Annotated in this window: 52 protein-coding genes and 2 tRNA genes (2 of these 54 only partly in view); 36 read left to right on the top strand and 18 right to left on the bottom strand. The window is 31.1% G+C overall.

The window, feature by feature from the left end; all coding sequences use genetic code 11:
* The 3 genes from WNY60_RS07275 to mce all read right to left on the bottom strand — a co-directional run.
* Nucleotides 1–1,056: the 5' portion of an aspartyl protease family protein gene (locus WNY60_RS07275; RefSeq protein ID WP_342861981.1), read on the bottom strand. 165 nt of this gene lie to the left of the window's left edge; only the first 1,056 of its 1,221 coding nucleotides appear in the window; it begins with the start codon at nt 1,054–1,056; its stop codon lies off the left edge, out of view.
* Between the two features lie 167 nt (nt 1,057–1,223).
* A tRNA-Ile gene (locus tag WNY60_RS07270) sits at nt 1,224–1,300 on the bottom strand.
* 56 nt (nt 1,301–1,356) lie between these two features.
* Nucleotides 1,357–1,758: a methylmalonyl-CoA epimerase gene (gene mce, locus WNY60_RS07265; protein WP_145005113.1), complete on the bottom strand. Its 402-nt coding sequence runs from the start codon at nt 1,756–1,758 to the stop codon at nt 1,357–1,359.
* 83 nt (nt 1,759–1,841) lie between these two features.
* On the opposite strand from mce, the gene rbfA reads away from it, so the two are divergent.
* Nucleotides 1,842–2,237, top strand: coding sequence for a 30S ribosome-binding factor RbfA (gene rbfA / locus WNY60_RS07260; RefSeq protein ID WP_145005110.1), 396 nt, complete (start codon nt 1,842–1,844; stop codon nt 2,235–2,237).
* On the top strand, nt 2,238–3,443 hold the full coding sequence (locus WNY60_RS07255) for an FtsX-like permease family protein (protein ID WP_342861980.1): 1,206 nt from the start codon (nt 2,238–2,240) through the stop codon (nt 3,441–3,443).
* 138 nt (nt 3,444–3,581) lie between these two features.
* Here WNY60_RS07255 and dusB read toward each other — a convergent pair whose 3' ends face one another.
* Nucleotides 3,582–4,577, bottom strand: coding sequence for a tRNA dihydrouridine synthase DusB (gene dusB / locus WNY60_RS07250; RefSeq protein ID WP_145005104.1), 996 nt, complete (start codon nt 4,575–4,577; stop codon nt 3,582–3,584).
* 70 nt (nt 4,578–4,647) lie between these two features.
* On the opposite strand from dusB, the gene WNY60_RS07245 reads away from it, so the two are divergent.
* The 4 genes from WNY60_RS07245 (at nt 4,648) to WNY60_RS07230 (ending at nt 7,394) form a co-directional block, all read left to right on the top strand.
* Complete coding sequence (locus WNY60_RS07245) at nt 4,648–5,397, top strand: prolipoprotein diacylglyceryl transferase family protein (protein WP_342861979.1); 750 nt, start codon at nt 4,648–4,650, stop codon at nt 5,395–5,397.
* Between the two features lie 139 nt (nt 5,398–5,536).
* Nucleotides 5,537–6,928 (top strand): radical SAM protein, encoded by a 1,392-nt coding sequence (locus WNY60_RS07240; protein WP_342861978.1) that lies wholly within the window; start codon nt 5,537–5,539, stop codon nt 6,926–6,928.
* Nucleotides 6,929–6,996: 68 nt separating this feature from the next.
* Nucleotides 6,997–7,179: a hypothetical protein gene (locus WNY60_RS07235; RefSeq protein ID WP_145005094.1), complete on the top strand. Its 183-nt coding sequence runs from the start codon at nt 6,997–6,999 to the stop codon at nt 7,177–7,179.
* Nucleotides 7,176–7,394, top strand: coding sequence for a hypothetical protein (locus WNY60_RS07230; protein ID WP_090837046.1), 219 nt, complete (start codon nt 7,176–7,178; stop codon nt 7,392–7,394). The genes WNY60_RS07235 and WNY60_RS07230 overlap by 4 nt, the downstream gene beginning before the upstream one ends.
* Here the strand turns inward: WNY60_RS07230 and WNY60_RS07225 are convergent.
* Nucleotides 7,365–7,763: a DUF4345 domain-containing protein gene (locus WNY60_RS07225; RefSeq protein ID WP_342861977.1), complete on the bottom strand. Its 399-nt coding sequence runs from the start codon at nt 7,761–7,763 to the stop codon at nt 7,365–7,367. The genes WNY60_RS07230 and WNY60_RS07225 overlap by 30 nt on opposite strands.
* 17 nt (nt 7,764–7,780) lie before the next feature.
* A complete protein-coding gene (locus tag WNY60_RS07220) occupies nt 7,781–9,007 on the bottom strand; it encodes a M28 family peptidase (protein WP_145005086.1) in 1,227 nt (408 codons plus the stop codon).
* Between the two features lie 60 nt (nt 9,008–9,067).
* On the opposite strand from WNY60_RS07220, the gene WNY60_RS07215 reads away from it, so the two are divergent.
* Nucleotides 9,068–10,180: a hypothetical protein gene (locus WNY60_RS07215; protein ID WP_342861975.1), complete on the top strand. Its 1,113-nt coding sequence runs from the start codon at nt 9,068–9,070 to the stop codon at nt 10,178–10,180.
* 107 nt (nt 10,181–10,287) lie between these two features.
* Here the strand turns inward: WNY60_RS07215 and WNY60_RS07210 are convergent, their stop codons facing one another.
* Nucleotides 10,288–10,839 carry a GRAM domain-containing protein gene (locus tag WNY60_RS07210; RefSeq protein WP_342861974.1) on the bottom strand — a complete coding sequence of 184 codons (552 nt, stop codon included), beginning with the start codon at nt 10,837–10,839 and terminating at the stop codon, nt 10,288–10,290.
* Nucleotides 10,840–11,165: 326 nt separating this feature from the next.
* Between WNY60_RS07210 and WNY60_RS07205 the strand changes: the two genes are divergently transcribed.
* Nucleotides 11,166–11,714 carry a hypothetical protein gene (locus WNY60_RS07205; protein ID WP_342861973.1) on the top strand — a complete coding sequence of 183 codons (549 nt, stop codon included), beginning with the start codon at nt 11,166–11,168 and terminating at the stop codon, nt 11,712–11,714.
* 281 nt (nt 11,715–11,995) lie between these two features.
* On the opposite strand, the gene WNY60_RS07200 is transcribed toward WNY60_RS07205, so the two are convergent.
* Nucleotides 11,996–12,805: a DUF2971 domain-containing protein gene (locus WNY60_RS07200; protein WP_342861972.1), complete on the bottom strand. Its 810-nt coding sequence runs from the start codon at nt 12,803–12,805 to the stop codon at nt 11,996–11,998.
* An 84-nt stretch (nt 12,806–12,889) separates the two neighbouring features.
* Entirely contained in the window at nt 12,890–15,292 is a 2,403-nt protein-coding gene (locus WNY60_RS07195; protein ID WP_342861971.1) for an outer membrane beta-barrel family protein, read from the bottom strand.
* A gap of 157 nt (nt 15,293–15,449) precedes the next feature.
* Here WNY60_RS07195 and lepA point away from each other — a divergent pair, with 157 nt between their 5' ends.
* Complete coding sequence (gene lepA, locus WNY60_RS07190) at nt 15,450–17,246, top strand: translation elongation factor 4 (RefSeq protein ID WP_145005069.1); 1,797 nt, start codon at nt 15,450–15,452, stop codon at nt 17,244–17,246.
* 69 nt (nt 17,247–17,315) lie between these two features.
* Here the strand turns inward: lepA and WNY60_RS07185 are convergent, their stop codons facing one another.
* A complete protein-coding gene (locus WNY60_RS07185) occupies nt 17,316–19,160 on the bottom strand; it encodes a sodium:proton antiporter (RefSeq protein WP_145005066.1) in 1,845 nt (614 codons plus the stop codon).
* A 170-nt stretch (nt 19,161–19,330) separates the two neighbouring features.
* Between WNY60_RS07185 and WNY60_RS07180 the strand changes: the two genes are divergently transcribed.
* The 10 genes from WNY60_RS07180 (at nt 19,331) to WNY60_RS07135 (ending at nt 31,281) form a co-directional block, all read left to right on the top strand.
* Nucleotides 19,331–20,179: a universal stress protein gene (locus tag WNY60_RS07180; protein ID WP_145005062.1), complete on the top strand. Its 849-nt coding sequence runs from the start codon at nt 19,331–19,333 to the stop codon at nt 20,177–20,179.
* Nucleotides 20,176–22,362: a SulP family inorganic anion transporter gene (locus WNY60_RS07175; protein WP_342861970.1), complete on the top strand. Its 2,187-nt coding sequence runs from the start codon at nt 20,176–20,178 to the stop codon at nt 22,360–22,362. Before WNY60_RS07180 ends, WNY60_RS07175 begins: the two co-directional genes overlap by 4 nt.
* Nucleotides 22,363–22,435: 73 nt before the next feature.
* On the top strand, nt 22,436–23,296 hold the full coding sequence (locus WNY60_RS07170; protein ID WP_145005056.1) for an MBL fold metallo-hydrolase: 861 nt from the start codon (nt 22,436–22,438) through the stop codon (nt 23,294–23,296).
* Nucleotides 23,297–23,315: 19 nt separating this feature from the next.
* The gene (locus WNY60_RS07165) at nt 23,316–24,932 is read left to right on the top strand and encodes a S8 family peptidase (protein WP_342861969.1); all 1,617 of its coding nucleotides are present in this window, start codon (nt 23,316–23,318) and stop codon (nt 24,930–24,932) included.
* A gap of 64 nt (nt 24,933–24,996) precedes the next feature.
* Nucleotides 24,997–26,823 (top strand): M1 family metallopeptidase, encoded by a 1,827-nt coding sequence (locus WNY60_RS07160; RefSeq protein ID WP_145005049.1) that lies wholly within the window; start codon nt 24,997–24,999, stop codon nt 26,821–26,823.
* Nucleotides 26,824–26,924: 101 nt separating this feature from the next.
* On the top strand, nt 26,925–27,410 hold the full coding sequence (locus WNY60_RS07155; protein ID WP_339807461.1) for a hypothetical protein: 486 nt from the start codon (nt 26,925–26,927) through the stop codon (nt 27,408–27,410).
* A gap of 77 nt (nt 27,411–27,487) precedes the next feature.
* Entirely contained in the window at nt 27,488–28,303 is an 816-nt protein-coding gene (locus WNY60_RS07150) for a S24 family peptidase (protein ID WP_342861968.1), read from the top strand.
* Nucleotides 28,304–28,305: 2 nt separating this feature from the next.
* Nucleotides 28,306–28,671, top strand: coding sequence for a ribonuclease P protein component (gene rnpA / locus WNY60_RS07145; protein ID WP_145005040.1), 366 nt, complete (start codon nt 28,306–28,308; stop codon nt 28,669–28,671).
* A gap of 49 nt (nt 28,672–28,720) precedes the next feature.
* Nucleotides 28,721–30,355, top strand: a complete 1,635-nt coding sequence (locus WNY60_RS07140) for a S41 family peptidase (RefSeq protein WP_342861967.1) — start codon at nt 28,721–28,723, stop codon at nt 30,353–30,355.
* 59 nt (nt 30,356–30,414) lie between these two features.
* The gene (locus WNY60_RS07135) at nt 30,415–31,281 is read left to right on the top strand and encodes an OmpA family protein (protein WP_145005034.1); all 867 of its coding nucleotides are present in this window, start codon (nt 30,415–30,417) and stop codon (nt 31,279–31,281) included.
* Here WNY60_RS07135 and WNY60_RS07130 read toward each other — a convergent pair whose 3' ends face one another.
* Nucleotides 31,282–31,725, bottom strand: a complete 444-nt coding sequence (locus tag WNY60_RS07130) for a GNAT family N-acetyltransferase (RefSeq protein ID WP_145005031.1) — start codon at nt 31,723–31,725, stop codon at nt 31,282–31,284. It abuts the gene before it with no gap.
* Between the two features lie 73 nt (nt 31,726–31,798).
* A complete protein-coding gene (rpiB, locus tag WNY60_RS07125; protein WP_145005028.1) occupies nt 31,799–32,233 on the bottom strand; it encodes a ribose 5-phosphate isomerase B in 435 nt (144 codons plus the stop codon).
* Nucleotides 32,234–32,936: 703 nt separating this feature from the next.
* On the opposite strand from rpiB, the gene WNY60_RS07120 reads away from it, so the two are divergent.
* The 6 genes from WNY60_RS07120 to WNY60_RS07095 all read left to right on the top strand — a co-directional run bounded on the left by WNY60_RS07120 (nt 32,937) and on the right by WNY60_RS07095 (nt 38,106).
* The gene (locus WNY60_RS07120; RefSeq protein WP_342861966.1) at nt 32,937–35,180 is read left to right on the top strand and encodes an RNB domain-containing ribonuclease; all 2,244 of its coding nucleotides are present in this window, start codon (nt 32,937–32,939) and stop codon (nt 35,178–35,180) included.
* Between the two features lie 156 nt (nt 35,181–35,336).
* The gene (locus tag WNY60_RS07115) at nt 35,337–35,639 is read left to right on the top strand and encodes a heavy metal-binding domain-containing protein (RefSeq protein WP_145005022.1); all 303 of its coding nucleotides are present in this window, start codon (nt 35,337–35,339) and stop codon (nt 35,637–35,639) included.
* Nucleotides 35,640–35,750: 111 nt separating this feature from the next.
* Nucleotides 35,751–36,428 carry a head GIN domain-containing protein gene (locus WNY60_RS07110; RefSeq protein ID WP_342861965.1) on the top strand — a complete coding sequence of 226 codons (678 nt, stop codon included), beginning with the start codon at nt 35,751–35,753 and terminating at the stop codon, nt 36,426–36,428.
* Nucleotides 36,429–36,550: 122 nt separating this feature from the next.
* On the top strand, nt 36,551–37,228 hold the full coding sequence (locus tag WNY60_RS07105) for a LysE family transporter (protein WP_145005016.1): 678 nt from the start codon (nt 36,551–36,553) through the stop codon (nt 37,226–37,228).
* A 94-nt stretch (nt 37,229–37,322) separates the two neighbouring features.
* Nucleotides 37,323–37,754: a hypothetical protein gene (locus tag WNY60_RS07100; RefSeq protein ID WP_186439225.1), complete on the top strand. Its 432-nt coding sequence runs from the start codon at nt 37,323–37,325 to the stop codon at nt 37,752–37,754.
* A gap of 1 nt (nt 37,755) precedes the next feature.
* A complete protein-coding gene (locus WNY60_RS07095) occupies nt 37,756–38,106 on the top strand; it encodes a ribose-5-phosphate isomerase (protein WP_339807467.1) in 351 nt (116 codons plus the stop codon).
* Nucleotides 38,107–38,290: 184 nt separating this feature from the next.
* Here WNY60_RS07095 and WNY60_RS07090 read toward each other — a convergent pair.
* Together WNY60_RS07090 and folB are read right to left on the bottom strand one after the other, a co-directional pair.
* Nucleotides 38,291–38,361 (bottom strand) — tRNA-Cys (locus WNY60_RS07090).
* A 50-nt stretch (nt 38,362–38,411) separates the two neighbouring features.
* Nucleotides 38,412–38,774: a dihydroneopterin aldolase gene (folB, locus tag WNY60_RS07085; RefSeq protein WP_028282533.1), complete on the bottom strand. Its 363-nt coding sequence runs from the start codon at nt 38,772–38,774 to the stop codon at nt 38,412–38,414.
* Between the two features lie 154 nt (nt 38,775–38,928).
* Between folB and WNY60_RS07080 the strand changes: the two genes are divergently transcribed.
* From WNY60_RS07080 to WNY60_RS07065, 4 genes are all read left to right on the top strand, one after another.
* On the top strand, nt 38,929–40,938 hold the full coding sequence (locus tag WNY60_RS07080; RefSeq protein WP_342861964.1) for a glutamine--tRNA ligase/YqeY domain fusion protein: 2,010 nt from the start codon (nt 38,929–38,931) through the stop codon (nt 40,936–40,938).
* 50 nt (nt 40,939–40,988) lie between these two features.
* Nucleotides 40,989–42,329, top strand: coding sequence for a TPM domain-containing protein (locus WNY60_RS07075; RefSeq protein ID WP_342861963.1), 1,341 nt, complete (start codon nt 40,989–40,991; stop codon nt 42,327–42,329).
* Between the two features lie 89 nt (nt 42,330–42,418).
* Nucleotides 42,419–43,576 (top strand): GNAT family N-acetyltransferase, encoded by a 1,158-nt coding sequence (locus WNY60_RS07070; protein WP_342861962.1) that lies wholly within the window; start codon nt 42,419–42,421, stop codon nt 43,574–43,576.
* An 85-nt stretch (nt 43,577–43,661) separates the two neighbouring features.
* Nucleotides 43,662–43,871 carry a hypothetical protein gene (locus WNY60_RS07065; RefSeq protein ID WP_145004998.1) on the top strand — a complete coding sequence of 70 codons (210 nt, stop codon included), beginning with the start codon at nt 43,662–43,664 and terminating at the stop codon, nt 43,869–43,871.
* Between the two features lie 46 nt (nt 43,872–43,917).
* On the opposite strand, the gene WNY60_RS07060 is transcribed toward WNY60_RS07065, so the two are convergent.
* Entirely contained in the window at nt 43,918–44,838 is a 921-nt protein-coding gene (locus WNY60_RS07060; RefSeq protein ID WP_145004995.1) for an SPFH domain-containing protein, read from the bottom strand.
* A gap of 77 nt (nt 44,839–44,915) precedes the next feature.
* On the opposite strand from WNY60_RS07060, the gene WNY60_RS07055 reads away from it, so the two are divergent.
* Nucleotides 44,916–45,599 carry a hypothetical protein gene (locus WNY60_RS07055; protein WP_145004992.1) on the top strand — a complete coding sequence of 228 codons (684 nt, stop codon included), beginning with the start codon at nt 44,916–44,918 and terminating at the stop codon, nt 45,597–45,599.
* Nucleotides 45,600–45,657: 58 nt separating this feature from the next.
* Here WNY60_RS07055 and gltX read toward each other — a convergent pair whose 3' ends face one another.
* On the bottom strand, nt 45,658–47,166 hold the full coding sequence (gene gltX / locus WNY60_RS07050) for a glutamate--tRNA ligase (RefSeq protein ID WP_342861961.1): 1,509 nt from the start codon (nt 47,164–47,166) through the stop codon (nt 45,658–45,660).
* Between the two features lie 185 nt (nt 47,167–47,351).
* Here gltX and WNY60_RS07045 point away from each other — a divergent pair, with 185 nt between their 5' ends.
* The 6 genes from WNY60_RS07045 to WNY60_RS07020 all read left to right on the top strand — a co-directional run bounded on the left by WNY60_RS07045 (nt 47,352) and on the right by WNY60_RS07020 (nt 56,808).
* A complete protein-coding gene (locus WNY60_RS07045) occupies nt 47,352–50,813 on the top strand; it encodes a hypothetical protein (protein WP_342861960.1) in 3,462 nt (1,153 codons plus the stop codon).
* Nucleotides 50,806–51,222, top strand: coding sequence for an rRNA maturation RNase YbeY (gene ybeY, locus WNY60_RS07040; protein ID WP_342861959.1), 417 nt, complete (start codon nt 50,806–50,808; stop codon nt 51,220–51,222). The genes WNY60_RS07045 and ybeY overlap by 8 nt, the downstream gene beginning before the upstream one ends.
* A 112-nt stretch (nt 51,223–51,334) precedes the next feature.
* Nucleotides 51,335–53,206, top strand: a complete 1,872-nt coding sequence (mnmG, locus tag WNY60_RS07035) for a tRNA uridine-5-carboxymethylaminomethyl(34) synthesis enzyme MnmG (RefSeq protein WP_342861958.1) — start codon at nt 51,335–51,337, stop codon at nt 53,204–53,206.
* 108 nt (nt 53,207–53,314) lie between these two features.
* The gene (locus WNY60_RS07030) at nt 53,315–54,181 is read left to right on the top strand and encodes a class I SAM-dependent methyltransferase (RefSeq protein ID WP_342861957.1); all 867 of its coding nucleotides are present in this window, start codon (nt 53,315–53,317) and stop codon (nt 54,179–54,181) included.
* A gap of 221 nt (nt 54,182–54,402) precedes the next feature.
* Nucleotides 54,403–54,903 (top strand): OmpH family outer membrane protein, encoded by a 501-nt coding sequence (locus WNY60_RS07025; protein ID WP_342861956.1) that lies wholly within the window; start codon nt 54,403–54,405, stop codon nt 54,901–54,903.
* A gap of 135 nt (nt 54,904–55,038) precedes the next feature.
* The gene (locus WNY60_RS07020) at nt 55,039–56,808 is read left to right on the top strand and encodes a hypothetical protein (protein WP_342861955.1); all 1,770 of its coding nucleotides are present in this window, start codon (nt 55,039–55,041) and stop codon (nt 56,806–56,808) included.
* On the opposite strand, the gene WNY60_RS07015 is transcribed toward WNY60_RS07020, so the two are convergent.
* Together WNY60_RS07015 and WNY60_RS07010 are read right to left on the bottom strand one after the other, a co-directional pair.
* Nucleotides 56,809–57,204 (bottom strand): DoxX family membrane protein, encoded by a 396-nt coding sequence (locus WNY60_RS07015; protein ID WP_342861954.1) that lies wholly within the window; start codon nt 57,202–57,204, stop codon nt 56,809–56,811.
* Between the two features lie 32 nt (nt 57,205–57,236).
* Nucleotides 57,237–57,671: the final stretch of a diacylglycerol kinase family protein gene (locus WNY60_RS07010; RefSeq protein WP_339807485.1), read on the bottom strand. 483 nt of this gene lie beyond the right edge of the window; 435 of the gene's 918 nt are visible here — the last part of the coding sequence; the start codon falls outside the window, past its right edge — the gene reads right to left on this strand; it ends in the stop codon at nt 57,237–57,239.

Genomic DNA, 57,671 nt, shown 5'->3' with positions numbered 1-57,671 from the left:
ATTAATTTTAAGACCTTTTTCTTCCGCTTCTGAATTTTCCGAAATTGAACTGATAAAAATGGATTCATTTTCAAGTCTAATTCCGTAACCATGACCACTAAATATAACTTGATCATCTGCTGCCTTATTTTCAATAAACCATATTTTACGATCTTTCCAGCTTAAAACCGTTCTATAATTTTTTAAAAATCCAGCACCAATCGTCCTTGCACCTAATTGACCAAAAGCCATTAAGTTACTTGGTACTTTAAACTCTCCTGTTTTAAAATTATCAACTATTGCTTTATAAGACGTAGACATTTTTAGATCGCCATACACTCCCGCCACAGTACTTCCTCCATTAGATTTTACATATTTAATATTAGGATTTTCATCTCTTAATTTTTTAAAATCGTAGGAAAAAAGAGAAATGCCACCACCATAACCGTAATCTATCATGGTACTATATAATTTTTCGTTACCTAAAAAAGCTGTGATTGCAGGTGTCCCGTCATATCCAATAAAAATTTTAGTGTAAGGTGTCCCCTCCGGAATACTAATCGAGTCAATAGTATTTGCAAATGTAATCTCGTGCTTTACCATATCTATTTCCCAAACAGCATTTCGCATAAAATTTGCACCTAAAAACCCATCTATTCTTGTACACTTAAAATCTTTTACCGCTTCAATATCAAGCACAGCTGCACCAGTATCAAAAAAATTAATTCCATTAAAGTTTATAGTATCTATTTTAACAAAATTTAAATTTTTAGAGGTATTTCCTAAATCATAAACGTCTTCTTTACCTACAATCTCTAAGTTTAATTCCTCTACCATTCTAGGTGAAATTGCAGTAACTGCTCCAGTATCAAATAATAAACGATACTCTTTATCTTTAATTAACACCTTAACAAATATAGAATTACCGTAAGGCTCATATTTAAATGTTGATTTAAACACTTTATCTTCAATGCTACCTTTTTTTAGTAGTTTTTTAATATTCTGAGAAGTACATAAAAAAGAAGATAGAAGTACTAATAATAAAACAAAAACAGACTTGATTCTTGTAAAAGACATATGCTAAATAGTGTTTAATTCTAATTGAATATTAATAATACTACCTGATGCTTAATTAATTAGAATAATTATTTGATATGTAAAACAAAACATTAAATATGAATGGAAGAAACCATTTAACATATATAAAACAAAAAAACCGATTCAAATTAATGAATCGGTTTTGATGGTGGTCCCACCTGGGCTCGAACCAGGGACTTTCTGATTATGAGTCAGATACTCTAACCAGCTGAGTTATAGGACCCGAAATCGGATTGCAATATTACTACTTATTTTAAAGTCTTGCAAGACTTTTTTTAATTACTTAATCTCTTGACATAACTCTATTAATACACCGTTGGAGGATTTTGGATGTAAAAAAGCAACTAACTTATTGTCTGCTCCCTTTTTAGGTGTTTCATTTAAGATAATAAAACCTTCAGATTTTAATCTCAAAATTTCTGCTTTTATATCATCTACAGCAAAAGCAATATGATGTATACCTTCACCTTTTTTCTCTAAAAACTTTGCAATTGGGCTATCTGACTTTGTTGCTTCCAATAACTCTATCTTATTGGGTCCAACTTCAAAAAAAGAAGTATTAACCCCTTCACTTTCTACCGTTTCAATTTTATAGTGTGGCTTGCCAAAAAGTTTCGCAAAAAGCACATTAGATTCCTCTAAATTTTTGACTGCTATTCCAATATGTTCTATTTTTTCCATTAAATATATAATTTAGGGTATAATAATTGCTTAATTATGGCTTAAAAGTAATATATTATTGTAATAACAACTATTTTTGCAACATGGAAGAAAGTCAAAGACAAAAAAAAATAGCCTCGGTTTTACAACGTGATTTAGTAGATATCCTTCAAGGCGCTGCTACACAAGGTGGAATGCGTGGTATAATTATATCTGTATCTAAGGTTAGAGTAACTGCAGATTTAACAGACGCTAAGGTTTATTTAAGCATATTCCCTAATGATAAAGCTAAAGAGCTTTTAGAAGGAATTAGAGCTAACAAACCTATGATTAGACATGAACTAGCACAACGTACCAAAAACCAATTACGCAGAATGCCTGTATTAGAGTTTTACGTTGACGACAGTTTAGAGCATATCGATAAAATTGAAAAATCTTTAAAAGGGGATGAAAATCCAATACAAAATCCAGATTTATTAGATAAACGTAGCAAAGGTTAATTGAATTTTTCTTTATACATAGCAAAACGCTACATACGCAGTAAAAGCAGTAATAATGCCATTAACTTTATTACAATAATAGCTATTGTAGGTATCGTTTTAGGTGCAGCTTCACTGTTTATCGTACTATCTGGTTTTGCTGGCTTAAGAGATTTTACGCTAGAATTTTCAAGTATTATAGATCCTGATTTAAAAGCAGAAACCAATATTGGTAAATCATTTACTCTAGATGAAAGCCAGAACCAACAATTGCTTGCTATAGATGGTGTTGCCAACTTTTCTAAAATAATAGAAGAACGTATTATCGCGTCTTCAGATGGTAATAACCATCCTGCTTATATAAAAGGGGTTGACCAAAATTATAACAAAATAACAGCCATAGACTCTGTAATACCTTACGGTAATTGGTTATATCAAGATACACCTCAAATAGTTGTTGGTTGGGCAATATCTAACAGATTATCCGTATTTGTAAACGATTATAGTAAGACCGTTACACTATCTGTTCCAAAACCTGGAAAAGGTCAAATTACCTCTCAAAATCAAGCAATAAACCAAGTTAATACTGTTAATGTTGGTATCTATGATATTAACGAAGAACTTAATAATAAGTACATTTTTGCTTCAATTGAAACTGCACGTCAATTATTAAATTACCAACCAAACCAAATTACCAGTTTAGAGTTTAAATTGACTGACAATGCTAACCAAGAAACAGTTATAACCAACATTAAAAGTATTTTAGGTAAAAACATTATTATAAAAAATAAAGACCAACTAAACGATGCGATATACAAAATGCTAAATACAGAGAATTTAGCAGTCTATTTAATTTTTACATTAGTACTTATTATTGCCTTATTTAACGTCATAGGTTCTATTATAATGATGATTTTAGACAAAAAGAAAACCTTAAGTACCCTATACAATATAGGAGCAACAGTAAAAGACATAAGAAACATCTTTTTTTATCAAGGCGTTTTAATGACTATTATTGGTGGGTTTTTAGGATTAGTAATAGGTTATATAGTTGTTCAATTACAAGCTAGTTTTGACTTAATAATGATTACACCAAGCTTACCTTATCCAGTTGCAATACACTTAAAAAACTTTGTGATAGTCATGCTAACTATTTCAATTTTAGGGATAATAGCTTCAAAAATAGCAGCCTCACGTATTACACGTGATTTAGTAAAAACTAATTAAAATTGGGGCAAGTTGCCTTAACAGGCAAACAGGCTCGCGCAACTCGCTCTCTTCAAGGAGCTCAGACAAATTGCTTCATCCTTCTTGCGCTTACTGTTATATATAGTTGGCGCTTTGCTTAACAAAGTATTAGCTTGATTATTCTGTAAATTGAAAATCTGCAAACAATTCTAAAACCTCATCAAAAGCAGCAAATACATCTACAGATGCATCACTAGTAACCATTTTCATTCGGTGTTCTTTAAAATGCGGAATCCCTTTAAAGTAATTTGTATAATGACGTCTGGTTTCAAAAACACCAAGTGTTTCTCCTTTCCAGTCAATAGACATTTGCAAGTGTCTGCGTGCAGCATCCACACGTTCTTGCATAGTAATTGGCCTGTAATGTTCTCCTGTTTCAAAAAAGTGTTTGACCTGCTTAAAAAACCATGGATTACCAATAGTTGCACGACCAATCATACAGCCATCTAAACCATATTGATCACGCATTTCCATTGCACGTTCTGGTGTAGTCACATCTCCATTTCCAAAAACAGGAATATGCATACGTGGGTTGTTTTTTACCTGTGCAATAGGTTTCCAATCGGCATCACCTTTATACATTTGTGCTCTGGTACGACCATGTATTGCTATAGCCTTACAACCTACATCTTGAAGTCGTTCTGCTACCTCAACAATTCTAATAGAATCGTGGTCCCAACCTAAACGTGTTTTTACGGTTATTGGGATGTTAGTGCGTTTAACCATTTCGGCTGTTAGTTGTTCCATTAGGCAAACATCTTTTAAGATTCCTGCTCCTGCACCTTTACTAACTACTTTTTTAACAGGACATCCAAAATTAATATCAATAATATCAGGTTTAGACTCGGCAACAATATCAATGGTTTGTAACATACTATCCAAATTAGCTCCAAAGATTTGAATACCAACGGGACGTTCTTTTTCGTAAATATCTAATTTCATAACGCTTTTTGCTGCGTTACGTATTAAACCTTCACTACTTACAAACTCTGTATACACAACATCTGCACCTTGCTCTTTACACAACGCTCTAAATGGTGGATCTGACACATCTTCCATTGGTGCTAACAACAACGGGAAGTCTGGAAGTTCTATATTACCTATTTTTACCACGATACAATTTTGGTGCAAAATTAGTGTTTTTTAGGTAATTGTGTATATTTAACTAATAATCTATCATTATTTGGACCTACCCTTCAACCTTGAGCTTTTTGGCGTTAACATAAATATTCATCTTATATTAGAATATCTCGCCTTTTTTATAGCGTATAGATATTATGTGTTTTTAAGAAAACGTAGTACTGATGTTATTAATACCAATAATAGACTCTCTATTATTTTAGGTGCTGCTTTGGGTGCTTTAATTGGCTCAAGATTGGTTGGGTTTTTAGAAAATCCTTTAATTGAATTTACATTAAAAAATACCATTACATTACTAAACACAAAAACCATAATGGGTGGTTTGTTTGGTGGCTTACTTGGTGTAGAATTGGCAAAAAAAATAATTAGCGAAAAGCAATCGTCTGGAGATTTATTTGTCTTCCCTATAATTTTAGGAATCTTTATTGGTCGTATTGGTTGTTTTTTATCTGGTATTAACGAGTTTACTTATGGTAAAGTAACCACTTCTGCTTTTGGAATGGATTTAGGTGATGGCTTACTACGCCATCCCACGTCTTTATATGAACTTGTCTTTTTAACTATATTATTTATTGCTTTAAAAACTATACACAAAACCTTCCGATTAAAAAATGGTGATTTATTCAAGCTTTTTATGCTAAGTTATTTTGGTTTTAGATTTTGTATCGAGTTTTTAAAACCTAATGTATTTTATACTTTTGGTTTAAGTAGTATTCAAATATTATGTGTAATTTGTTGGTTGTATTACAGCAAATTTATTGCTAGTCTTTTACTTGGCAAACACACGCGTTAGCGATAGAAACGGTATCCTTTTTTAGGTCAGTTTAAGTGTTTTGTGAAGCATGAGCAAAATGTATCGAGAACAAGTAAAAAAGATTTAGTGGATAGCGCGACCCTTGTGGTAACGCCCAAACAACTTAAAAAAACAGAAAATGCCAGTTAGAAATTACACCTATTACGACTTTACTTTAAGCCTGTGTCCTGAGTGTTTAAAACGTGTGGATGCCAAAATTGTTTTTGAAGATGATAATGTTTACATGTTAAAACGTTGCAAGGAACATGGTAATAGTAAGGTGTTAATTGCTGACGATATCGCGTATTATAAAAACATACGCAACTACAATAAGCCTAGCGAAACCCCTTATACTTTTAATACTAAAACGGATTATGGTTGTCCTTATGATTGTGGTTTGTGTCCTGACCACGAGCAGCACAGTTGTTTGACGGTTGTTGAGGTGACTGACCGCTGTAATTTGACTTGTCCGACATGTTATGCAGGCTCATCACCAACGTACGGTAGACATCGTACTTTGGACGAAGTTAAAGCTATGTTGGACACTATTGTTAGAAACGAAAAGGAGCCTGATGTAGTACAAATATCTGGTGGAGAGCCAACCATACATCCTCAGTTTTGGGAAATTATGGATTACGCCAAAACGTTGCCGATTAGGCATTTAATGCTGAACACCAATGGGATTAAAATTGCTAAAGATTTCGCTTTCGCGGAAAGACTAAAAACCTACGCTCCTGATTTTGAAATTTATTTACAGTTTGATTCGTTTGAAAACAGTGTGTTACGCGAGCTTCGTGGTGCAGATTTAAATGATATCCGTAAACAGGCTATTGAAAACCTAAATAAACTAAATTTGTCAACGACTTTAGTGGTAACCCTACAAAAAGGATTAAATGATGGCGAGATTGGTAAAATTATTGACTACGCTTTAAAACAAAAATGTGTTAGAGGTGTGACCTTACAACCAACACAAATTGCTGGTCGATTAGATAATTTTAATCCAGAAACGGATCGGATGACTATTACTGAAGTACGTCGAAAAATAATGGAACAAACCACTATTTTTAATGCTGACGATTTGCTACCTGTACCGTGTAATCCAGATGCTTTGGTGATGGGTTACGCACTTAAATTAGGAGACGAAGTGTTTCCGTTAACGCGTTATATTAATCCAAACGATTTATTAGATAATAGCAAAAACACTATTATTTACGAGCAAGATGAAGCACTGCAAGGTAAAATGGTGGAGTTATTTAGTACAGGAAACTCGGTTGAAGTGGCAGAAGAAAACCTGAAATCCATAATGTGTTGCTTACCAAATATTGATGCTCCAGAATTAGGGTATGATAATTTATTTAGAGTGATTATTATGCAGTTTATAGATGCTTATAACTTTGATGTTAGAGCCATTAAAAAATCATGTGTGCATATTGTGGATAAAGACAATAAAATCATCCCTTTTGAAACCATGAATTTGTTTTATCGTGATGATAAAAAAGCACGCTTAGAACAACTTAGAAACGAGATTTAATTACTAAGTAAAAATAGAGTTATGTCACTACTGTTTTTAATCATAAAAAATAAAATATGCTTCAAGCAATGATTTTGAATATTAGCGGAAATACTATATTACTACTGCTTTTTATCTTTTATGGTGTACCAATAATTGCAACAATTATTGCGTTATCTTTAAGAAACAAAAAGCGAAAAACAGCTAAAGTTATTGGTATTTTAACTGCTGTTTATGTATTAATTAGCTTAGGCTATTGCGGAATTTTATGAATACATTTTTTTTAATAGAAGCTACTGGAGGAGGTGGGAATTACGACGGAATAGTCTTATTTTTTGCTGCTATCATGTTTGGACCAGCCATTTTATTAGCTATTATTGGTTTGGCGTTGCTTAAAAAAAACAAAAAAGCAGCTAAAGTATTATTTATACTAGCTGCTGTTTATGTAATTGTTAGTTTAGGTATTTGTGGTAGTATGATGGCTTAGTATTACCCACAATCCATAAAACCCTAAAAATAACTCTGCAATAGTCCCAAATTTATAGCCAAAGGTTGGAACACCGTCTAATGTTAAACTTAGCAACCTTCCAAAACCTAAACCCAGCATAAATATCATATTGGTTACTAATGCCATTTTTAAATAATTGGCTTTAAATACACCCAAAGTCCAAAGTATAGAAAACCCTATATATAGGCCCATAATGGCTTTAAAAAAATTATGCTCGTCTATGGTATCTAAATGAATATCGAACTGAGAGCTTGGATTAAAACCATAAAAAAAAGACACAGGAACAACAATACATACAGATATGATTAAGTGTATTTTTGTTATTATGTCCTGGTTGGTGATTTTCATGGTTTAATTAGGAAGCTTTAAAATTGTATTTCAGCATCAACCATTGTGCCTTGTCTGTCTACTGTTATATTTGTTTTATCACCTTCTTTAAAAGTTGCTAATACCTTCATGTAACTCATCATATCAAAAACTGTACTATCGCCAAGTTTAACAACAATATCACCTTTTTTAAGATTCGCTTTTTGTGCTGGTTTATCTTCGCTTATACCATCAATTCGCATGCCTTTTCCGTCAAATAAATAATCTGGTATTACACCAAGTCCTACTTTAAAACGTGGCACTTCATCGCTTTCGTTTTTAGTTTTTCTAAAGGGTAGTTTCCCGTTGTTATCTAAATCTGTTATGATTTCAAAAATATAATTTGAAATGATTTGCATACCATTAAAATGTAAACGCTCTGTATCATCAGATGGTTTGTGGTAATCTTCATGCTGACCTGTAAAAAAGTGCAATACAGGTATGTCAGAATTATAAAAACTAGTATGATCACTTGGTCCAACACCAGACTCTTTTTGCACTAATTTAAAGCGGTTATTGTGTGCTTGTAACGTCTGTTTAAAAATGGGTGACGTACCAACACCGTAAACAGCCAATGTACTATCTGCTTTTAAACGACCAACCATATCCATGTTAATCATATAATTGGCTTTTTTGTTGTCGATTGTTGGATTTTTTGTGTAATAATTAGAGCCTAATAAGCCCATTTCTTCGCCAGAAAATGTGATAAATAAATAGTTATTATTTGTGTTTTTAGCCTTTAGCTTTTGTGCTAAATTTAGTAGCACTGCTACTCCACTTGCGTTATCATCTGCTCCATTATGTATTTCTTTTTTTTCGCCTCTAAATAAACTCCCTTCTGCTCCATAACCTAAATGGTCATAGTGTGCGCCAATAATTACAGTGTTATCGGCTTTGTTATCAATAAAACCAAGGACGTTTGTGCCTGTAATTGTACTATCACCATCCTTTACATTATACTTTACTTCTTGATGTGGATCTGTTTTTGGTTTAAACGAAAACGCCTGAAAATAACCATCGGTACCTTTTGGTGTTAAGCCTAAATTTTTAAAACGTTCTGCAATATATTTTGCAGCTTTTTGCTCGCCATTTGTACCTGTTTGACGACCTTCCAAAGCATCGTCAGCTAAAAACTGAACATCCTCTTGAATGGTAATTTCTTTTAAAATTTCGTGTTTGCATGAGGTGAAAACAAGTAAAAAAACAAGTAGTTTTATTAATTTCATGATAAGAAGTATTAATTTTACTCAAAATTAGGCAATTAAAGCCATTTAATAAAACCTATTATGAAAACACGCTTATTCGGAATTTTACTAGTTACAGCTTTTATTTTTTCATGTAAAAATGAAACTAAAACTGATGTTACTAATACAACCGTAAAACCTGAAGTTACTGAAGTAAAAAACCCTTTGATTTATCCTGAAGAAATTCATTTTAAAAATTTACGTCAAGTGACTTTTGGAGGTGATAATGCTGAAGCCTATTGGAGTTTTGATGATAGTAAATTAGTGTTTCAATCTAATTACAAAAAATGGAATGTTGGTTGTGACCAAATGTTTTTAATGGATGCCAATCAAACCTTTGATAGTATTGCACCACCAATGGTTAGTACAGGAATGGGACGTACAACATGCTCTTATTTTATGCCAGATAATAAGCATATTATTTATGCATCAACACATTTAGCAGATAAAGACTGTCCTGAAACCCCTTTACGTAAAAACGGTAAATACATTTGGCCTGTTTATGATACGTTTGACATTTTTGTTGCAGATTTAGAGGGTAATATTGTTAAGCAATTGACTAATGAGGTTGGTTATGATGCTGAGCCAACAGTATCTCCAAAAGGAGATAAAATTGTATTTACGTCTACCAGAAGTGGCGATTTAGAGTTATATACTATGAATTTGGATGGTAGTGATGTAAAACAAATTACAGATGAATTAGGTTATGATGGAGGTGCATTTTTCTCGCCTGACGGAACAAAAATAATTTTCCGATCGTCTAGACCAAAAACTGAACAAGAAATTAAAGACTATAAAGATTTGTTAGCCGAAGGTTTAGTTGAGCCAACAGATATGGAACTATACATTTGTAATGCAGATGGTAGTGATTTACGCCAATTAACGGATTTAGGAAATGCCAATTGGAGTCCGTTTTTTCACCCAAGTGGTAACAAGGTATTATTCTCTTCTAATTTTGAAGCAGAACGTGGTTTTCCGTTTAATTTATACTTAATTGATATTGATGGTAAAAACCTAGAGCGTGTTACACATGGCGAAACGTTTGATGCGTTTCCGGTGTTTTCTAACGATGGTAAAAAGTTAGCGTTTTCGTCTAACCGTAATAATGGTGGTGGACGCGATACTAATTTGTTTATCGCAGAATGGGTAGATTAATCTACTTTATTTAAAACGGTATTAAGCTAATTTTAAGGTGGTTTTAGGTGCTAATAATGTAGGTTGTACACATTTACATTATTGGCAGTTTAAAATGTCTTAAAATCTTATTTTAGGTGATTATTAATGTGGTCCAACCATACTCCTCTTTCATTAACTACAAAATCAAATTGTTTACCGTCTTTAGTCACAATCCTAATTCCGTTATTAATTAGTCTTGCAGTTTTACGGTTTATAATTTGATCAATATCTGAATAAGCAATATCTGTTTGTCCTGTTTGAATATTAATTTTGTGCGATTTAAAGATTAGCTTTTTATTGGTCAAAAATATTTTTCCACCAACACCTTCCATACCACGAAATAGATTAGCAGGACCTTCTACTTCAACAGTTTCGTCTGGTGATAAATCTGGTTTGATTGTATGTCCTATTTTATTAGAAAACTTGTCAGCAAGCTTTTGATTTATATACGGAAATCCAATACCAAAAAATAAACCAAAGAAAAGGGCTTGAAAAATAATATTGTTTGTTGAGTAAATATTTTCATCAGAAAAATAATCAAAAAGCAATAGTGTAAAACCGTATAACAGACCTGTACCTATTGCAAATAGTACTCGATATTTCCAATTGATTTTAATAAATTTTGTTCCTATTTCCATGATGGACTGTTTTGTGTTTATGCATCTAATTTAATAAATACAAACTGAATAAAATATTGCGCAGGAATTGTTAGTAACTAGTGTAGAGCTAGCCACTAATTATACACGGAGTTGCCATTTCGTTGTTTTTCTTTATGGATTAGCTCTGTTTTATTATATCATTTTAAGTACAGATGATTTATTCAAAGTCCAGTTTTATAGATTCAAACTAGCGGTTAATAGAATAGCTATAGATTTTAGACACTATGACGTATAATTTTGTTAGTATAAATACGAGCAAACCGAAAATCGTTTAAAAGAGTAGGTGATAATTAAAAATTTAAGTTATGAAATTACAAAAGCAATCAGTATTATTTTTTTCTGTTATTTTATTTTTAGTAATGCAGGTAAATGCCAGCACAACTATATCTCCTAATATAGGTAAAGATATATCAAGTATTATTGATTCAGAGGTCAATATAGGGGATGATATTTTTTTCAAGGGTGGGATGTTTAGGTTTCAAGGGTTTGGATTCAAAATTTGTGCGTCTTGGGGAGATCAAGCTGGAGGTTGTAAAGGTGGAATTATTTTTCAAGATCCAGATTTTTCTGTATCAGTTAATGGTAAAGAGATAAATTCGTTGGATATAGAAGCTTTAGGTATTAAAGAAAAGTATAGTCAGGACACTCCAATTGAAGTAGTTTATAATCCTTTAAAATCGAAGGAAAAAATAAAATTGATGTCAACACCTAGAAAAATTTTGTTTAAAAACAATAAAACAGGAGAAGTTATAACATTAGCTTCAGTAATTGAAATTAAAATGTCTTGTGGTGAAAGTCAGAAAACTAAAGCTTCAACTTATTCAAAAAAAGCTATACAGATGAAGAGAAACTAAAAAAAATAATTATACAGTTAATTAAATGGTTTTATATGATGATATATAAAACCGTTTTTTGCTTTGTATATTTAAAAGTGAGTTTTTTAGCTACTATAATTAAGAATGAAGATTCTGTTCTGCCAATGAATGCCAACGTTGTTGTATATGGTTTGTTGCGTGGTTTAAGCAACTAATTTAGTAAATAATTACCGACCAAGAAAGTCCGCGAGGACTTTCGTAAGTAGCCGAGAAGCCAGCAATAAATTATATACGGTGTTGGCAAATCGTTTTTATTATATTCAAATTTCTGAAAATTCTAATTTCACTTTTAATGAATTTGGTTTAACTTCAAATATTTTTGTATTCGGATATTGAGTTTTTATAATGTTGATTAATAAACTATAATATTCATAATTTGCACTTTTCATTTTATGTCCAATATATATTTCTTTTAGGCATTCTTTATTAAATTTCATTTTTCTTTCAAAACTATTGGTTGACCACGAAATTGTTCGATATTCTTGTTCATAATTCCAATCATAATATTTCCAATTGTATTCAAATGTTAAAGCCAAAACTTTACTAATTGTAACTTTGTCTTGGTTATTTAATTTTTGGAGATATAATTCTTTAATGGCTTTTTTAAGTGATTCATTTCCTGGAATATAATTTTTTAGATACGAAACGTGAGTTTGAAGAGTTATATTTTCATTATCAAAAAAGTGGTCATTTTTAAATTTCAAACAAAATCCATTGTAATTATTAGTATAATGTCCCCACATTAATGGATTGTTATTTATTAGACTAAAACAACAAACACCTAATTCATTTCTATGGTTTTCTAAATCTTTATAATTATTTAAAATTTGTTCTTCTCTATTAACTAAACAATCAAAAGGGTCATTAAAATCTCTAGGATTTGAGAAGTATATATAATTTTCAAGAAGAGAATTTAAATTATAATTTGTATTTCCGTAAAACTTATAGATTTCTTTTGGTTTTTCAAGTTCTATTCCGCTTTTAAAAATTCGATGAATATATTCTCGTTTATTTATTCTACCTAAATTATGGCTATATAAATAATCTTCAAAATTCCATTCGATTTTCATTTCTTAAAGTTCAGTTTTTAATGTTTGCCAACAATTAAATAAAATGCCTATAAACCATAAACACAATAAAAAATAGCTATTATACTACTTCTCTAGGCGTTCACGTTCTTTTAGCGATTTAGTACGCTCGTTTGTTTGTAACGTAGTGTTTCCAAACTTGTAACTAAAACCTAATTTAACGTAACGATTATCTATATTATGATAACTGTAATTGTTTTGGTTAGCAAATTTAGATCTTGCCCCAAGGTCTTGTTGGTTAAATAAATCGGCAAACATTAAACTAATTACTGCTTTGTTTTTTAAGGCCTTTTTACTTAAACTTAAATTAGAATATGTTATGGACTCTCCTAATAAAGTACCTTGTAAAAATTGACTATAATAAGCTACGGAAAGGTTAACAGATAGACTGTTATCTTTTAGCATATTAAACCCAGCATTAATTTCGGAGTAGTTTGACCACTGATTAAAATTAGACGTTTGATTATTAAAATCGATATCAAAATCGTGATTAAAAAGACTAGTCAAAAAGAAGACTGAATACTTGTTTGAGATATATAAATCTGCCATAAAATCAAGTCCATATTCTCTAACATTTTGAATATTGGTAGGCGAATAAATCAAAAAATTATTGGCGTTATCTTGTATAGGTAATTCGTTAATTTGATTGGATACTGTTTTGTAATATGCCTCTATAGTAAAGGTGTTGTTAATAGAAGTCCCAATGGTAGAGTATGTTGTAAACGATGGTTGTAAGTTAGGATTACCTGAAACTATAATGTTATCGTTTAAAAAGAAGTTAAACGGATTTAAATTTGTGTAATTAGGACGTTGTATATACCTTTTATACGACACATAAAGGTTAGCTTTTTCAAACGCTTGCCATGTTACATTTAATGTTGGAAACAACTCCAAGTAGTCTTGTGTTTGGCTTACATTAGTCGCAGGAGAAAACCCTTCTAGATCAGTATGCTCTAATCTTAAACCAGTAGACATGCTCCATTTATCCCAACTTTTATCATAACTTAAATATCCTGCATAAACAGACTCGTCATAATTAAAAGCATTTGTATTAGCTGTATTCAATACTTGGTTACCTGTAGTTTGGTCCACATCAAATTGCACAATGTCGCTGTCTGTATTTATGTTAGAGGATTTAACACCAAAGGATAGGTTAGAACTATCATTGATTGGTAGTTCGTAATCTAATTTTAAAGAAAAAATATCTGTAGATTGATTATTTCTGGTATTAAAAGCAGTACTAAAGTTTGAAGCATTATTCTGTAAAAAATAGTCAGAATTGACATGTTGACTTCTATTAAAATCATAGGTCGTATAATGTGCATTTGCTAAAAATTTAGCACCATTTTTTAAATTAAGCTTATAGTCTAAATCTGTACCAATATTATACTTGTCATCTTTAGATGAGTTATAAGAATTAAAATTGTAGTCATTTAACCCTTGTAAGTCGTTTACAAAAGTGATTCCGTTTGTTTGATAATCAAAATATGGTAAATACAATACGTTTGAAGACAAGCTAAGGGTATTATTATCGTTAATATAATAATCAAAATTTAGATTTGCATTGTGTGTATTAGACGTTGTATTTCGATCCAAATCTGTTCTCCAAAATTCTGTTGCAGTATTGTTTTCTTGGTAATTAATTTCGTCTAAATTGTGTCTATTTATCTTAGTATGGTTGTAGCTGTAATTAAGATTAACGTTTATTTTATCCGTTTTATAAAACTGATTTAATCCACCATCATATCTAGGATATACACCTTGTGTGTAATGCGTTGTTACGCTACCTCTGTAACCCATAATTAGGTTTTTACTCATCACAATTTTTAAAACAACACCACTAGAAGCATCATATTTAGCAGATGGACTGGTAATAACTTCTATTTTTTGGACCGCATTTGCTGAAGACGCATTTAACAACATAGCTAACTCTGATGCTGATAAGTTTACTTTTTTATCGTTTATATAAATTGTTGGGCTACTATTTTTAACCAAAATATTATCGTCCAAAACCAAAACACCTGGTGTACTTTTTAAAACATCAAGCATTGTACCTTCCACTAAAGCAGTATTTGCAACGTTAAATATCATGCGATCTGCTTGTTTTGTAAACGTTGGTTTTTTTGCATTAACGGTTACTTCGCCTAAAGTTTCTGGTAGTGTTTTTAATATTATGGTATCTAAATTAACATCATTAGTCAATGTTATATTTTTAGTTTCGGTTTCAAAACCTAAAAACGAGATTTTTAAAACATACTCTCCAGAGGTTAAATTGTCAATACTAAATTGACCATCTTCATTAGTACTTGATCCTGATATAACTTGTGATTGATCAGAAGTATACATGATTGCGTTAGCAAATAAAATGGGTTGATTTGAGTCATCTACAACGTTCCCAGAAATGGTTAAATCCTGAGCATAAGTAGTCATAGATAAACAAAAAACGATAATAAAATTAAAGCGATTCATTTATAATAGGTTAAGCCTGCAATATAATAATTGTAATTAACATTAAAGTGTGGGAAAAACCGCAAATTTATATGAATTTGTATTCCTAAGAAAAAAGAAAAAAAGCCCAATAATTACTATATATTTGCAATATCTTTATTTATAAAGAGATTTGACTATGAAGAACATCAGAAATTTTTGCATAATTGCACATATTGATCACGGAAAAAGTACACTTGCCGATAGGTTACTAGACGCTACTGGCTCTGTAACAGCAAGAGAACAACAAGCTCAATTATTAGATAGTATGGATTTAGAACGCGAACGTGGTATTACCATTAAGTCGCATGCTATCCAAATGGACTACATTTATGAAGGCGAAAAATTTGTTTTAAACTTAATTGACACACCTGGTCACGTAGATTTTTCTTATGAAGTGTCAAGATCTATTGCAGCTTGTGAAGGTGCTTTACTAATTGTAGATGCTGCCCAAAGTATACAAGCGCAAACTATATCTAACCTTTATTTAGCCTTAGAGAATGATTTAGAAATTATTCCTGTTTTAAATAAAGTAGATTTACCAAGTGCAAATCCAGAAGAAGTTACAGATGATATTGTAGATTTATTAGGTTGCAAACCAGAAGATGTTATCCATGCAAGTGGTAAAACAGGTTTTGGAGTAGAAAACATTTTAAAAGCAATTATTGAGCGTATTCCTGCACCAAAAGGTGATCCTGATGCGCCTTTACAAGCCTTAATATTTGACTCAGTTTATAATACTTTTAGAGGTATTGAAACTTATTTTAGAGTATTTAATGGTGAAATTAAAAAAGGACAAAAAATTAAATTTGTTGCTACAGATAAAGAGTATAATGCAGACGAAGTTGGTACTTTAAAACTAACTCAGGTTGCAAAACAAAGTGTTAAAACAGGAGATGTAGGTTACCTAATTACAGGTATTAAAACTGCTAAAGAGGTAAAAGTAGGAGATACTATTACGGACTTTGCTAATCCAACGACTAATATTGTCGAAGGTTTTGAGGACGTAAAACCAATGGTTTTTGCTGGTATTTATCCAGTAGATACAGAGGATTATGAAGAGCTGAGAAACAGTATGGAAAAGCTACAACTTAATGATGCATCCTTAGTGTTTCAGGCAGAAAGCTCTGCAGCTTTAGGTTTTGGTTTCCGTTGTGGATTTTTAGGAATGTTACACATGGAAATTATCCAAGAGCGTTTAGAGCGTGAGTTTGACATGACGGTTATTACTACTGTACCTAACGTATCGTACCATGCTTACACAAATAAAAATCCTGAAGATGCTTTTATAGTGAATAACCCTTCGGATTTACCAGATCCTTCAACCGTAAATCGTGTTGAGGAACCTTATATTAAAGCAACGATAATTACAAAATCAGACTTTGTTGGTAATGTAATGAGCTTATGTATAGAAAAACGAGGGATGATTATTAATCAAACGTATTTAACACCAGAACGTGTAGAATTAACTTTTGAAATGCCTCTTGCCGAAATTGTATTTGACTTTTATGACCGATTAAAAACAGTGTCTAAAGGTTACGCATCTTTTGACTACCACCCAATAGGTATGAAGGTGTCTAAATTAGTACGATTAGACGTATTATTAAATGCACAGCCTGTAGATGCTTTGTCTGCTTTAATACACGCAGATAACGCACATAACATAGGTAAAAAAATGTGTGAGAAGTTAAAAGAATTAATTCCGCGTCAACAATTTGATATTCCTATTCAAGCTGCAATTGGAGCAAAAATTATAGCTAGAGAAACCGTTAAGGCTTTACGTAAGGATGTTACCGCAAAATGTTATGGTGGTGATATTTCGCGTAAGCGTAAACTTTTAGAGAAACAGAAAAAAGGTAAAAAACGTATGCGTCAAGTAGGTAATGTAGAAATACCTCAACAAGCATTTATGGCTGTTTTAAAACTTAACGATTAAGTTAACTATTAGATATAAAAAAAACCTTCATTGTTAAAATGAAGGTTTTTTTATGCCTTATACTTTTAGTTAGACTGTGTCTACTTTTTCTACGTCTAAAGGTTTTCCTAAATAGACTAAATAATAACCTTCACTTACGTCTTCAAAATTAGTGTTGTAAGACGATATTATGTGTAACTCTCCTTCGTCATCCTTTATAAATAATGGAACTATTTCACGGTCTTCATTTGTGGTTTTAATTAAATCCATTAGATGTGCTTTATCTATAATTTCAATTTCTTGAATACTAGGAAATTTTCTAGTTACATCTGAAAGTGTGTTAAAGTCATCTGTATGAGAAAATAAACCTTCATGTGGATTATTATTTTCATCTAACATCTCTTCTGTAGACACTAATCTAAACGCACCATTTTCTCCAAATTGCTTTGAAAATTTATTGATAGCATATTTATTAATTTCGTTGTTTCCTGTTAAAGCCATTAAATATCCAACATCATTAAGCTCGATATTATCAGTTAATGTTTCAGAATAGATATTGGTGTTTATAGCTTCCAAACCAAGCTCTTTAGCTTTGTTAATGTTATTTTGATTACTATCAATTAGGACCACATGTCTACCATGTGACTCTAAGTAGTGCCCAATTAACCTAGATACTTTTGATGCTCCTACTATTAGTATTCCATTAGATTGGGTTAAAAACACACCAACTAACTTAGCAAAAAGTCTAGCTGTTGTCGCATTTAAAAGTACAGTACCTAAAACAATTACAAATACTAAAGGAGTAATATACTCGGCTCCTTCAACACCTTTACTAGCTAATTTTAAACCAAAAAGCGAAGCGATTCCTGCAGCTACAATACCACGTGGTCCAACCCAACTAATAAACAGTTTTTCGTTTAATTTAAGCTTAGATCCATACGTACTTAAAAAGACACCAATAGGTCTAATAACTAATATTATTATAGCAAAAAGTGCTACTGTATTCCAGTTATAAATTAATAATAGCTCGCTGTAATTAATATTAGCTGCTAGTAAAATAAATAATATTGAAATTAATAGTACGCTTAAAGATTCTTTAAAATATAATAAGTCTTTTAGGTATGGAGAGTTTGAGTTACCTAACACCATTCCCATGACCACTACTGCAAGTAATCCAGACTCGTGCGCAAAGACATCCGACAATACAAAAACACCTAAAACAGCTGCTAATGCAAAGACATTTAATAAATAATGAGGTACCCACTTTTTATTAATAATAAAATTTAAAGCATGTGCAAAAGTAAATCCAAAGGTAGCTCCAAATAACACAATTTTACCAAACTCTATTAATGCGGTTTTAGTAAACTCTCCACCTGCGTCAACACTAATAAATTCAAATACTAATACTGCTACTAATGCTCCGATTGGATCAATTAAAATCCCTTCCCATTTTAAAACTGCAGAGATGTCTTTTTTAAGCGGAATGTTTCTTAAAATAGGTGTAATTACTGTTGGTCCTGTAACAATAATTAATCCCGAAAATAAATATGAAATCTCCCATGTTAACCCAAAAACGTAATGTGCTGCAATACCAGCTCCAAAAAAGGTAACCAAAGACCCTACAGATATTAACTTGGTAATTACAGGTCCAACATTTTTAATTTCGCTCATTTTTAAGGTTAAACCTCCTTCAAAAAGAATAATACTAATGGCTAAGGATACAAAATAAAACAAGCTTTCGCCAGGAAATAAACCTTCGTCACCATTCCATATTGGTTCTATCCATTTGGTTCCATCTTCACTTAAAAACTCGGCTGCAATTGGACCAACCAACAAGCCAATTAATATTAAAGGTAAAATTGCTGGTATTTTTAATTTCCAAGCAACCCATTGTGCAAGTATTCCTAAAATAATGATTCCTCCTAATTCTATCATTCAATTATCGTTTTGGTGAAAATACTAATTCTAAAATTCTACTTCTATAATTTAACCCAAATTTAGAGTAAAAAGTTAAATTTTTAAGCCTAGACCACTATCTAACTCAATTTTTTTAAACTTAAAAAAATGGTATCTTACAATTTTTCATCAAAAAACTACTAACCTAATTGACAATAAAGCCCTTTAAAACCATTGGAATTGGTATCGCGTTTTCGCCCAATCTTAAAGCTAATATTTTTGAAGCTGCTAGACTAGCTTTATTTTTTGATGCTAAACTAATTATGATTCATATTGGAGCACAATCTGATGATAAGTCAAAAACCATAAATAGTATATTAAGTAGCTTTAAAAAAGATAATCTAAAGTATGAAGTCGTCTTTAAATCAGGAAACCCAGTTGCTGCTATATTAGACACTACAAATAAAAAAGATATAGACCTTTTAATTATTGGAGCTGCTAAACGTGAAAATTTATTAAAATACTATGTTGGTTCTATTGCTAGGAAAATAACTAGACAAGCCAAGTGTAGTCTACTATTATTAATTAATCCATCTATTGACAGAATTGTCTGTAGACACATAGTTGTTAATGGATTAGAAGATCCAAAAACCGAACAAACCATAGCGACTGCCTTTTATGTTGCATCAAAACTTAAAGCCGAAAAAATAACAATAGTAGAAGAAATTAAGCCCAATGAAATTGCAGTTAATGTGGATGATGACAAATCTTTAAGACATGCTAATATTGTCAGAGAACGTATTAGTAATCGTGAAACCTCAAGAATTAATCATATAATTGAAGATTTACCACAAGAATATACTAATACTATTGCAATAAAATCGCAACCTATTTTTGGAACCCAAGGGTATTCCATTGGTCATTATGCCCAAATATCTCGAGCAGATTTGTTAGTCATGAACGCGCCAACAAAAATGACGTTTTGGGATCGTTTATTTCCGCATGATATTGAACATATTTTAACTGAACTACCAACCGATGTTTTAATTATTCAATGAGTCCAAAACAAAATAATACAACAGTCTTTTTTAAAGCATTACCTAAAAATATATTTTCTGGTTTTGTGGTAAGTCTTATTGCCTTACCTTTAGGTTTAGGCTTGGCTATGGCTAGTGATGCACCTCCAATTTCTGGAGTAATTGCTGCTGTAATTGGTGGAATTTTAGTCTCTATTTTAGGTGGTAGTCACGTTACTATCTCTGGTCCAGGTAACGGATTAGTTGGTGTGCTTTTAGGTACTATTTTAACCTTGGGTATAGAAAGTGCTTATGCTGCCATTATTTGCTCTGGAGCCTTATTATTACTTTTAGGCTTTTTAAGATTAGGCAAATTAGCAGATTTTTTTCCATCCTCTGCCATTCAAGGTATGCTAGCTGCTATTGGTCTTATTATACTAGGAAAACAGTTTCATATTATGTTAGCGCATAGGATTAAAAGGGAAGATACGGTTGATTATTTATTCGAAATCCCATTTACTATAAACGATGCTATACATTACGATAATACAGGATTAATTTATGCTGCATTAGCTGGAGTTATTAGTTTTTTAATTATGATATTTTATTCTAAACTAAGAAACAAATACTTACAACTTATACCTGCTCCAATGTGGATTGTTATACTTTCTATTGGATTTAGTTATTACTTTGAGTTGGTTGCGCATCAAGCCAACCCAATTGCAATAAATTACATGATTTCTGGTATACCAGAATTTTCAGAAATTATATCGCAAATACCAACTGTGGATTTTAGTAAAATCGGGACATTTCCGTTTTGGACTAGTGTATTAGCTTTAACATTAATTGCTAGTATAGAGTCCTTGTTAAGTATCAAAGCTGTAGATAAATTAGATCCAGAAAAAAGAAGAAGTAATGTAAACAGAGATCTTAAAGCCTTAGGATTAGCAACCATAGGAAGTGGATTTTTAGGTGGTCTTAATGTCGTAACTGTAATTGCAAGAAGCTCAGTTAACGTTAATAATGGCGGTAGTAATAGGTCTTCCAACTTTTTTCATGCTTTCTTTTTAGTTATTTTTATTGTCTTATTTAGTACGCAATTAGCACGTATACCATTACCAGCATTAATGGCAATATTAGTTTACACAGGATATAAACTAGCGTCTCCAGAAAATATTAAAAAGATTTTTAGAATTGGAAAAGAACAGTTAATCATCTTTTTTGTTACCCTAATTGTTACATTAAAAATTGGTTTAATTTCAGGTATTTTATCAGGAGTATTAATCACATTTATTATACATATTGTCTTAAATAAAAGTATATCACTTTTTGCCAGAAATTGGCTTAAACCAAACGTTTTAATGTTTCAAGAAGATGGTCATTATTACATAAGTGTTAAGCATTTTTGTAGCTTTTTAAATTTCTATAAATTAAAAGCTAAAATAGATGCAGTACCAGAAAACGAAGACGTTATTATTGATTTTTCGCTATGCCAATTTGTGGACCATACCGTTATGGAAAACCTTAATAACTATCAAGAGCTATTTGCAAAACGTGGTGGACACTTTGAAGTTTTAGGCTTAGATTTACACGATACAGACTCAGAACATCCATTTGCATTGCGTCGCTTACTTCCTGTACCAAATGTTATTAAAAATAGCTTGACGCGTCGTCAAACCACCATGGAGGAGTTAGCAAACGATTACAACTTAGACTACAATGCTAAAAAAGAAAAACAAACGGGCTTTTTAAACAATTTTTTATTTTTCAGGGTAAAACAAATCAACTACATCTATAACCAAACCATTAATAAAAGCAATGGTTTAAAATTATTTGATATCGAGTTTTCTGAAGGAGAATTTATTGCTAAAGAAGTCGTGCGTAGTACAATGCTTCATATTAAACTAAACAAACAAATTCCAGAGTTTACTCTAGACAGAGAAGGGTTTTTAGAAAAAGTCTATGCTTTTGCTGGTTTTAAAGATATTCCTATTAAAAACCACACCGATTTTTCCAATCGCTTTTATTTATTAGGTGAAGATACGCAAGCTATACAACAGTTTTTTACAGATCAAATCACGCACTTTTTTGAAAGTAATCCCTACTACCATATCGAGTCTAATGGTCAAGATTTGTTAGTCTTTGGACGCGAGCGATTAGCTAGCATAAAAGAAATTAAAGCACTTTACGATTTTGGTAAACGTCTAAAAGCGGTTATTTCTTAATAAAACCTTAATATTTTAAGTGTTTAACACTTATTTAGTAATTTGCAGGTAGTTTTAAAACTAATTTTTTATAATGAAATTACATCCAATACAAGCTGGTCATTTTAAACTAGATGGAGGTGCCATGTTTGGTGTTGTCCCAAAAACTTTATGGACCAGAACCAATCCAGCAGATGCTAATAATTTAATAGATATCGCTGCACGTTGTTTATTAATTGAAGACGGAAACCGTTTGACACTAATTGACACAGGAATGGGAACCAAACAAAGCGAAAAGTTTTATGGTCATTACAACTTATATGGAGATGATACTATTGAAAAATCTTTAAAAGCAGCAGGTTTCTCTACAGACGATGTTACAGATGTGTTTTTAACGCACTTACATTTTGACCATTCTGGAGGTGCTTTTAATTATAATAAAGACCGTACAAAATTAGAATCTGCCTTTAAAAATGCTCACTTTTGGAGCAATAAAGACCATTGGAAATGGGCAACAGAACCTAATAGACGTGAAGTTGCCTCGTTTTTAAAAGAAAACATATTGCCAATGGAACAAAGTGGACGACTAAAATTTACAGACCTTCCGCAGGATGATATTTTAAAAAATTCAGCTTTAGGTTTCGATATATTTTATGCCAATGGACATACAGACAAACAAATGATACCAATGATTAATTACAAAGGTAAAACCATTTGTTTTATGGCAGACTTATTACCAACCGTTGGACATTTACCTTTACCCTTTGTAATGGGTTATGATACAAGACCATTGTTGACGTTAGACGAAAAAGAAAAATTCCTGAATCTAGCAGCAGATAACAATTATTACTTATTTTTGGAACACGATGCACACAACGAAATAATTACTGTGCAACACACAGAAAAAGGCGTACGATTAAAAGACACCTTTACTTGTAACGATATTTTTAATTAACAATTCAAAACAATTTATAATGAAGATTACCTATAAACCAATTTTATTTTCGGCTTTTGCTGCGATAGTTTTATCTAGTTGCGGTGGAAGTGCTCCAATATTATCTACACCTATAGAAAATATTGACAACACACCAATGAAAGAATCTGCTTTAACAGACGCAGAAGCACACAATTGGGGACACTTAGATTTAGTAAAAGATACTATTCCTGGTATGAGTGTTGATAAGGCTTACGCCGAAATTATTAAAGGTAAAAAAGGACAGCAAATTATTGTTGCTGTTATTGACTCTGGTATAGATATTACACACGAAGATTTAGATGGTGTTATCTGGACTAACCCTAAAGAAATTGCAGGAAACGGAAAAGATGATGACAATAATGGTTACATCGATGATGTCCATGGATGGAACTTTTTAGGAGATGGTTATGACGAGCAGTTAGAAATGACGCGTATTGTTGCAACTGGAGACACAAGTATCCCAAGATATGCTGAAGCAGCAGAAAAACTAGAAAAAGATTACCAACAAGCCTTAAGTGGTAAGCAACGTTACGACCAAATATATGGTCAAGTAAGCAGCGCAAATAAAGTATTAACTGCACACTTTAAAAAAGAAGATTATACACCTGCAGAAGTTAACGCAATCACTGCAGAAGAAGGATCTGAATTAGCAACAGCAGTAGCTACAGCTAAATTTATGTATTCTAACGGGATGACATCTATTTCTGAAGCTGAAAAGCAAATTAAAGGTGGTGTAGAGTATTTTACTGACCAATTAAACGCTAACTTAAACAAAGACTTTAACGGTCGTAAAACAGGAGATAATCCAAACGATTTTAACGATAAGCCAGGTTACGGAAACGGAAACGTTATGCCAGTAAAAAAATCTGAAAGTCATGGAACACACGTTGCAGGTATTATTGCTGCAGAGCGTAACAATGGTTTAGGAGCAAATGGTGTTGCTAATAACGTAAAAATTATGTCGCTTCGTGCAGTACCAAATGGTGACGAGTACGATAAAGATATTGCAAAAGCAATTAGATATGCTGTAGATAATGGCGCTAAAGTAATTAACGGTAGTTTTGGTAAAAGCTTTTCTATGCACCCAGAATGGGTAAGAGATGCTATCAAATATGCAAGTGATAAAGGTGTAATTTTTGTACATGCTGCTGGTAACGATAGTAAAGATGTAGATGTTGAAGCTAACTTCCCTGATGACAATATTGATTATGTAGAGTTATCAAACACTTACATTCGTGTTGGTGCATTAGCACCAAGTTATGGTACAAAATTAGTTGCTGGTTTTTCTAACTACGGTAAGAAAAATGTAGATGTTTTTGCTCCAGGAGCTCAAGTATATTCTACAACTCCAGAAAACGAATATGATACTAAAGGTGGTACAAGTATGGCTGCTCCTGCTGTTGCAGGTGTTGCTGCTTTAGTTTGGTCACAATATCCAAAACTAACAGGTGCACAAGTAAAACAAATTATTATGGATTCTGGTTTAGCTGTAACGTCTAAAGTTATTGTTGGTGGAGATGCTAAAAACATTCAACCATTTTCTGACCTAAGTCAATCGGCTAAAATTGTAAATGCTTATAACGCTTTAGTTATGGCTTCACAAATTTCTAAATAACAATTAATAATTCAAAAAAGCCTCAACCTTTTATGTTGAGGCTTTTTTATTTCAATTTAAAACAATGAAAAAATTATTTCTTTTAATTTCCGCTTTTGGTATTTTATCGTCTTGTAATTCTACCAAACAAGTTGCCAATTCATCTAGTAACACAACAGATTCTAAATCTACCTATTGGCAACAACATGTAGATTACAAAATGGATATTGATATGGATGTAAACACGTATCAATACAATGGTAAACAAACGTTAGTGTATACTAACAACTCGCCAGATGTTTTAAATCGCGTGTATTACCATTTATATTTTAATGCCTTCCAACCAGGTAGCGAGATGGATGTACGTTCTCGTACTATTGAAGATCCAGATAGACGTGTTGGAGATCGTATTAGTAAATTGGCTCCAAACGAGATTGGTTACATTAAAGTAAAAAGCTTAAAGCAAGATGGTAAAACATTAAGCCATGAGACTGTTGGAACAGTTCTAGAGGTTGACTTAGCAAAACCTATTCAGCCAGGAGAAAGTGTGACTTTTACAATGGATTTTGATGCACAAGTACCACAACAAATTAGACGTTCTGGTCGTGATAATGCAGAAGGTGTTGCTTTATCAATGACGCAATGGTATCCTAAATTAGCAGAATATGATTTTGAAGGATGGCATGCTGACCCATACATTGGACGTGAGTTTCATGGTGTTTGGGGAGATTTTGAAGTAAATTTAACTATTGATAAAAATTACGTTGTTGGTGGTACAGGTTACCAACAAGGCGAAGCTGAAGTAAAAGGAAACAAAAAAACGTTACGTTTTAAAGCACCTAAAGTACATGACTTTACTTGGGCTGCAGATCCAGATTACATCCACGATACTATGCAAGTACCTAATGGTCCGATGCTAAACTTTTATTACAAAAACGATTTACCAGCAGAAAATTTACAGTTTTGGAAAGATTTACAGCCTAAAACAGTACAATTAATGCAATATCTATCTGAAAACGTTGGAAAATATCCATACGATCAATACTCTGTTATACAAGGTGGAGATGGTGGAATGGAGTACGCTATGTGTACTTTAATTACAGGAAAACGTAGTTTTGGTAGTTTAGTTGGTGTTACTGCACACGAAATGGCACATACTTGGTTTCAATTTTTATTAGCTTCTAATGAAGCAAAACATGAATGGATGGACGAAGGTTTTACAAGTTACATTAGTGATTATGCAATGGATGCAATTAATAATACTAACCTAAAAAATCCAGCTGCTGGAGCATATAATGGTTATTACTATTTAGTAAAATCAGGAAAAGAAAAACCACAGTCAACTCATGCAGATCGCTATGAAACTAACATGGCTTACGGTATTACTGCTTATAATAAAGGATCTGTATTTTTATCTCAATTAGGATATATTATTGGAGAGGATAACCTAAAGAAAACGCTTAAAAAATATTTTGATGATTTTTCTTTTAAACACCCTAGACCACTTGATATTATTAGAACTGCTGAAAAGATTTCTGGTTTAGAGCTAGATTGGTACTTAATGGACTGGACACAGACTACAAATACCATTGACTATGCCATTACATCTCTTGAAGAAAATAACAGCATTACAACCGTTAATTTAGAGCGTATTGGGCTAATGCCAATGCCTTTAGATTTAGAAGTAGAATATACAGACGGAACAACAGAACAATATTACATTCCGTTACAAATGATGCGTGGTGAAAAACCAGTAGCAACAACAACTAAAATTATAAACGATTGGGCTTGGGCAATGCCAACCTATAGCTTTAGTATTAGTAAGCCAAAAAGCATGATTAAATCTATAACTATAGATCCAAATCAGTTAATGGCAGATATAGATAAAACTAATAATACTGTAAAACAGTAGATAAAAATAGATTAATCTATTTTATAAAAGCTACAACTTAGGTTGTAGCTTTTTTGGTTTTTAAAACGATATATTTGATAAACTTTGAGCAATACATTATTATGAAAAAAATTATACTGCTTACCTTATGTGTCTTAATTTTTTCTTGTAAAAATAATTCTAACGATACAATCACACCTAACAGCAATAAGACCACTAACAATAATGAAAAAAACACCAAACCTAATACAACGCTAGCTTTTCTTGTAAATGTAAAAAATTTAGAAAAGGATGTTGCAACTAATCCAATAGAGGCTTTTAAAAAATCTGCAACAACAGAAGCAAAAGAAGTTATATATATAACTAGTGACAATCTTAAAACTAGTTTAAACTTAGCTAAAAAACATGACTATGCAGTTATTACTGTAGAAGATCATACTATAATTAAGTTAAATTTACAAGATTGTAAACCATCAAATGCTTGGGATGCTTGTATGCCAAAAGCAGAAGGTTATATTAAAAAAGGGGACTTAATTTACCAAAACGACTATTGTAATAATATCATTGGATTACCAGATAATCAAGAGCGTATCTTATACTTGTTTTAAATAGTACAAATGTTTAACTTTTATTAATTTGTATATTAGCCTTTAATTAGATTTTAAACAGGATTACTTCTTGAACCATGCAGCAGATTGATCAAAAAATCACCACAATAATTAGCCATTTTAATCTTAATAATTATGCGTTTTCAAAACGTATAGGTGTGACTGGTACAACTATTGACAGTATTATAAATGGACGTTTACAAAAGGATGGTACGCGTAAAAAAACTAAGCCTGGTTATGACGTATTAAACGCCATTATTAATGTATTTGATATCAATCCAAATTATCTATTTGGAAAAAGTAAAGTTATGCTAAATCAAGATTTACCCAGTAGTCCATCATTTTCTGGTGTGCCTCAGGTAATTTCGGTAACAAGTAATAATAACGAAAATGTAATTTATGTACCTATAAAAGCAAGAGCAGGCTACCTAAATGGCTATGCTGACACCCAGTATATTCAAACCTTACCTTCTTTTTATATGCCTAATCTTGCCCATGGTACGTTTAGGTGTTTTGAAGTTCAAGGTCACTCAATGGTAAGTACATTTTTTGATGGAGATTTAGTATTTGCTAAATATGTAGAACAATTACAGGATATAAAAAATGATCAAATTTATGTTGTAATTAGTAAAAACGATGGTATTGTTTTAAAGCGTATTATTAATACCACTACAACGGATAAAAAACTGATTTTAAAAAGTGATAACAAGGACGGAAATTATCCTGATTTTTCAATAAACATTGAAGATATTATGGAAATTTGGCACGTAAAAATGTTTGCATCTAAACAAATAGCTCAACCTGTTGATGTCTACGATAGGTTGCATGAACTTGAAACTAAATTAGTACAATTACAAGATTCAGTATTAAAAAAAGACTTAAAAAATAACTAATAATGCGTCTTACTTATAATAAACACGAAAAACTTAAAAGCCAAAAAGCAATCGAAAAATTGTTTGAACAAGGTAAATCAGTGTCTGCTTATCCATTACGTATGGTATATTTAAAAAATGATACAACTTTAAAAGTTGGTGTATCTGCTAGTAAACGTAATTTTAAAAAAGCTGTAGATAGGATTCGTGTTAAACGCTTACTTAGGGAAGGCTACAGATTAAATAAAAATCTATTAATAGACAATAATAATGACCATTTCACGCTTATGATTTTATATCTTAGTAAAGAAATGCCAGATTTTGAGGTAATTAATCAAAAAATGAAAACGTTATTATCTAAATTTAATGACCAAATTTCTAAACCATAAGGACTTTTATTTTCAAAATTCTTATCGCATTTAGTTCAAAAAAAATATCATGAAAAACATATTAAAAAAACGTCTTATAATTCCAATATTAGCTGTTACCATTTTATTTACAGGTACTGCTTTTAAAAGCGATTTTTTTGAAATAGCTAAACAAATAGAAATATTCACTACCCTTTTTAAAGAATTGAATATGAACTATGTGGATGAAACTAATCCTGCAGAATTAATGGATAATGCCATTAAAAATATGCTTAACGACTTGGATCCATATACAAAATTTTATAACGAGCAAGATGTAGAAGCAGAGCGTATACGTCGTACAGGAGATTATACAGGAGTTGGAGCAAGGATTAAGACACTAAAAGATAAATTATTGGTTATTGAGCCCTACAAAGACTATCCAGCAGACAAAGCAGGATTAAAAGCTGGTGACGAAATTACAGCAGTAGATGGCACAATACTAGATGGTTTTGATGGTGATGCTTCAGACCTTTTAAAAGGAACACCAAACTCTACATTAGAAATTACCTATAAACGTCAAGGAAAAACAAATACAACCACTGTTACACGATCTGAAATAGAAATTGATGCTGTTCCTCACTTTTCCATGATAGACGCTAAAACAGGTTATATTGTGCTTCAAAAATTTAACGAAAAAGCGTCTTTACAAACTGGTTATGCTTTAAAAGATTTAAAAGCACAAGGTGCAACACAAATAATCTTAGATTTAAGAGGTAATCCTGGTGGCTTATTAAACGAAGCGGTTAATGTAGTTAACCTGTTTGTACCAAAGGGACAATTAGTAGTTACCACAAAATCTAAAGTAAAAAAATACAATAAAACCTATTACACATCTAAAGAACCTATAGACACAAACATCCCAGTTGTAGTATTAATTGATGGTCGCAGTGCATCTGCATCAGAGATTGTTTCTGGGACACTACAAGACATTGATCGTGCAGTTATAGTTGGGTCTAGAAGTTTTGGTAAAGGACTAGTACAACGTCCTAAAAAGCTAACTTATGGTACACAATTAAAAGTAACAATATCAAGATATTACACACCTTCTGGAAGATGTATACAGGCTTTAGATTATTGGAACAGAGATGACAACGGTAACGCTGTAAGAGTTAAACAAGAAAATTACAATGTCTTTAAAACTAAAAATGGTCGTAAAGTGTTTGATGGTGGTGGTGTCTTTCCTGACGAAGCTTTAGAGGTGACTAAAAATACAGCAATAACAGACGCTATTTTAAATAGTCAAAGCATATTTGATTTTGCAACAACCTATTACTATAAGAACAAGATAGAAGATATCTCTAAATTTAAATTAACAGATACCGACTTTAATACCTTTAAAAACTACCTAAATACATCAGGTTTTGAGTTTGAAACGGAAACTGAAAAAGCACTTAAAAAAGCAATGGAAGTTTCAAAATCTGAAAATTTAGATGACGATATTAGCAAGGATTATAAAACCTTAATAACTAATCTAGACAACTCTAAAGCTAAAGCAGTAGAGAATAATAAAAAACAATTAATTAACTTATTAACAGATGAAATTGTTAAACGTTACGTCTACAGAGAAGGCTTATATGAGTACTATAAAACTCATAATGAAGAGATTAAAACTGCAACAGATATTTTATCAAATACCTCAAAATACAATAGATATTTAAACTAAATAAGCTAACACATTTTAACATATTAAATTTTTGGTATATTTAATGCTAGTTTATAATCATGAAGCATTTATTTTTATTAATATTATTAAGCACAACATTAGGTTTTTCGCAAAGCGAATTAACACATGATGTGTATTTTAATACAGACGAATACGACGTTCCTTTAACTGAAGAAAACCGTATTTTACTATTTATTTCTAACTTAGATACCATAGCAATTCAAAAAATATCTATCTATGGTTTTACCGATGATAGAGGCTCTAATGACTATAATTTAGAGTTATCACAAAACAGAGCAAATACAATTAAAGAGTTGTTTTCCGGTTACGGAATTGACGAAAATTTAATTACCAATGTAAACGGAAAAGGTGAAATACTACTAAAAGTTTTAAACGAAGAAGAAGTCCACCAAATAAGAGGTTTAAACCGTAAGGTAGAAATTATTGTTACGCCAAAACTTCCCGAAAAAAAGACCATTACTAAACCTGAAGAAGTCACTGAAAATGATACAGATGATAGTAAAAAAACTACAGATGACATAGCTAAAGGCACCATAAAAAAAGGCGATAAAATAACGCTAGATAAAATTTATTTTAAAACCAGTTATAGTTACGTAACTTCAGAGTCTAAAAAAACTTTAGAAGATTTAGCTAAAATTTTAGTCGCTAAAAAAAACATCTATTTTACCATACAAGGTCATGTATGTTGCACGCAAATGAGTCGTGATGCGGTAGATAAAAAAACCAAAAAACGCAATCTATCTGTAGCCAGAGCTAAATATATTTATGATTATTTAGCTAGAAAAGGCGTTGATAAAAAACGAATGAAATACGTAGGAATGCGTCGTAAATTTCCACTTGGTGGAGCTCCAGAACTAGACAGACGTGTGGAAATTTTAGTAACTTATGTAGGTAAAGAAGATTAATTAATCTTTAATCATCGCTACGTGTGGTATACCATCTTCTAGGTACTCCTCACCTATTTCAAAAAATTCTAAACTGTTATAAAAACGTTTTAAATAACACTGCGCAGAAATCTTAATTTTAGTTTCGTTATAATATGCTGCAATAGCTTCTATTGAGGCTTTCATTATAGCAACACCATATTTATGTTGGCGCTCATTATGGGCAACCACTACTCTACCAATACTAGAAAATTCAAAATAATCACCTGGTTTAAAAACACGTGTGTAAGCCACTACTTTTTTGTTTTTAAAACCTATAATATGTAGTGCTTTTTGATCTTTACCATCAATATCCTGATACACACAATCTTGTTCGACCACAAAAACTTCACTTCGTAATTGTAAAATATCATACAACTCTTGTATTGTTAATTGGTCAAAAGTTTTAGTTTGTATGTCTAACATAATAGTAAATAATTAAAGTAAAGTAATAAATTAGACTACAACCTTAATAAGCTTGCAGTCTAATATAGGGTTATTAACAATTAACTGGTATTTTATCGACACGGTTTTGATGACGACCACCTTCAAACTTAGTTTCTAAAAATGTGTCTACCATAGCTATAGCTTGTTGTATAGCTGTATAACGTGCAGGAATACAAATAATATTAGCATCATTGTGTTGTCTTGTTAGCTCTGTAATTTCTTTAGTCCAGCATATACCAGCTCTAACTTTTTGGTGTTTATTAGCAGTCATAGCTACACCATTGGCACTACCGCAAATTAAAATTCCAAAATCTACAGTATTGTTTGCTACATCATTTGCAACAGGATGTACAAAATCTGGATAATCTACGCTGTCTGTTTGGTCAGTACCATAGTTATTAACAGTGTAACCTTTTGCTTCTAAATGTTTGAGGATAGCAAACTTATAGTCTGTGCCTGCATGATCGTTACCAATTGATATTTTCATAGTAGTAGTTGTGTTATTGTTTATTAGATTTCAAAGTTAATAATTGATTACAAGTATTAATAAGTAATAGGTATTAACTTATTCATAAAAATTAAATTCGTAATTATTTAAAAATCAATCACTATTATTAAATTGTTAACTACTTAGGATTAAGTATTAATTACTTGTTAATATCTTGTGATTGTTTTTTAAAACTTTTGTTAGGATTATCCAGTTAATTTTACAAACCAAAATTGGTTATTAACAACCAAAAAAGTTAGCCTTTTTTTTTTGCATACTTATCATTAAAAAAATTACAGATACCAACATCAATTTTTAAAATACTTATCAAAAATCTGTTGTCAACAGTCGTTATTAACAGTTGTTAATAACATAAGTATTTACTTTAAAACCAAATACTTTAGATAGCTAATAACTTGTTAATAGACTCTATTATTACACAAATCAAATCAAAATCTAAAAAAGTTATACCGCTATTAACAAGCTATAATAATCACTATTTTTTTTTTAAAATTTAAAAGAAAATAAATGATATATAGTATATATGTGAATAACTCTAAATTCAAGATTTAATATTAGTTTAATATCCATTAAATTATAATAACGTAGCTTTGTATAAACTTAATAACCAATCTTCTCCTTGTATTAAGTTATAAATAACAGAATTTCAAGTATCTTAGAGATTCAATAGATTACAAATTAAATGACAAAAAAAAAACACAGGAAACCTTCAAATAATAAGATTTCCAACCTTACAAATACAATCTTAAGTATTTTAAAAAAAGAAAGAAACCAAAGCTTTAACTATAAGCAAATAGCAGCTAAAATAGGAGTTAATGATGCTAGTAGTCGTAATCAGATTATTAAAAAATTAGCGCAACTTAAAGCTAAAGAGGAGATTATAGAAACAGATCGTGGAAAATTTAAAGCAGTTGTTAACACTGAGTATCATACTGGTATTTTTGATGCAGCTCAACGTGGTAACGGTTACGTTATTTGCGATGCTTTTGAGAACGATATTTATATAGCTTCTAACAATGTTAATAAAGCCCTAAATGGTGACGAAGTAGAATTATACGTTTATAAACGAAGAAAACAAGGTAAGCTTGAAGGCGAAATTACCAATATTATCAAACGTGCTAAAACTGAGTATGTTGGTATTATACAAATACACGAAAAGAAAAACTTTGCTTTTGTTGTTGTAGATGGTAATAAAATGAAAACTGACATTTTTGTGCCAATTAATAAAACTTTAAAAGCCCAAGATGGCGATAAAGTTGTGGTTACAATGGAGGATTGGCCAGACAAAGCAGATTCTCCTAATGGTCGTGTGATTAAAGTTTTAGGTAAAGCAGGTGAGCATAATACAGAAATACATTCTATACTAGCAGAATATGGTTTACCATACGAGTTTCCAACCGAAGTAGAGGATTATGCAAATTCTATTGACTTAAATATTACTGCAGAAGAAATAGCAAAACGTCGTGATATGCGTAAAGATTTAACCTTTACCATAGATCCAAAAGATGCAAAAGATTTTGATGATGCGTTATCATTTACAGTTTTAGATAATGGTTTATATGAAATAGGAATTCATATTGCAGATGTATCACACTACCTTAAGGAAAATACTGTTTTAGATGACGAAGCCTATGAGCGTGCAACTTCAGTATACTTAGTAGATAGAGTAGTACCTATGTTACCAGAAATTTTATCTAATGGTGCTTGTTCATTACGTCCTCATGAAGAGAAATATACGTTTTCAGCAGTATTTAAAATTAATGATAAAGCCGAAATTAAAGACCAATGGTTTGGTCGTACAGTAACGTATAGTGATGCTCGTTTTGCTTATGAAGAAGCACAGGCAATCATTGAAAATAATATTACTTTTAACAAATCCGAAATCATTTCTAACCCAGAAAAAATAGATACAACCATTCCAAATGAAGTATCATTAACTGGTAAACAGTATAATACAACTCCAGAAATAGCACAAGCGGTTTTAAAATTAGACGAACTAGCTAAAAAAATGCGTAATAAACGTATGCAATCAGGAGCTATTAGTTTTGATAAAGTAGAAGTTAAATTCTCTTTGGATCAAGATGCAAATCCTATTGGTGTTCACTTTAAAACTAGTAAAGATGCTAACAAGTTAATAGAAGAATTTATGCTTCTGGCTAACAAAAAAGTATCAGAGTTTGTTTCTAAAATGAAACCAGAAAAAACTTTTGTTTATCGTGTTCATGACGAGCCAGATGAAAGTAAACTAGCTGCTTTACAAGGCGTAGTTGCTAAGTTTGGTCATAAACTAAACTTTAAAAGTAAAGCCGGAATTGCATCATCTTTAAACCAGTTATTAACAGATGTTCAAGGTAAAAAAGAACAAAATTTGGTAGATACTTTAGCAATTAGAACCATGTCTAAAGCTGAGTATACCACTAAAAATATAGGACATTACGGATTGGCTTTTGGCGATTATTCTCACTTTACCTCACCAATTAGACGTTATCCAGATGTCATGGCACATAGATTGTTACAACGTTATTTAGATGGCGAAAAAAGTGCTAATCAAGAGGAATATGAAGAGAAGTGTAAACATTCTAGTAACATGGAATATTTAGCAACTAAAGCAGAACGTGACTCGATTAAATACATGCAAATTAGATTTATGCAAGACCATCAAGACGAGGAATTTGTTGGTGTAATTTCTGGTGTAACCGATTGGGGAATTTATGTAGAGATTATCTCTAATAAATGTGAAGGTATGGTTAGAATTAGAGATATTAATGACGATCATTATGATTTTGATCAAGAGCAATTTGCATTAGTTGGACGTAATACTAAAAAAGTATATCAACTTGGAGATGAGGTGATTGTTAAAGTAAAACAAGCGGATTTAGTAAAACGTCATCTTGACTTTAACTTAATTGGTAAGCACGAAGGTTAATAGTAACTAACCTTTTTTTGAACCTCAAAAAAATTTAAAAAAATGTATCAATTAACTTTAAGTTTTTGATACATTTTTTTTTAGCCAGTATATAGTTTTCGTTATTAACAGTAACTTTTTATTACATTTAACTACTAATATATAAAACCAATAACCATGATATTAACAACAACAAATTCTATTGAAGGATTTAGAATAATTGAATACAAAGGGATTATAACAGGAACCTCTTTTGAGACTAAAACAAAATTTTCTTTTAAGACCGAAAAAAATAAAGAGTTAACAACAGACGTTATAAATGAAGCAAAGGAGCATGCTTTTCAAGAGTTACAAACCAATGCAAGTAATTTAAATGCAAATGCAGTAGTTGGCATAAATGTTGATTTTGAAACCGTAAATGGCTCTTATTTTTTTGTTTCAGTAACAGGAACAGCAGTAAGCGTAGCGCCTCAAAAATAAATACTTAGTCTTTTTATTTTTTTAGTGTGGTTATAAATAAAAACTAATATTACTAAAAGTGTAACACTTGCAAAAAAGAAGCCTCTTTATTAAAACAAAACCTTTTTTACAATGAAAAATTTATTAGTTACAGTTTTCTTTTTAGCAACAACTTTAATTTTTGCTCAAAATCCAAAAAACAAAAATGTTGGTGATTTTAACGAAGTTAAAGTCTTTGACTTAATTAAAGTAAGTCTTGTAAAATCTGACGAAAATAAAGTTATGATTACTGGAGAGGATGTAGATGATGTAGAGATTATAATTAAAAACAATACTTTAAAAGTACGCATGAAATTTGACCGTAGTTTTGATGGTACCAAAACGTTTGTAGCTGTACATTATACAGATTTAAAGGTCATAGATGCTAATGAAGGAGCCATAGTTGTTGGTAACGAGTTAATAACTCAGGACAGCATAGAGCTTCGTGCACAAGAAGGTGCTTCTATAATTGTTGGGTTAGACGTTAATACAGTTAATGTAAGGGCTGTTTCTGGAGGTATTGTAGAAACTAGAGGTAAAGCCAACACCCAAGATATTACGCTTAATACAGGAGGTATTTATGAAGGTCGTGATTTTGAAACAAAAAATACAACAGTAAAAGTTAGAGCAGCTGGTGAAGCAGAGGTTAATGCAAGCGATTCTGTAGATGCACGTATTACAGCAGGTGGAACCATTGATATTTATGGAGATCCACAAATAGTAACTAAAAAGCACACGTTTGGAGGTTCTATCTCTGTAAAAAATGATTAAATAACTTGACTCGGTTTATAATAAGGCTTCAAATTTAATTTGAAGCTTTTTTTATTTGTAGCTATAGTACTATGTGTTAATTAAATATTTTCTTTACTTTGTAATAAACACAATTAAAATCAATGTTTGACGATATACTTGCAGCTATCCCTTTTGGTATAATACTTTCTTTTACCGTAGGACCTGTATTTTTTGTATTGTTAGAAACTAGTGCTACTAAAGGGGTAAGAAGTGCATTAATATTTGATGCTGGTGTAATTTTAGCCGATATTTTATTTATTGTAGTTGCCTTTTTTAGTACTGAAAGGTTACTGGGTAAAATTGAAAATGACCCTAATTTTATAATATTTGGTGGTGTATTATTGGTGTTTTATGGCATAATTTCGTTTGTTAAAACATCGCGCTCGTTTAGATCTATTGTTAAAGAATACCATAAAGTAGAATTTAAAAAAGGCTACGGTAAATTATTTGTCAAAGGATTTTTACTTAACTTTATTAACATTGGTGTCTTATTAGGTTGGCTAGGTTTTATAGTTTTGGCAAGTAAAATTACAACTTCGCATAACGGAGTAATTGTTTTTGTTACAACCATGTTGGTTGCCTATTTTGTAACAGATCTAGTAAAAATTATTGCAGCTAAAAGACTTAAAAATAAATTAACGCCACGTCTTATTTTTAAAACTAAAAAAATTATTGCTTTAGTTATTTTAGGATTTGGTATTTTGCTGTTAGCACAAGGTTTTTTTCCAGAAGAAAAAGAAAAAATTAAAGAAAAGCTTGAGCAAATTAATCCATTATAATTTCAATTATTTGAAAACCTTTCCACTTAAAAAATTTAGTTTACCACTTCGCATTTGTATTTCAATAATACTTTTAGGTAGCTTATTTAAAATTATGCATTGGCCAAATGCTTATCAACTAATGACTATTGGTATTAAAGGTATTTTGATAGTATATCCAATTAGATTTTTCTTTAAACAAGACAAAGTAACCATGGATTATATTAAAGTTGTTATGATTGTTTTATGGTGTTTAAATTTTCTTCTTGGATTTAATCAGGTATTTAGTTTTGGAGGTCTTTTAATACTGTTTGGTTGGTGGTTATTAATAGATAGCGCTAATTATTTTAATAACAATCGACTTGTCCTTTCCTATATTGCACAAAAAGTATATTACGGTTTTGTAGCTATTAGTATTGGTAGTATTGCTTTTGGCTCAATTTTTAAAATTCAACATTGGCCTTACGCAAATATCTTATTTACTTTAGGTGTTGTTTTGGCTGCTATTATATTGATTGTAGATTATTTTGTAAGACGCAAAAAATAAGATGTCTAAAACGCAATATCATATATACGTTGTGGAATTATCTAAAAAAATATTTACTCAAAATACAAAGTTTAGAGTTGCCAATCCACAGTTTAATGGTGTACTAGAATGTTTGTATGTTGGCATGACAAGCAAAACACCTAAAGAACGTTTTTTACAACATAAAACAGGTTACATTAATAAAAAAGGACACAAGTTATCGTCAAATATTGTCCAGAAGTATGGCATGTATTTACGACCTAGTTTATACAACCATATTGGTCCAATTGCAACTAGAGCAGAAGCTTTAAAAATGGAAGAAGCATTAGCTTTAGACTTACGTCGAAAGAAATATGCGGTGTGGTTTAATTAAAATTTTTATTGTGAGGCACGAAGCAATCTTTTCATAATTTTCAATCATAATTAGAAAAAATAAATGTTTTATCTAAGTTTTATACTTACATGATTGTTATTGTGTAACCTGCTTTTAATCATTTAAAATTCATATAAAAAAAAGACATAAAAAAAAGCGCTACTTATAAAGTAACGCTTTCTTGAGGTGTCGAGCGGATTCGAACCGCTGTAGATGGTGTTGCAGACCACTGCCTAGCCACTCGGCCACGACACCCTTAATAGGACAGCAAATATAAAAATAATTACCGTTTTACCCTATTTCTGTTAGTTTTTTCTTTTTTCTGTTAATTCTACTGTAACCATCTGTACATCACCACCAATTGGAGGATTTATTTTACTTACAGCAACCGTTGCAATAGTAATTAAGGTATCTTCTTTAAAAATACGATCTAAAATACGCTTAGCAACATGCTCTAAAAGTGCACTTGGTGTCGCCATTTCTTCAACTACAACTTTGTTTAAAAATACGTAATCTACTGTATCTTCTAATTTATCAGATGTTGTACTTTTTTGTAAATCTGCTTTCACTTTTAAATTTACTAAATAGTCGCTTCCAATAGCAGTTTCTTCTTTTAAACAACCATGATATGCAGTAACACGTATATTTTCAACTTTAATTATTCCCATTTTCTTTAAATTTTGAGCAAAAGTACCTAAAATAGTAGTTTACTAAATTTTTAAAGTGTGGTTAAATTCATTTCAACTAAAAAATAACTAATTTTACAGCTTATTATTAAGTTGATATAATAGCAATAATCAATTACAATAAAGCAAAACACGTATGTCTGAAGATAAAAAGTCACTCAATTTTTTAGAGCAAATTATAGAAGAAGATTTAACCAATGGTTTAGATCAAAGTAAACTACGTTTTAGATTTCCGCCAGAACCAAATGGGTATTTACATATTGGTCATACTAAAGCAATTGGTATTAGTTTTGGTTTAGGCGAAAAATATAATGCACCAGTTAACCTTAGGTTTGATGATACTAATCCAGCAAAAGAAGAGCAGGAGTATGTAGATGCTATTAAAGAGGATATCTCTTGGTTAGGCTATAAATGGGCAAACGAGGTATACTCGTCAGACTATTTTCAAATTCTATTTGATTGGGCTGTACAATTAATAAAAGATGGTAAAGCGTATGTGGATTCTCAATCTTCTGTCGCTATGGCAGAACAAAAAGGGACACCAACACAACCAGGAGTTGATGGACCATTTAGAAATAGAACTGTAGCAGAAAACTTAGACCTTTTTATGCGCATGAAAAATGGCGAGTTTAATGAAGGCGAACATATTTTACGTGCTAAAATAGACATGCAGCATCCTAACATGTTAATGCGTGATCCATTAATGTATCGTATTTTAAAGAAAGCACACCATAGGACAGGAGACGATTGGTGTATTTATCCAATGTATGACTGGACGCATGGAGAAAGTGACTATATCGAGCAAATTTCACATAGTTTATGCTCACTAGAGTTTAAGCCTCACAGAGAGCTTTACGACTGGTTTAAGGAGCAAGTGTATGATTATTCTAAATCAGAGTATCCAATGCAACCTAAACAACGTGAGTTTGCACGTTTAAACCTTAGTTATACTATCATGAGTAAACGTAAGTTGCTTAAGTTAGTAGAAGAAGGTATTGTAAACGGTTGGGATGATCCACGTATGCCTACAATTTCAGGACTACGTCGTCGTGGTTTTACACCAACAGCTATCAGAAAATTTGTAGAAACTGTTGGAGTCGCTAAACGTGATAATATTATTGATGTTGCACTTTTAGAGTTTTGTATACGTGAGGATTTAAACAAAAAAGCACCACGTGTAATGGCTGTTTTAGACCCTTTAAAAGTGGTTATTACAAATTATCCTGAAGATAAAGAGGAATGGTTAGAAGCCGAAAATAACCAAGAAGATGATGCAGCAGGTTTTAGAAAAGTACCTTTTTCTAGAGAAATCTATATTGAAAAAGAAGATTTTAAAGAGGAAGCTAGTAGTAAGTTTTTTAGACTAAAACTAGGCGGAGAAGTGCGTCTTAAAAACGCTTATATCATTAAAGCAGATAGTGTTGTTAAAGATGCTAATGGAAATATAACAGAAGTAAATTGTACATACTCTGAAGACACAGAACGTCGTATTAAAGGGACTTTACATTGGGTAAGTATTAAGCATGCAGTTAAAGCTGAGGTTAGAGAATACGATAGATTATTTTTAGACGAAGCACCAGATAGTCACGAGGATAAAGATTTTATGGAGTTTATTAATCCAAACTCTTTAAAAATTATAGACGCTTTTGTGGAGCCTAGTTTAAAAGAAGCTAAGGTAGGAGAGCAGTTTCAGTTTCAACGTTTAGGATATTTTAATGTGGATAACGACTCTAAAGCAGACGCTTTAGTATTTAATAAAACTGTTGGTTTACGTGATAGTTGGGCAAAACAAAAACCAGCTACTAATGCGCAAAATAACCAACAAAAACAAACGCAACAAAACAATCGTCCAGCTATAGAGCAAATAAAATCATACGGTAAAAAGTATGATAGGATGAAGCCAGAACAACAAGATAAGGCTAAAGCCGAAATACAAGCACTAGCTAAGGACGTTGCCTATCAAGATTTAGAGCCACTTTTTGGTACAGCAGTTAAAAAAGTAGGAACTCGTGTTATTACTATGATAACCTTGGGTGTTTTACTAGATAATGGTTTAGATAAAAACGAAGCGATAACCGACTTTATTAACAAAGCGTTGGAAGACAAAAGCGAGCTGTTAGTAAACGAAGCAAAAGCGCTTAACTAATAATTTAAAAACCTATCAAATGTAAAAGTTTGATAGGTTATTTTTTTATATTGAAACAACTAAAAATAGTACTATTTTTTCTTATTGTTTGTATTAATAATACAAACGCACAAGACTATCCTGTTATTAGTGACATGGTAACAGATAATGCCTATATTTTTAGTAATAATGAAGCCCAACTTTTAAGAGATAAATTAACTGCTTTTGAAGCCAGAACAACACATGAAATTGTCGTACTAACCATACCAGATTTGGATGGTGAAAATATTGAGTATTATGCGTATTCTGTATTTAATCAAGAAGGTAATAACTTTGGTAAAGTAGATGTTGACAATGGTATTTTAATTTTAATAGCTGTTAATGACAAGAAGGTTAGGATAGAAGTAGGAGATGGTTTAGAGCCTATTATTACAGACGCTTTTGCATCAAGAGTTATTAGACATAGGATAACACCACTTTTTAAACAAGGTCGTTTTTTTGAAGGTATTGATGATGCAACCTCAGAGCTTATTAAATTAATTGATGATCCAATTTATGCCAACGAGTTTTCTAATTTTATAAATAAAGAAGCAGTATCAACAAACGATAAGTCTACAGATGGTGTACATTTTATAACTAAATTAATTGTATCAAGTTTTTTATTATTTGTCTTTTTTTGGATTACTATGTATGCTTATTATAGGTTAGTAATTAAACAAAGTTTTAAAACATTTAAACTTAAAAAATTATACAATACTCATAAGACTAAGTTTTTGATGTATGCTGCTATAGCATTACTAATTATTGATAGTTTTTATGTTTTTTTTCTGAAACTATTTTTTGGAATATTAATAACTGGCTTTTTATCCATATTTGTATTTATAGGTTATTTTGTGTTATTAAAATTAGCTTTTACTAGAGCAATACTTATTTTTAAAAGTCTTTTTACAGGACAATTAGGTGTAGTTATTTATCTGTTTTATATACCAGCAACAGTATTTTTGTTTGTTGCAGGATTTATATTTGGTTCAATGCCAATTGTAATGGGTTTCTTTTTTTTGCTTGATATTGTTTTTAATAAAAATATCAACAGTGTAATGGCTAACGTAGATATTATTTATGTCTTAGGTGGTTTTATATCTGTTATTATACTGTTTCATTTTATAGCAATATATTTTGCTATCTATCAAATTAAAGGAGAATATAATAAGTCGTTTGGATTTGCTTTTTTTAAACGCGATGCCAAATTATCTGCTACATTAAATCCAGGTTCTGCTAGAGGGTATTCTTCATCAGGTACCTCAAGTTACTCGTCTTCATCGTATTCTTCGTCAAGGTCATCATCTTCAAGCAGTAGTTATTCTGGTGGAGGAGGACGATCCTCTGGAGGAGGTGCAAGTGGTAGTTGGTAATACTTTAGGAGACTTTTACAGCTTGTATTTTGTAAAGTTTTATATTAATATAGACCAATTAATTAGTTATTAGTCTTTTATTTATACTCGTGATTCACTTTAAAATTTATAAATCGGTTATAGATCTCCCTGATTATTGGGATGCTTTACCGACTAATGATTTGTTTTTAAAAACTCCTTTTTTAAAAGCCTTAGAGCACTCTTGTCCAAAAAATATTAGTACTAATTATATTGGCATTTTTAAGGATAATAATTTGGTAGGAATAGCAATTATACAACGCGTGCAGTTATATCTTGATGATGTCTTTAGAAATCCTACAGATAATGTCTTAAAACGTCTTACAAAAGCTTTAATAGCTACTGTAGTTAGAGGTAATACTTTAATTGTTGGTAATTTGATGCATACTGGTCAACATGGTCTGTATTTTAATACTAAAATGATTTCTCAAACCCTGTTTTTGGATACTATTTTTAAAGTTATTGACGCGTTATCATTTCAAATTAAAAAGGAAGACAAAAAACGTGTTAGGATAATATGTTTTAAAGACTATTTTGAAAACGATAACATCCATCAAAATCAACATTTATTTACTAAAAACAAGTTATATAAATTACAAGTCCAGCCTAATATGGTTTTAGATATAATACCAAGTTGGAGTAGTAGTCAAGATTACGTTTTAGCATTAAGTAAAAAGTACAGAAGTCGTTACAAATCTGCTTTAAAAAAAGCAACTAATATTATTAAAAAGGAATTAGATTTAAATGAAATAAATTTAGCATCCGAAGCTATATATAAGTTATATAAAAACGTTTCGGATAATGCTAAGGTTAATTCTTTTGTGTTGGATAAAAGGCATTTTTTCAACTTAAAAAAAGAATTAGATCAAGATTTTAGGCTGTTTGGGTATTATCTAAATGATCAATTAATAGGGTTTTATACCTTAATTTTAAACAATAACCAGTTAGAAACTTACTTTTTAGGTTATAATCCGGATTTTCAATACAAGTACCAATTGTATTTAAATATGTTGTACGATATGTTAGATTTTGCAATTACAAATGGGTATAAAAAGGTGGTTTATGCTAGAACTGCAATGGAGATTAAAAGCTCAGTTGGTGCTAAGCCTAATGCTATGAGTATATATATTAAGCATACTGACAATTTAATTTTAAATCCAACTTTAAAGTATATTGTAAACACATTAAATCCTACTTCAAAATGGGAGGAAAGACATCCATTTAAATAAGACTTTAGTAAATCTTTAGCATTATATTTTTTGTTTTGAAACGCCTTTACATTAATTTAGGTAAATAACTTAAAATCATACAGCTATGAATACGTCTCAAGAACTATTAACAAAAATATCTCAAAAAACAATTGAAATTAAAGAACATTATCCAGAGCTTCAAAAGTATCTAGATGAAACCAGGATTACCTTACCACATGGTGATAATAGTGATGCTAAAGTGGATACGGAATCATTACAAAATTATTTAAATAGTTTAAATGAAATGGTTGATAAATATAAATCTAACTCATAAAAAAAGCCTCACATTTTGTGAGGCTTTTTTAGTATAAACTAAAGGATTAGTTTTCCTTTTTCTTTGCGTTTTTCATCGCTTCTCCAATTTGATTACTTGCTGTAAAACTTGCAACCATATCGTTTAGCATTGTACTACCTGCTTGAGGTGAGTTTGGTAATAATATTAAGTTACTGTTAGTCTCACTACCAATAGCTTGTAATGTATCATAATGTTGTGTAACTACAATTAAAGCAGATGCTTCTTGACTATTAATACCAACACGATTTAATACATCTACAGACTCTTCTAGACCTCTAGCAATCTCACGTCTTTGGTCTGCAATACCTTGACCTTGTAAACGCTTGCTTTCAGCTTCAGCTTTAGCTTTTTCAACTATTAAGATACGTGCAGCATCTCCTTCAAATTGCGCAGCAGTTTTTTCTCTGTCTGCAGCATTAATACGGTTCATTGCAGCTTTTACTTGAGCATCTGGATCTATATCTGTTACTAAGGTTTTAATAATGTCAAAACCATAATCTGACATGGCATCATTTAATTCAGTTTTTACTGCAATTGCAATATCATCTTTTCTAACAAAAACATCATCTAATTTCATTTTAGGTACTTCGGCACGTACCACATCAAACACATAACTTGTAATTTGTTCATGCGGATAATCTAATTTGTAAAAAGCATCATAAACTTTTTGACTAATTACACGATATTGTACAGATACTTTAAGACGTACAAATACATCATCTAAGGTTTTAGTTTCAATAATGACATCTAATTGTTGGATTTTTAAGCTTAATCTACCTGCTATTTTATCTACTACAGGAATCTTTAGATGTAATCCTGATTGGCGTATGCTATGGAATTTACCAAAACGCTCTACAATAACAGCTGTTTGTTGTTTTACAACAAAAAATGAGGATAAAAAGACAAATAGTACAAGGACTATTAGGATAATAAGTGTTGGATTCATGAAAAATGGATTTTAATGGTTATACTACTATGGTTACTAAATTAAGTTATATTTGCGGACAAACCCCTTAATTTACTATGAAAAAAATTCAATTCATCTTATTAGTAGCACTTACTATAGGTTTTGTTACAAAAAACTTTGGTCAACATACAAGTTATAAAATTAAAAACGGATTTTCTTTGGGAGGAGGAATCACTCAATTTGATATCATTACAGACAATTTTGAGACTAAAAAAGGAGACGGTTGGATTGCTAACATGACTGCTACAGTGGATATACCTCAAAAATGGTTTAATGTTAGTTACGGTATGCAATTGTCTGAAAACACGATTAGTACAACTGGATTTGATTTAGCATCTACTTTATTAGCACAAGATGTGGAGTATAAAATTTTTACTGCTCAAGTACAATTTTTATGGCATGCTAAACCTTTTAGAAGCTCTCATTTTACTATAGATTTTGGTCCTATGTTACAATATAATAGTGATTTAGAGTTAAGTGATGACCAACAAGAAGACTTTATATTAGCAGATTTTGATACCGTTCAGGCTAAAGCAGTAAAGGATTTAAATAACTTTAATGTTAATGGTACTGTTGGTGCAACTTTAGGTATTGGCTTTTTTAAATTAAGAGCCCAATACATTTATGGGTTTACTAATATTTTAGGTGCTTTAAATGACTCAGATTTTAATCAAGCATTAGGTAGAGATTTTAAAGGAAACCAAAGCATGTTTGCCTTTACAGGAATGTTAACTTTTTAGGTTTTATACTACATAAAAGACATTAAAAAAGCCATCTAATTTAGATGGCTTTTTTGTTTTATATACTTTTAATAAGTTGTTCTATGCGTTTGATACTTTCGTTTTTACCAATCATATACATAATATCAAAAACATCTGGTCCTTGTAAGGCACCAACTAAAGCCAAACGTAAAGGCATCATTACTTTACCAAAACCGATGTCATTTGAAGTAATCCATCCTTTTATATCTTTTTGAAGGGTTTCCACTTCAAAATCTTCAATGTTAGATACAATAGCTAAAACATCTGTCATTGTAGCCTTAGTATCCTCTTTAAAGGCTTTTTTAGAAGCTTTTTCATCATAACTTTCTGGAGCAACAAAAAAGTAACTGCTTAAATCCCAAAAGTCATTAACAAATGTGGCACGTTCTTTAATTAATCCAACAACTAATGCTATATAATTTACATCAATTGCCTCTAATTGTTTGTGGTTTTTTTGAAAAGCTTCTGCTAAATCGTCGTTAGATTGCTCTTGCATGTAATGGTGATTAAACCATTTAATTTTATCTGGATCAAAACGTGCTCCTGCTTTATTTACTCTGCTTAAATCAAAAGCAGCAACTAATTCTTCTAACTCAAAAATCTCTTGTTCTGTACCAGGATTCCAACCTAAAAAAGCTAAAAAGTTAATAACTGCCTCTGCAAAGTAGCCTTCTTCTTTATAACCAGTAGCGCTATCACCAAATTCTGGATTCCACGCTAAAGGAAACACTGGAAAGCCTAATTTGTCTCCATCACGCTTACTTAATTTACCTTTTCCTGTTGGTTTTAATATTAAAGGTAAGTGTGCAAATTCCGGTTGTTCCCAACCAAAAGCTTGGTATAATTGAAAGTGTAGTGCTAAACTTGGTAACCATTCTTCACCTCGTATAACATGCGTAATTTCCATTAAATGGTCATCTACAATATTTGCTAAGTGGTACGTAGGCATACCATCGCTTTTAAATAATACTTTATCATCTAAAACGTTAGTATCTATTTTAATATCACCACGAATAATATCTTTTAAATGTAGTGTTTGATCTTGTGGACTTTTAAATCTAATAACGTAATCGTCTCCAGCATCTAATTTAGCTTTAACTTGCGTTTCTGTAAGAGCTAACGAGTTGCTTAAATTTAAGCGATTATGCCAATTATAAATAAACGTTTTACCATTAGACTCGTCTTGAGTTCTATGAAAATCTAATTCCTCTGACGTATCAAAAGCATAGTAAGCATTTCCGCTAGCAATTAATTGGTCAGCATATTGTTTATATAAAGCTTTACGTTCACTTTGTCTGTAAGGTCCAAATTTTTCGTTTTTACCTGGTCCTTCATCAAAAGGGATATTACACCAATTTAATGCGTCCACAATGTATTGCTCTGCACCTTCTACATAACGATTTTGATCTGTATCCTCAATACGTAATACAAAAGTTCCGTTATGTTTTTTGGCAAATAAATAGTTAAAAAGAGCTGTACGTACACCTCCAATATGTAAAGGTCCTGTTGGACTTGGTGCAAAACGCACTCTGACTTGTTTTGACATCTTGTTTTGTTTGAGTTTGCAAAGATAGAATAGAGTAGTAGAAACAGCAAAAAAATAAGGATAAAGAACAGCTTTATACACAGGCTTTTTTTCCGCGAAAGCGTATACCTTTAACAATAACTTATAATCCTAAATATTTAGGTGTAAAAATAAAAATGTATTTTAGTCAGTTAAATAGCAATTACTTGAATAATTTTTATACTATACAGACCAAATTAGAGCAATTTATTAGGAAATATTATACTAATGAGTTGATTAAAGGTGCGCTATTATTTTTTAGTATTGGCTTGCTGTATTTTATTTTTACACTGTTAATCGAACATTTTTTATGGCTAAGTCCAACCGCTAGAACCGTTTTGTTTTGGATGTTTATAGTTGTCGAATTAACCCTGTTTATTAGATTTATTGTCCTACCATTAGCTAGATTATTTAAACTTAAAAAAGGTATTGATTATAAAAAAGCATCTTCAATTATTGGTAATCATTTTCCAGAAGTTAACGATAAGTTATTTAATGTTTTACAGTTAAAGGAAGCTGGTAGTCAATCGGAATTATTATTGGCAAGTATTGATCAAAAATCAGAAGAATTAAGCCCAATACCGTTTAAGTTAGCAGTTAATTTTAAACAAAACATAAAATATTTAAAATATGCAGCTATACCTATTTTAATATTTGTAATTGCTGCTATTTTTGGTAAGTTAAATTGGTTTAGCGATAGCTACAAAAGGGTTGTTAATTATCAAACTGCTTATGAGCCTCCTGCTCCTTTTACTTTTTTTGTGTTAAATGAAAACTTACAAACTACTCAAAATAAAGAATTTAGGTTGTTAGCAACAACGCAAGGCGACGTAGTACCTGATAATGTTAAAATTACTTACAATAACGAAACTTATTATTTGCAACAACGTCAATCCGGAACTTTTGAATACGTTTTTGAACAACCCAATACAGACATAACTTTTAATTTTACTGCTAATGGTGTTACTAGTAAACCATACACTTTAAAAGTTGTAGAAGTACCTACATTGGTTGGGTTTGATATGCATTTGGAGTATCCAAACTATACCAATAAACGTAACGAAACTTTAAAAGGTATTGGTAATGCAATTGTACCACAAGGAACCAAAATTACATGGCAGCTTAAAACTAAAGCGACAGAAAAGGTCGATTTAATAAGTACAGATACTCTTGTTTTTTCTAGCATAAAATCTGGTTATTTTGAGATCTCAAAAAAGGTATATGCTAATTTTGATTACAATATTAGCACCAGTAATAAGTCAATTAAAAATTACGAAAACTTAGCTTACGGTATTACTATTATCAAAGATCAATATCCTGATTTAAAGTTAGAAGTTAAGGTAGATAGTTTGGATAATCAAACCCTGTATTTTAAAGGACAAGTAAGTGATGATTATGGATTAAGTAAACTACAATTGGTGTATTATCCAAAGGATAATCCAGCTGGTAAAAAAACGCTAAACATTCCAGTCGCAAAATCTAATTTTGATCAATTTATAAGCAGCTTTCCTAATAACTTATCAGTAGATGCAGGTGTGTCTTACGATTTGTATTTTGAGGTATTTGATAACGACGCTGTTAATAGTATTAAAAGTACTAAAAGTTCTGTGTTTAATTTTAGAAAACGTACACAGGATGAGGAAGAAGAAAAGCAATTACAAGAGCAAAATCAAACCGTTAAGGATTTAAATAAGTCTTTAGAAAAATTTGACAAACAGCAAAAGGAATTACAAGAGTTATCTAAAACGCAAAAAGAAAAAGCGGAATTAAACTTTAATGATAAGAAAAAATTTGAAAACTTTTTAAAACGTCAGAAAGAACAAGAACAAATGATGAAGCAATTCAACAAAAAGTTGAAGGATAATTTAGACGAATTTCAAAAAGATAAAAAGGAAGACGATCAGTTTAAGGAAGATTTAAAACAACGCCTTAAAGATAATGAAGAGCAACTTAAGCAGGATGAAAAATTGCTTGAAGAATTAGAAAAACTAAAAGACAAATTTAGTAAAGAGCAATTTACAAAAAAGTTGGACAATCTTGCTAAAAAGGCTAAAAGTCAAAAACGAAGTTTAGAACAATTGGTAGAGCTTACTAAACGTTATTATGTGACCAAAAAAATGGAGAAAATTAGTGACGAGCTTGATAAATTGGCAAAAGAACAAGACAAATTAGCTAATAGTAAAGAGGAAGAAAACACTAGTGACAAACAAGACGAGATCAATAAAAAATTTGAAGATTTACAAAAACAATTAGAGGATTTAGAAAAGGATAATCAAGATTTAAAAAATCCAATGGATGTACCTCGAGACAAAAATAACGAGGAAAACATTAAGGAAGAGCAGCAAGAGGCAAGTGACCAGTTACAAGAAAAAGAAGCTGCTAATGATGAGAAACAAAAAAAAGATAAACAACAGTCAGCAAAACAAAAGCAAAAAAGTGCAGCTCAAAAAATGAAAAAAATGAGCCAAAGTATGCAGATGCAAATGGCTGGTGCTGCGCAAGAGCAGCTAGAGGAAGATATTGCTATGTTACGTCAGATCTTGGATAATTTGGTGATTTTTTCTATGGATGAAGAAGCTTTGATGAAACAATTTAAAAGCATAGAAATTAATCATAATGAGTATGCGACTTACCTTAAAAAACAAAAAGAACTTCGTACACATTTTGAGCATGTTGATGATAGTCTTTTTGCTATATCATTAAGACAGCCTAAGTTTTCTGAAGATATAAATAGAGAGATTAACGAAGTATATTATAATATAGATATGGCTTTAGACGAGTTTTCTGAAAATAAGATTTATCAAGGTGTATCGTCACAACAATATGTAGTTACTTCTGCCAATAATTTGGCTGATTTTTTAAGTGGTGCTTTAGATAATATGCAAAACCAAATGGGTATGCCATCCCCAGGACAAGGTGAAGGAGGTATGCCAATGCCAGATATTATTATTAGTCAAGAAGAGTTAGCTAAAAAAATGGGTGAAGCCATGAAAAAAGGTAAAGAAGGCAAAAAGGGAGAAGAAGGTGATAAAGGTGAATCAGGTGAAAACGGAAAAGCTGGCGAAAGTGGGAAGGATGGAAAAGACGGTAAATCAGGAGAGAATGGCGATGGAGAAGGACAAGGTGAAGGTAAGGGTGAAGGTGGTAAACCAGGAGAAAATGGTCAAGGTCAAAGTGGAAGTCAACAAGGTGATAATGGATTAAATGAAGAAGGTAATGCTGAATTATTTAAAATTTATCAAGAACAGCAAATGTTGCGTCAAGCTTTAGAAGAGCGCTTGGATAAAGAAGGTTTAGGCGAAAGTAGAGAAGCAAAGCAATTATTAAAAGACATGGAGCAGGTTGAGGTGGATTTAATTAACAAAGGTTTTACTAATCAAACGCTTAGTAAAATGAACAATATTCAGCATCAGTTATTAAAACTCGAAAATGCAGTATTACAACAAGGTCAAGAACAAAAGCGACAATCTGAAACTAATACAACAGAGTTTAAAAATACAACTAACAACCAAATAGATAAGGCTAAACAATATTTTAATACAACTGAGATATTGAATAAGCAAACCTTACCTTTGCAGCAAATTTATAAGCAAAAAGCACAACAGTATTTTAAACAACAAAATGATTAGTTTTAATAACGAAACCGATTTTAAGCTCCAAGATGAAGCGAAAATCTCTAAATGGATATCTTCTATTATTTTAAAAGAAAACTGCAAGGAGGACGAGATAAACTACGTGTTTTGTGATGACGAGTATCTACATAAATTGAATGTAGAATTTCTACAACATGATACATTAACCGATGTTATTAGTTTTGATTATTCTGTAGGAAAAACACTACAAGGTGATGTTTTTATTTCTGTAGAACGTGTTGCGGATAATGCGAAAGATTTTGATGTTTCATTTGAAGCAGAATTACATCGTGTGATAATTCATGGTATTTTACATTATTGTGGATATAAAGATAAGACTGAAGCTGATGCTAGCTTAATGCGTACTAAAGAAAACGAAGCATTAGCGTTATTAAAAGCAATGTAATTGTTTGTTGTATATTTGCACGCTTTTAAAAGTAAAATAATAAAAACGTTCCACGTGGAACAATCAATATAAGGATACTGGGTTTTGCTTGGTATTAATTCAAATTAAAATTATGTTTAACGAAGTATATGATGTAATTGTAGTTGGAGCTGGTCATGCAGGAAGTGAAGCAGCAGCATCTGCAGCTAATATGGGAAGCAAGACTTTGCTAATTACCATGAATTTACAAAACATTGCTCAAATGTCTTGTAATCCAGCAATGGGTGGAATTGCTAAAGGACAAATTGTAAGAGAGATTGATGCGCTTGGAGGTTACTCTGGTATTGTAAGTGACACCTCTGCTATTCAATTTAAAATGCTAAACAAATCTAAAGGACCTGCAATGTGGAGTCCAAGGGTCCAAAGTGACAGAATGCGTTTTGCTGAAGATTGGCGTTTAATTTTAGAGCAAACTAAAAACCTTGATTTTTATCAAGAAATGGTTTCTGGTCTAATTGTGGAAAATGGAAAAGTTACAGGTGTGACAACTTCACTTGGAGTTAAGATAAAAGCTAAAAGTGTTGTCTTAACAAATGGTACTTTTTTAAATGGTTTAATCCATATTGGAGATAAAAATTTTGGTGGAGGTAGAGCAGGAGAGAGAGCTGCAACTGGAATTACTGAGCAGTTAGTTAATTTGGGTTTTGAATCTGGTAGAATGAAAACCGGAACACCACCAAGAGTGGATGGTCGATCTTTGGATTTTTCTAAAATGGTCGAGCAACCTGGAGATGTTAATCCAGAAAAATTTTCATATTTAGACACTACAAAACCATTAACACATCAACGTTCTTGTCACATGTCTTATACAAGTGAAAAGGTTCATGATTTATTGCGCGAAGGGTTTGATCGATCGCCAATGTTTAATGGTCGAATTAAAAGTTTAGGACCTAGATATTGTCCTTCTATAGAAGATAAAATTAATCGTTTTGCAGACAAAAATAGACATCAATTATTTGTGGAACCTGAAGGTTGGAATACTTGCGAATATTATATAAATGGCTTCTCAACTTCGCTTCCAGAAGATGTTCAATTTAAAGCATTACGTTCTGTAGTCGGTTTTGAAAATGTTAAGTTTTTTAGACCAGGTTATGCTATAGAATATGATTATTTTCCACCAACACAATTAAAGCATACTTTAGAAACTAAGTTAGTAGATGGCTTATATTTTGCTGGTCAAATTAATGGTACAACAGGTTATGAAGAAGCAGCTTCTCAAGGTTTAATGGCAGGTATTAATGCAGCTTTAAAAGTGCAAGAACGCGATCCTTTTATACTACAAAGAGATGAAGCTTATATAGGTGTTTTGGTTGATGATTTAATAACCAAAGGAACTGAAGAGCCATACAGAATGTTTACTTCTAGAGCGGAATATAGAACGTTGTTGCGTCAAGATAATGCAGATATAAGATTAACACCAAAAGGTTTTGATTTAGGTTTAGCTAGCGAAAAACGTTTAAGAAGAATGGAGGAGAAGCATGATGCAGCTGAAAAATTTGTACAATTTTTTAGAGACACAAGTGTTACGCCAGACGAAATTAATCCTGTGTTAGAAGCTAAAGATTCTGCTGCAATTAGACAGCAAGATAAGATGTTTAAAATGTTTGCTAGACCAAATATTGGTATTGAAGATATGAAGCAAATTGAATCTGTTTCAGGTTATATTAATGATCATAATTTGGATGGTGAGGTTATTGAACAAGCCGAAATTCAAGTGAAATATTCAGGCTATATTGCAAAAGAAAAGAATAATGCAGATAAGCTTACGCGTCTAGAAAATATAAAAATTCCACCTAATTTTGACTATTCAAAACTTCAGTCTATGAGTTTTGAAGCAAGAGAAAAACTAAAAAAAATACAGCCTGTAACCATTTCTCAAGCATCAAGAATTAGTGGTGTCTCGCCATCAGATATTTCTGTTTTGTTGGTGTATATGGGTAGATAAATTGGATAAAAAAAACAGAACGTTCCACGTGGAACGTTCTGTTTTTTATTTATTGATGGGTAATATAATTATACTCTTATCAAAAAATCAATCAAAATATAAGTAATTGTGGCTAGTCAAAATAATCAAAATGCGTTTATAGAAGTAAAAGATCACTCAGTTTCTGGAGAGGTTTTTAAATTAATTGAAAACAAAACTTATGGTTATTTAGAAACGATTCCTAAGCCAACTTTAGATAAATTACCAGAATATTATAAAACCGAAGATTATATTTCACATACAGATTCTAAAAGAAATCTATTAGAAAACGTTTATCATGCAGTAAGGGAAATAGCATTACAGCGTAAGCTAAAGTTGATTGATTCATTTCAAACTAACGATAAATACATTTTAGATTATGGTTGTGGTACAGGAGATTTTTTAAAAACTGCATTAAATAATGGATGGCATGTTTCCGGAATTGAACCAAATAAGGAAGCAAGATCAATAGCAAATCATAAAACTAAAAACGCTGTATTAGATCTGTCACAAATAAAAACTTTAAAGACTCAAAGTTTTGATGTTATCACCTTGTGGCACGTTTTAGAACATATTCCAAATTTAGAAGAACAAATCACACTACTTAAGACGTTACTTAAACCAAACGGTGTTTTAATTATTGCTGTACCAAATTACAATAGTTACGACGCTAAACATTATAAACAATTTTGGGCAGCTTATGATGTGCCAAGACATTTATGGCATTTTAATCAAACTTCTATTTCTAATTTATTTAAGACAGTTAATTTAAAAGTTCACAGTACTAAGCCTATGCTTTTTGATTCATATTATGTTAGTCTATTATCTGAAAAATATAAATCTGGACGAATGAATATATTTAAAGCTTTTTGGATTGGTTGTGTCTCAAATTATAAAGCAAGGTCTTCTGGGCAATATTCTTCATTGATTTATACGCTTAAAACAGCTAAAAAGTAATTTAATAATCAGGATTAAACGATTTCAGGTCTTAATGTGTAAATATATTGCTTTTATTAAAAAACGCCTTAAATGCGCTTATATGAGGTTGTTTTTAATAGCTATTTCTTATTCAGAATTAAAATCCTTATAAAAATTTCTTATTCTTTTAAAATCTGTTAAAAAAATAAAATTTCACATATTTAATTATTTACATTTGCTCAAAATCAAAATAAATTAAAATGAAAAAAATAATAGGTTTAGCAATTGTTGCATTAGTATTTACATCTTGTCAAAAGCAAAAAATTGCTTACGTTGATAATGGTCTTGTAATTAATGAAATTAAAGAGAAAGTAGATTTAGAAGCAAGATATAATGAAAAGGATGAAGCCTTTAAAAAAAAGGTAGATAGTTTCCGTCAGGTGTTTCAAGTTGAATACCAAAAAGTAGCAACGCTTTCTAAAAGTCAACAAGAATCAGAATTACAAGCTTTAAACCAAAAAGCACAAGGCTTACAACAAACTTGGCAAGCAGAACAGCAAAACTTTCAAAACGAATATCAAGTAGAAATAGATTCTTTAATTTCTAAAGTTAAAGGTTTTGTAAAAGATTACGGAAAAAATAACAATTATGATTACATTTTAGGGACTGTAGAGAATTCTCCAAGTGTAATGTATGGAAAAGAGGAAAATGATTTGACTCAAAAAATCATTGAAGATTTAAATGCTGCATATAAAAAGTAAGATTTTTATAGATTTTTTAAAAAAGGCGATTAACTACTGTTAATCGCCTTTTTTGACTTATAATACTTTAAATATCAGTCTTTTTGATATAAATAGCTATATTTATTGCGCTATTAATTATTTTCAATAAAGATTATGAGAGGCTTGCTATTGCGCTTTGCTATCTTCATTTCTATGTTTTCGTTTACTTATGCTCAGCAAACAGTACCATTTACAACGCAAAAAGCGTTTTATATTTATGGTGATGCTGCAGTAATAGGTAATAACATATTAAGTAAAGATAAACAAGAACCATATAATGATTATCTGTTAACCAACGATGATATTGATATGGTCTATGTGGATATTGATCAAGATAAAGCGACGTTTTCATCTAGTTCTGCTAATCTTAAATTACCTGATAATCAGTCTAAAATTGCATATGCAGTCTTGTATTGGTCTGCAACATACAGTTATATAAAAGGTACAAGAAGAGAAGAGGATGCTCAATTTTATTTTCAAGGTAATCGACAAAAAAATAGGTCTTTAATCAACAAGGTAAAACTTAAATTACCTGGAGAAAATTATCAAAATATTACAGGTAATGTGCTGTTTGATGGAGCAAAAAGTCCAGCGTTTGCTTTAAATGCTCCTTACGTTTGCTTTGCAGATGTTACTAAACAATTACAAGAGGCTAAACAAGTAAATGGAGAATACACAGTAGCTAATATTAATGCAACCCAAGGATTTGTAGCTGGTGGAAGTGCTGCTGGCTGGATGTTGTATGTTGTTTACGAAGCACCAACTAGTAAACCTAAGTATATCACTACTTTTAATGGTTTTTCTCATATTGGTAATCAACCAGAAATAATTTCATTGGACGAGTTTAAAACACCAGATAAAGGAGCAACTAGTACAGCAATTGTATTAGCAACTTTAGAAGGTGATTCTGCATTGTCTGGAGATCAATGCATTGTCGCTAACCCAGTAACTAACAAAGCGTGGCAATTACAAGCTGTAAATAGGGATAAAGATAATTTTTTTAGTAGTCAAATAACTTCAATACCCACAGCTAATACGGTTAGATATCCAAACAGTAGCAACACTTTAGGATTTGATTTGGCAACAGTTACCTTACCAAATAATGATGAGGCAGTAATAGTCAATGGAACAGAAAAAGTAGACCTTATTTTTAATACCAAACAGGATCGGTTTTACTTGTTTTTTACTGCTTTTAATACTGAAATTAGTGAATCATTTTTAAAAGAAATTCAATCAAATACACCTGTAAATGCTATTGTTTTAACGTCAGAAAAACTTGATCCAAATGTTATGTTAACATTTGATAATAAGGTTGTTAAGGCTAAAATAGAAACAATAAAAGCTATTTCTAAAACGGATTTTAAAACTATCGGTCAAGCCGAAAATTTTAACATTACTACACAATCCTTTGCTTTAAAACAACCAGTAATTATTAAAAAGGAACTAAAGCAAGAATTGGTTGTGCCTATGTCTAGTGAGATACTATCTTCTAAGTCACAAAATGAAGCTCAAGCTAAAGGAGATGTTTTAATTTCATCTACTAATTATGTGCGCGCATTAAAAATAGAAGACAAACCTTTAGAAACACAAGCATTTAAGTTGTTATTAGAAAAAAACGCAGCACTTATAGAAGGTGCAAAAGAAGGCTATTATGTTATAAATAAGTTTTTTTCCAAACCCCAAAATGCAATTACTTGGCAAAAATATTTAAAAGAAAAAGGTTACGATAGTCAGATACTTATTGATGAAACTGAACAGTTATTTTATGTTTACGTATTTCATACCCAAAATTTTTATGATGCTTACATGCAACATAAAACATTACTAAATAACGCTCTTTTTAGTCAAAATTGGGTATTTAAAGTTAATATGATTGACTATTAATTACTTAAGCATATACAAGGCTATTAAGGTTGGAATTAAGTAAATTACAATGGTTCTTGCGCCATCATAGTCTTTTGCAACACGTTGACCAAACAATAAGAGTAGTAGTGTTATAGCACTTAAAATTGCAGCATAAAAACCAAAACTGGTATTACTATCAATTATTAAAGTAAAGCAACCTATTACAGCAAATAATCCTGCAATGGTCTCTAAAATTAATATTATAGCGACATTTAAAGGTACCATATTAGCCATAAATGTTTTTGAAAAATGACCTTTTAGCCATTCAATATTACCTTTCCAATCGGTTATTTTATCGTATCCTGATTGTAAAAAAGTTATAGCTAAAAACAGTAGTAAAATTAGCTCTGTAATGTTATTAAGTATGTTATTCATAAAAGTTAGTTTTCAAAATTAGTTAGTCACTTTTAGCAGTAAAACTGGATTCCATTATTGATAATAGATATCGTGATTTTACCAGGAGCAATTTGTTCTCCATCGGCTTGAAAGTATGTATTAGTAGCGCTATTTTCTATTAAAAGATTATTTGTCTTAAAGGTTTTTACTTTGTCATGAAACACTATTTTACCATTAAATAATTTAAAGATATTTTTTATAATATCCCATTTGTAAAAATGGTTAGCAATGGTTATATCAAATAGGCCATCTTTTGGATTTGCTTTATGCGTTAATTGCATACCAGAACCAGTGTATTTGCAAATTCCTATTTGTATCATAAAGCAACACTTTATGTTTATAACCTCAGAGTTTGTAGTTATTTTGGTTTCAAAAAAACGATATTTAAAAAGTCCTTTTAAAGCGCCTAAAATGTAGGTAAATTGACCAAAAGCCCTGTTGTTATT

Source organism: Olleya sp. AS48 (assembly GCF_038900355.1).
GTDB lineage: Bacteria > Bacteroidota > Bacteroidia > Flavobacteriales > Flavobacteriaceae > Olleya.
The sequence above is the reverse complement of the archived record's forward strand: the minus strand, read 5'-3'. Positions and strand labels throughout refer to the sequence as shown.

Bases quoted from the DNA above. Each gene is read 5' to 3' on its own strand.
- mce (WP_145005113.1), bottom strand. From the start codon at position 1,758: ATGGAAAAAATAGAACATATTGGAATAGCAGTCAAAAATTTAGAGGAA.
- rbfA (WP_145005110.1), top strand. From the start codon at position 1,842: ATGGAAGAAAGTCAAAGACAAAAAAAAATAGCCTCGGTTTTACAACGT.
- WNY60_RS07240 (WP_342861978.1), top strand. From the start codon at position 5,537: ATGCCAGTTAGAAATTACACCTATTACGACTTTACTTTAAGCCTGTGT.
- WNY60_RS07235 (WP_145005094.1), top strand. From the start codon at position 6,997: ATGATTTTGAATATTAGCGGAAATACTATATTACTACTGCTTTTTATC.
- WNY60_RS07230 (WP_090837046.1), top strand. From the start codon at position 7,176: ATGAATACATTTTTTTTAATAGAAGCTACTGGAGGAGGTGGGAATTAC.
- WNY60_RS07225 (WP_342861977.1), bottom strand. From the start codon at position 7,763: ATGAAAATCACCAACCAGGACATAATAACAAAAATACACTTAATCATA.
- WNY60_RS07220 (WP_145005086.1), bottom strand. From the start codon at position 9,007: ATGAAATTAATAAAACTACTTGTTTTTTTACTTGTTTTCACCTCATGC.
- WNY60_RS07215 (WP_342861975.1), top strand. From the start codon at position 9,068: ATGAAAACACGCTTATTCGGAATTTTACTAGTTACAGCTTTTATTTTT.
- WNY60_RS07210 (WP_342861974.1), bottom strand. From the start codon at position 10,839: ATGGAAATAGGAACAAAATTTATTAAAATCAATTGGAAATATCGAGTA.
- WNY60_RS07205 (WP_342861973.1), top strand. From the start codon at position 11,166: ATGAAATTACAAAAGCAATCAGTATTATTTTTTTCTGTTATTTTATTT.
- WNY60_RS07200 (WP_342861972.1), bottom strand. From the start codon at position 12,805: ATGAAAATCGAATGGAATTTTGAAGATTATTTATATAGCCATAATTTA.
- WNY60_RS07195 (WP_342861971.1), bottom strand. From the start codon at position 15,292: ATGAATCGCTTTAATTTTATTATCGTTTTTTGTTTATCTATGACTACT.
- lepA (WP_145005069.1), top strand. From the start codon at position 15,450: ATGAAGAACATCAGAAATTTTTGCATAATTGCACATATTGATCACGGA.
- WNY60_RS07185 (WP_145005066.1), bottom strand. From the start codon at position 19,160: ATGATAGAATTAGGAGGAATCATTATTTTAGGAATACTTGCACAATGG.
- WNY60_RS07175 (WP_342861970.1), top strand. From the start codon at position 20,176: ATGAGTCCAAAACAAAATAATACAACAGTCTTTTTTAAAGCATTACCT.
- WNY60_RS07170 (WP_145005056.1), top strand. From the start codon at position 22,436: ATGAAATTACATCCAATACAAGCTGGTCATTTTAAACTAGATGGAGGT.
- WNY60_RS07165 (WP_342861969.1), top strand. From the start codon at position 23,316: ATGAAGATTACCTATAAACCAATTTTATTTTCGGCTTTTGCTGCGATA.
- WNY60_RS07160 (WP_145005049.1), top strand. From the start codon at position 24,997: ATGAAAAAATTATTTCTTTTAATTTCCGCTTTTGGTATTTTATCGTCT.
- WNY60_RS07155 (WP_339807461.1), top strand. From the start codon at position 26,925: ATGAAAAAAATTATACTGCTTACCTTATGTGTCTTAATTTTTTCTTGT.
- WNY60_RS07150 (WP_342861968.1), top strand. From the start codon at position 27,488: ATGCAGCAGATTGATCAAAAAATCACCACAATAATTAGCCATTTTAAT.
- rnpA (WP_145005040.1), top strand. From the start codon at position 28,306: ATGCGTCTTACTTATAATAAACACGAAAAACTTAAAAGCCAAAAAGCA.
- WNY60_RS07140 (WP_342861967.1), top strand. From the start codon at position 28,721: ATGAAAAACATATTAAAAAAACGTCTTATAATTCCAATATTAGCTGTT.
- WNY60_RS07135 (WP_145005034.1), top strand. From the start codon at position 30,415: ATGAAGCATTTATTTTTATTAATATTATTAAGCACAACATTAGGTTTT.
- WNY60_RS07130 (WP_145005031.1), bottom strand. From the start codon at position 31,725: ATGTTAGACATACAAACTAAAACTTTTGACCAATTAACAATACAAGAG.
- rpiB (WP_145005028.1), bottom strand. From the start codon at position 32,233: ATGAAAATATCAATTGGTAACGATCATGCAGGCACAGACTATAAGTTT.
- WNY60_RS07120 (WP_342861966.1), top strand. From the start codon at position 32,937: ATGACAAAAAAAAAACACAGGAAACCTTCAAATAATAAGATTTCCAAC.
- WNY60_RS07115 (WP_145005022.1), top strand. From the start codon at position 35,337: ATGATATTAACAACAACAAATTCTATTGAAGGATTTAGAATAATTGAA.
- WNY60_RS07110 (WP_342861965.1), top strand. From the start codon at position 35,751: ATGAAAAATTTATTAGTTACAGTTTTCTTTTTAGCAACAACTTTAATT.
- WNY60_RS07105 (WP_145005016.1), top strand. From the start codon at position 36,551: ATGTTTGACGATATACTTGCAGCTATCCCTTTTGGTATAATACTTTCT.
- WNY60_RS07100 (WP_186439225.1), top strand. From the start codon at position 37,323: ATGCATTGGCCAAATGCTTATCAACTAATGACTATTGGTATTAAAGGT.
- WNY60_RS07095 (WP_339807467.1), top strand. From the start codon at position 37,756: ATGTCTAAAACGCAATATCATATATACGTTGTGGAATTATCTAAAAAA.
- folB (WP_028282533.1), bottom strand. From the start codon at position 38,774: ATGGGAATAATTAAAGTTGAAAATATACGTGTTACTGCATATCATGGT.
- WNY60_RS07080 (WP_342861964.1), top strand. From the start codon at position 38,929: ATGTCTGAAGATAAAAAGTCACTCAATTTTTTAGAGCAAATTATAGAA.
- WNY60_RS07065 (WP_145004998.1), top strand. From the start codon at position 43,662: ATGAATACGTCTCAAGAACTATTAACAAAAATATCTCAAAAAACAATT.
- WNY60_RS07060 (WP_145004995.1), bottom strand. From the start codon at position 44,838: ATGAATCCAACACTTATTATCCTAATAGTCCTTGTACTATTTGTCTTT.
- WNY60_RS07055 (WP_145004992.1), top strand. From the start codon at position 44,916: ATGAAAAAAATTCAATTCATCTTATTAGTAGCACTTACTATAGGTTTT.
- gltX (WP_342861961.1), bottom strand. From the start codon at position 47,166: ATGTCAAAACAAGTCAGAGTGCGTTTTGCACCAAGTCCAACAGGACCT.
- ybeY (WP_342861959.1), top strand. From the start codon at position 50,806: ATGATTAGTTTTAATAACGAAACCGATTTTAAGCTCCAAGATGAAGCG.
- mnmG (WP_342861958.1), top strand. From the start codon at position 51,335: ATGTTTAACGAAGTATATGATGTAATTGTAGTTGGAGCTGGTCATGCA.
- WNY60_RS07025 (WP_342861956.1), top strand. From the start codon at position 54,403: ATGAAAAAAATAATAGGTTTAGCAATTGTTGCATTAGTATTTACATCT.
- WNY60_RS07020 (WP_342861955.1), top strand. From the start codon at position 55,039: ATGAGAGGCTTGCTATTGCGCTTTGCTATCTTCATTTCTATGTTTTCG.
- WNY60_RS07015 (WP_342861954.1), bottom strand. From the start codon at position 57,204: ATGAATAACATACTTAATAACATTACAGAGCTAATTTTACTACTGTTT.